General features: G+C 39.4%; 60 protein-coding genes and 4 pseudogenes (2 of these 64 running past the window's edge). 62 read left to right on the forward strand and 2 right to left on the reverse strand.

Translation table 11 applies throughout. The features are described 5' to 3' along the window. From HHK02_RS03360 to HHK02_RS03560, 41 genes and pseudogenes are all read left to right on the forward strand, one after another. Positions 1–1074: the 3' portion of an aminotransferase class I/II-fold pyridoxal phosphate-dependent enzyme gene (locus tag HHK02_RS03360; protein ID WP_003671755.1), read on the forward strand. 111 nt of this gene lie to the left of the window's left edge; only the last 1074 of its 1185 coding nucleotides appear in the window; its start codon lies beyond the left edge, outside the window; its stop codon occupies positions 1072–1074. Beyond that, positions 1075–1854, forward strand: coding sequence for a 4-hydroxy-tetrahydrodipicolinate reductase (gene dapB, locus HHK02_RS03365; RefSeq protein WP_181462768.1), 780 nt, complete (start codon positions 1075–1077; stop codon positions 1852–1854). Next, complete coding sequence (gene dapA / locus HHK02_RS03370; protein WP_085678173.1) at positions 1855–2778, forward strand: 4-hydroxy-tetrahydrodipicolinate synthase; 924 nt, start codon at positions 1855–1857, stop codon at positions 2776–2778. Beyond that, positions 2779–3924: an N-acetyldiaminopimelate deacetylase gene (locus HHK02_RS03375; RefSeq protein ID WP_035160146.1), complete on the forward strand. Its 1146-nt coding sequence runs from the start codon at positions 2779–2781 to the stop codon at positions 3922–3924. Continuing rightward, positions 3925–4635: a 2,3,4,5-tetrahydropyridine-2,6-dicarboxylate N-acetyltransferase gene (gene dapD, locus HHK02_RS03380; RefSeq protein ID WP_085678170.1), complete on the forward strand. Its 711-nt coding sequence runs from the start codon at positions 3925–3927 to the stop codon at positions 4633–4635. It begins immediately after the preceding gene. Continuing rightward, complete coding sequence (lysA, locus tag HHK02_RS03385) at positions 4636–5946, forward strand: diaminopimelate decarboxylase (protein ID WP_078009590.1); 1311 nt, start codon at positions 4636–4638, stop codon at positions 5944–5946. Further along, on the forward strand, positions 5947–7305 hold the full coding sequence (locus HHK02_RS03390; protein ID WP_003671765.1) for an aspartate kinase: 1359 nt from the start codon (positions 5947–5949) through the stop codon (positions 7303–7305). Beyond that, positions 7306–8307: a diaminopimelate epimerase gene (gene dapF, locus HHK02_RS03395; protein WP_003671767.1), complete on the forward strand. Its 1002-nt coding sequence runs from the start codon at positions 7306–7308 to the stop codon at positions 8305–8307. Then, entirely contained in the window at positions 8308–9282 is a 975-nt protein-coding gene (locus HHK02_RS03400) for a ribose-phosphate diphosphokinase (RefSeq protein ID WP_085678161.1), read from the forward strand. Further along, positions 9283–11760 carry an SF1B family DNA helicase RecD2 gene (recD2, locus tag HHK02_RS03405; RefSeq protein WP_152737873.1) on the forward strand — a complete coding sequence of 826 codons (2478 nt, stop codon included), beginning with the start codon at positions 9283–9285 and terminating at the stop codon, positions 11758–11760. It begins immediately after the preceding gene. Continuing rightward, positions 11761–12444, forward strand: coding sequence for a tetratricopeptide repeat protein (locus HHK02_RS03410; protein WP_181462769.1), 684 nt, complete (start codon positions 11761–11763; stop codon positions 12442–12444). It begins immediately after the preceding gene. After that, positions 12445–13101 carry a histidine phosphatase family protein gene (locus HHK02_RS03415; protein ID WP_003671776.1) on the forward strand — a complete coding sequence of 219 codons (657 nt, stop codon included), beginning with the start codon at positions 12445–12447 and terminating at the stop codon, positions 13099–13101. Continuing rightward, complete coding sequence (mnmA, locus tag HHK02_RS03420; RefSeq protein WP_078009595.1) at positions 13102–14235, forward strand: tRNA 2-thiouridine(34) synthase MnmA; 1134 nt, start codon at positions 13102–13104, stop codon at positions 14233–14235. Beyond that, the gene (locus tag HHK02_RS03425) at positions 14236–14574 is read left to right on the forward strand and encodes a DUF1831 domain-containing protein (RefSeq protein WP_011953428.1); all 339 of its coding nucleotides are present in this window, start codon (positions 14236–14238) and stop codon (positions 14572–14574) included. After that, a complete protein-coding gene (locus HHK02_RS03430) occupies positions 14575–15729 on the forward strand; it encodes a cysteine desulfurase family protein (RefSeq protein WP_003671781.1) in 1155 nt (384 codons plus the stop codon). It abuts the gene before it with no gap. Then, a complete protein-coding gene (locus HHK02_RS03435) occupies positions 15730–16425 on the forward strand; it encodes a 5'-methylthioadenosine/adenosylhomocysteine nucleosidase (protein WP_085678140.1) in 696 nt (231 codons plus the stop codon). Next, positions 16426–16689, forward strand: coding sequence for a hypothetical protein (locus tag HHK02_RS03440; RefSeq protein WP_003671784.1), 264 nt, complete (start codon positions 16426–16428; stop codon positions 16687–16689). Continuing rightward, the gene (locus tag HHK02_RS03445) at positions 16690–17241 is read left to right on the forward strand and encodes an NUDIX hydrolase (RefSeq protein WP_003666776.1); all 552 of its coding nucleotides are present in this window, start codon (positions 16690–16692) and stop codon (positions 17239–17241) included. Continuing rightward, on the forward strand, positions 17242–17445 hold the full coding sequence (locus HHK02_RS03450; protein WP_003666775.1) for a cold-shock protein: 204 nt from the start codon (positions 17242–17244) through the stop codon (positions 17443–17445). A gap of 57 nt (positions 17446–17502) precedes the next feature. Further along, a complete protein-coding gene (ileS, locus tag HHK02_RS03455) occupies positions 17503–20298 on the forward strand; it encodes an isoleucine--tRNA ligase (protein WP_085678360.1) in 2796 nt (931 codons plus the stop codon). Next, complete coding sequence (locus tag HHK02_RS03460) at positions 20299–21042, forward strand: DivIVA domain-containing protein (RefSeq protein WP_102817050.1); 744 nt, start codon at positions 20299–20301, stop codon at positions 21040–21042. After that, a complete protein-coding gene (locus tag HHK02_RS03465; RefSeq protein WP_085678134.1) occupies positions 21043–21828 on the forward strand; it encodes a YlmH family RNA-binding protein in 786 nt (261 codons plus the stop codon). It begins immediately after the preceding gene. Further along, positions 21829–22089: a YggT family protein gene (locus HHK02_RS03470; protein WP_085649541.1), complete on the forward strand. Its 261-nt coding sequence runs from the start codon at positions 21829–21831 to the stop codon at positions 22087–22089. Further along, positions 22090–22506 (forward strand): cell division protein SepF, encoded by a 417-nt coding sequence (locus tag HHK02_RS03475; RefSeq protein WP_085678131.1) that lies wholly within the window; start codon positions 22090–22092, stop codon positions 22504–22506. Further along, a complete protein-coding gene (ftsZ, locus tag HHK02_RS03480; protein WP_085678128.1) occupies positions 22507–23742 on the forward strand; it encodes a cell division protein FtsZ in 1236 nt (411 codons plus the stop codon). It abuts the gene before it with no gap. Further along, positions 23743–25116, forward strand: coding sequence for a cell division protein FtsA (gene ftsA, locus HHK02_RS03485; RefSeq protein WP_085678125.1), 1374 nt, complete (start codon positions 23743–23745; stop codon positions 25114–25116). Next, positions 25117–25965 (forward strand): cell division protein FtsQ/DivIB, encoded by an 849-nt coding sequence (locus HHK02_RS03490; RefSeq protein WP_078009599.1) that lies wholly within the window; start codon positions 25117–25119, stop codon positions 25963–25965. It abuts the gene before it with no gap. Then, a complete protein-coding gene (gene murG / locus HHK02_RS03495; protein ID WP_003671802.1) occupies positions 25966–27078 on the forward strand; it encodes an undecaprenyldiphospho-muramoylpentapeptide beta-N-acetylglucosaminyltransferase in 1113 nt (370 codons plus the stop codon). It begins immediately after the preceding gene. Beyond that, entirely contained in the window at positions 27079–28449 is a 1371-nt protein-coding gene (gene murD / locus HHK02_RS03500) for a UDP-N-acetylmuramoyl-L-alanine--D-glutamate ligase (RefSeq protein ID WP_003671804.1), read from the forward strand. Then, entirely contained in the window at positions 28450–29421 is a 972-nt protein-coding gene (gene mraY, locus HHK02_RS03505) for a phospho-N-acetylmuramoyl-pentapeptide-transferase (protein ID WP_003671806.1), read from the forward strand. It begins immediately after the preceding gene. After that, positions 29422–31581: a penicillin-binding protein gene (locus HHK02_RS03510; protein ID WP_181462770.1), complete on the forward strand. Its 2160-nt coding sequence runs from the start codon at positions 29422–29424 to the stop codon at positions 31579–31581. It abuts the gene before it with no gap. Then, positions 31582–31953 carry a cell division protein FtsL gene (gene ftsL, locus HHK02_RS03515; protein WP_181462771.1) on the forward strand — a complete coding sequence of 124 codons (372 nt, stop codon included), beginning with the start codon at positions 31582–31584 and terminating at the stop codon, positions 31951–31953. After that, positions 31954–32910 (forward strand): 16S rRNA (cytosine(1402)-N(4))-methyltransferase RsmH, encoded by a 957-nt coding sequence (rsmH, locus tag HHK02_RS03520; protein WP_003671812.1) that lies wholly within the window; start codon positions 31954–31956, stop codon positions 32908–32910. Further along, on the forward strand, positions 32911–33339 hold the full coding sequence (gene mraZ, locus HHK02_RS03525) for a division/cell wall cluster transcriptional repressor MraZ (protein ID WP_003666752.1): 429 nt from the start codon (positions 32911–32913) through the stop codon (positions 33337–33339). Then, the gene (locus tag HHK02_RS03530) at positions 33340–33693 is read left to right on the forward strand and encodes a hypothetical protein (RefSeq protein ID WP_003671814.1); all 354 of its coding nucleotides are present in this window, start codon (positions 33340–33342) and stop codon (positions 33691–33693) included. Further along, entirely contained in the window at positions 33694–33813 is a 120-nt protein-coding gene (locus tag HHK02_RS03535) for a DUF4044 domain-containing protein (protein ID WP_003666746.1), read from the forward strand. Further along, positions 33814–36144 (forward strand): DNA translocase FtsK, encoded by a 2331-nt coding sequence (locus tag HHK02_RS03540; protein ID WP_181462772.1) that lies wholly within the window; start codon positions 33814–33816, stop codon positions 36142–36144. Then, positions 36145–36654 (forward strand): tRNA (cytidine(34)-2'-O)-methyltransferase, encoded by a 510-nt coding sequence (locus HHK02_RS03545; protein WP_003671819.1) that lies wholly within the window; start codon positions 36145–36147, stop codon positions 36652–36654. Next, a complete protein-coding gene (locus HHK02_RS03550) occupies positions 36655–37512 on the forward strand; it encodes a methyltransferase domain-containing protein (RefSeq protein WP_181462773.1) in 858 nt (285 codons plus the stop codon). Next, on the forward strand, positions 37513–38541 hold the full coding sequence (locus HHK02_RS03555; RefSeq protein WP_181462774.1) for a lactonase family protein: 1029 nt from the start codon (positions 37513–37515) through the stop codon (positions 38539–38541). A 189-nt stretch (positions 38542–38730) separates the two neighbouring features. Beyond that, a pseudogene (locus HHK02_RS03560) lies at positions 38731–39252 on the forward strand (IS66 family transposase); the annotation flags it as partial. A 20-nt stretch (positions 39253–39272) separates the two neighbouring features. Here the strand turns inward: HHK02_RS03560 and HHK02_RS03565 are convergent. Continuing rightward, positions 39273–39665: pseudogene (locus HHK02_RS03565) on the reverse strand (IS30 family transposase); the annotation flags it as partial. Here HHK02_RS03565 and HHK02_RS03570 point away from each other — a divergent pair. Next, positions 39657–40046, forward strand: a pseudogene (locus HHK02_RS03570) (IS30 family transposase); the annotation flags it as partial. The pseudogenes HHK02_RS03565 and HHK02_RS03570 sit on opposite strands and share 9 nt — an antisense overlap. Before the next feature lies 1 nt (position 40047). Here the strand turns inward: HHK02_RS03570 and HHK02_RS03575 are convergent. Continuing rightward, positions 40048–40218, reverse strand: a pseudogene (locus tag HHK02_RS03575) (transposase); the annotation flags it as partial. Between the two features lie 124 nt (positions 40219–40342). Between HHK02_RS03575 and HHK02_RS03580 the strand changes: the two are divergent. The 20 genes in view from HHK02_RS03580 to HHK02_RS03670 are tightly spaced (at most 6 nt apart) and all read left to right on the forward strand, a layout consistent with a single transcriptional unit that may run on beyond the window. Beyond that, positions 40343–41167 (forward strand): lipoate--protein ligase family protein, encoded by an 825-nt coding sequence (locus HHK02_RS03580; protein ID WP_003671291.1) that lies wholly within the window; start codon positions 40343–40345, stop codon positions 41165–41167. Then, on the forward strand, positions 41168–42535 hold the full coding sequence (locus HHK02_RS03585) for an HD domain-containing protein (RefSeq protein ID WP_003671292.1): 1368 nt from the start codon (positions 41168–41170) through the stop codon (positions 42533–42535). Beyond that, on the forward strand, positions 42536–43357 hold the full coding sequence (yidA, locus tag HHK02_RS03590) for a sugar-phosphatase (protein ID WP_078009248.1): 822 nt from the start codon (positions 42536–42538) through the stop codon (positions 43355–43357). Beyond that, complete coding sequence (locus HHK02_RS03595; protein WP_003671296.1) at positions 43358–44101, forward strand: hypothetical protein; 744 nt, start codon at positions 43358–43360, stop codon at positions 44099–44101. Further along, positions 44102–45091, forward strand: a complete 990-nt coding sequence (locus HHK02_RS03600) for a ribose-phosphate diphosphokinase (RefSeq protein WP_003671298.1) — start codon at positions 44102–44104, stop codon at positions 45089–45091. It begins immediately after the preceding gene. Further along, the gene (glmU, locus tag HHK02_RS03605) at positions 45092–46459 is read left to right on the forward strand and encodes a bifunctional UDP-N-acetylglucosamine diphosphorylase/glucosamine-1-phosphate N-acetyltransferase GlmU (protein WP_003671300.1); all 1368 of its coding nucleotides are present in this window, start codon (positions 45092–45094) and stop codon (positions 46457–46459) included. Between the two features lie 6 nt (positions 46460–46465). Beyond that, complete coding sequence (gene purR / locus HHK02_RS03610) at positions 46466–47278, forward strand: pur operon repressor (protein ID WP_181462899.1); 813 nt, start codon at positions 46466–46468, stop codon at positions 47276–47278. Next, positions 47279–48076, forward strand: a complete 798-nt coding sequence (locus tag HHK02_RS03615) for a metal ABC transporter permease (protein WP_003671302.1) — start codon at positions 47279–47281, stop codon at positions 48074–48076. Beyond that, positions 48077–48748 (forward strand): metal ABC transporter ATP-binding protein, encoded by a 672-nt coding sequence (locus HHK02_RS03620; RefSeq protein ID WP_003671304.1) that lies wholly within the window; start codon positions 48077–48079, stop codon positions 48746–48748. Beyond that, positions 48749–49660 carry a metal ABC transporter solute-binding protein, Zn/Mn family gene (locus tag HHK02_RS03625; RefSeq protein ID WP_003671305.1) on the forward strand — a complete coding sequence of 304 codons (912 nt, stop codon included), beginning with the start codon at positions 48749–48751 and terminating at the stop codon, positions 49658–49660. It abuts the gene before it with no gap. Further along, positions 49661–50512 (forward strand): 4-(cytidine 5'-diphospho)-2-C-methyl-D-erythritol kinase, encoded by an 852-nt coding sequence (gene ispE / locus HHK02_RS03630; RefSeq protein WP_003667188.1) that lies wholly within the window; start codon positions 49661–49663, stop codon positions 50510–50512. Beyond that, positions 50513–50755 carry a Veg family protein gene (locus HHK02_RS03635; protein ID WP_003665581.1) on the forward strand — a complete coding sequence of 81 codons (243 nt, stop codon included), beginning with the start codon at positions 50513–50515 and terminating at the stop codon, positions 50753–50755. Beyond that, positions 50756–51649, forward strand: a complete 894-nt coding sequence (rsmA, locus tag HHK02_RS03640; RefSeq protein WP_003671308.1) for a 16S rRNA (adenine(1518)-N(6)/adenine(1519)-N(6))-dimethyltransferase RsmA — start codon at positions 50756–50758, stop codon at positions 51647–51649. Continuing rightward, on the forward strand, positions 51650–52216 hold the full coding sequence (gene rnmV, locus HHK02_RS03645) for a ribonuclease M5 (RefSeq protein ID WP_003671309.1): 567 nt from the start codon (positions 51650–51652) through the stop codon (positions 52214–52216). Continuing rightward, a complete protein-coding gene (locus HHK02_RS03650) occupies positions 52217–53035 on the forward strand; it encodes a TatD family hydrolase (protein WP_003671311.1) in 819 nt (272 codons plus the stop codon). Continuing rightward, entirely contained in the window at positions 53036–55063 is a 2028-nt protein-coding gene (gene metG / locus HHK02_RS03655) for a methionine--tRNA ligase (protein ID WP_085680101.1), read from the forward strand. It begins immediately after the preceding gene. Then, positions 55064–55912, forward strand: coding sequence for a DUF72 domain-containing protein (locus tag HHK02_RS03660; protein ID WP_181462775.1), 849 nt, complete (start codon positions 55064–55066; stop codon positions 55910–55912). It abuts the gene before it with no gap. Next, complete coding sequence (locus HHK02_RS12860) at positions 55913–56038, forward strand: hypothetical protein (protein WP_003671317.1); 126 nt, start codon at positions 55913–55915, stop codon at positions 56036–56038. Further along, positions 56039–56737 carry an NAD-dependent protein deacylase gene (locus tag HHK02_RS03665; RefSeq protein WP_152697165.1) on the forward strand — a complete coding sequence of 233 codons (699 nt, stop codon included), beginning with the start codon at positions 56039–56041 and terminating at the stop codon, positions 56735–56737. It abuts the gene before it with no gap. Next, positions 56738–57671: the 5' portion of an IpaB/EvcA family protein gene (locus HHK02_RS03670; RefSeq protein ID WP_098035312.1), read on the forward strand. It continues 26 nt past the right edge of the window; only the first 934 of its 960 coding nucleotides appear in the window; it begins with the start codon at positions 56738–56740; its stop codon lies off the right edge, out of view.

The following is a 57671-nucleotide window of genomic DNA, read 5'->3' on the forward strand; positions in this document are numbered from 1 at the left end:
GTAAAATTAACGCTTGGGGAACCGGACTTTGCTGTGCCAGATCATGTTAAGAAGGCAGCAATTGAAAGTATTCAAAATGATGATTCTCACTATTCGTCGAGCAAGGGTAAGATTGAATTACGCAAAGCGATTAGTAAATATCTTGAGCAGAGTCGTCACGTTTACTATGACCCTGAAACCGAAATTGTAGTAACGATTGGGGCAACAGAAGCGGTAACCGCGACAACTTTTGCAATGTTAAATCCGGGAGATAAAGTAATTATTCCCACTCCAGCATTTTCGCTATATTTCCCGAGTGTTTCTCTAACTGGTGCTGAACCGATCAAAGTTAACACTGCTGAAGATGGCTTTTTGTTATCCGCTGAAAGACTAGAAGAGGTATTAGCAAAAGAGGGTCCGGCAGTAAAGGCTGTTCTCTTAAATTATCCTAATAATCCAACTGGCCGTTCGTACACTGAAGAAGAGTTAAAAGCATTGGCTAAAGTAATTGAAGATCATCATATCTATGCGATTGTTGATGAGATTTATAGTTCATTGATGTACGATCAACCCTTCCATTCACTTGCGACACTTTTGCCCGAGCAGACAATTCTGATTAGTGGTTTATCAAAATCACATGCAATGACGGGTTATCGTTTAGGATATGTGGCTGGCCCAGGAGAATTTATTTCAACGATGTCAAAGATGCATTCATTTATGGTAACGTGCCCAAATGATACTGCTCAAGCGGCCGCGATTGAAGCGTTAGAAAACGGGAATGATGATCCGCAAGAATTTAAGCGGGCCTATCGTCAACGGAGAGATAAACTTGCGAGTGCAATGAGAAAGATGGGCTTTGAAATTGCGTTGCCAGATGGCGCATTTTATATTTTTGCTAAAATCCCTGCGCAATTTGGGAAGGATGATCTCGCTTTTGCTCGTAAACTAGCCCACGAAGCTAAAGTTGGCGTAATTCCTGGAAATGCATTTGGTCCTGGTGGAGAAGGATACATTCGCTTATCATATGCAGCGGCAGATTCTGTTATTGATACGGCGATTGAACGGTTACAAAATTTTATGAATAATTTAGGATAGATGAAAAAAGTTTTAATTGCTGGTGCGACTGGAGCAATGGGACAAAAGGCTGTTGATCTAGTGAACTCACTCGCTGGGTTTGAAATTACTGCTGCGCTTGCACCAACCTTAACAAAAGAGAATATGGCTGATTTTCACCTTGCATCATCTGTTCATCCTTATCAAACTTTGGATGAAATTGAAGATGGCGTTGCTGATATTTGGATTGATTTCACCTTGCCAAGTGCTGTTTATCAGAATGTTAAGTTTGCGCTTGAACACGGAATGAGGCCGATTGTTGGAACGACCGGCTTAATCGATGAACAACAAGCAGACCTGGTGCGCCTCAGTGAAGAAAAACAAGTGGGTGGATTGATCGCTGCTAATTTTGGGATGTCGGCAGTTCTTCTTATGAAATTTGCTCAGGAAGCAGCTAAATATTTCCCGGACGTTGAAATTATTGAAATGCATCATGGTGATAAAAAAGATGCCCCATCGGGAACGGCTTTGAGTACCGCAAAGTTGATCGATCAAGTCCGTCCTGCACATGAGACGAATCCTGATGAGACAGAGAGCTTAACCGGTGCGCGGGGTGGCGACTACCATGGAATTAAGATTCATGCTGTTCGACTTCCGGGGTACATTGCTCACGAACAAGTTCTCTTTGGTGGGGATGGCGAGGCCCTAACTATCCGCCAAGACTCATTTGACCGTCAATCCTTTATGAATGGGGTTAAGGTTGCTCTGGAGAAAGTTGATGGATTATCAAAATTGGTAATTGGCTTAGAAAATATTTTATAAATGACATTATTACAAAATGCAGACTTAATGACGGCAATTGTAACCCCTTTTGATGATGAGGGAAATATTGACTATGGTCGTTTAGAATATTTGACAAATTACTTAATTGAACATGGGAGTAATGGTTTTGTTATCGGGGGGACCACTGGGGAAACTCCAGAACTCACTCATGATGAAAAAATTGAGCTATACCAACATTTCGGTGAAATTGTAAACGGACGGGTTCCGGTTATTGCTGGAACTGGTAGCAATAATACTAAGGAAACGATTGCCTTTACTAATGAGGTTGCGCAAATTAACGGTATCGATTATGCCCTTGTTGTTGTTCCTCCTTATAACAAACCTAACCAACGGGGAATGGTTGCTCATTTCACAGCAGTTGCGGATAATGTTGACCTCCCAATCATCATTTACAACATTCCTGGTCGTACAGGGGTAAAGATGGCTCAGGAAACCGTAGTAGAATTGTCGCACCATCAAAATATCGCCGCTGTAAAACAATGTACATCTTTGGAAGAACTTGAATACATTGTTGAACACCGCGACCCTGATTTTGCAGTTTTCACGGGTGAAGATGCACAGGCGCTAACTGCCCGGGTTTTAGGAGCAAATGGGGTTATCTCGGTTGCTTCCCATACCTATGTCGATCAAATGCGCCAAATGTATGACTCACTATACCGAGGCGATTATCAAACTGCTGGTAAGTTGCAACGGTGGTTAACTCCCCGGATGGCCGCTTTGTTTATGTTCCCATCACCATCACCAGTTAAAGCTGTTTTGAATGCGCAAGGTTTTAACGTTGGTAGTTGTCGCTTACCAATTCTTCCATTAAATGAAGAAGAAAAACGCGAATTAGAGACTGCCTTATCATTACCTACTAATTCGTTGACTGCCAAGAACTTACCTTTAAATTTGGGGGAATAAATGTTAACAGAAGAAGAATTAATTCAAATTCGTCGTCATCTCCACCAAATTCCGGAACTAGCTCTCCATGAATTTGACACCCACCAATACTTAGTGGAGACGGTTGCTAGTTTTAACCAAGCATTTTTAGAAGTTCGTACTTTTAAGGAATTGCCAACTGCTCTCATGGTGTTAGTTCATGGTCAGAATCCACAACGAACAATTGGATATCGAACAGACATTGATGCTTTACCAGTTGAGGAACAAACAGGCTTGCCATATTCATCAACTCATCCGGGAATAATGCACGCCTGTGGTCATGATATTCATATGACGGTTGCATTAGGGGTATTGAATTATTTTAGTGAACACCAGCCGCAAGATAATATCCTGTTTTTCTTCCAACCGGCCGAAGAAAGCGAAAATGGTGGAAAGCGGGCATATGAACTGGGCTTGTTTAGCGGAAAGTGGAAACCAGATGAGTTTTACGGTTTGCATGATAATCCTGATTTGCCAGCAGGAGCAATTGGTTGTCGGATGGGGACCTTGTTTGCGGGAACCACGGAAGTTAATATTGACCTCAATGGTAAGGGCGGTCACGCGGCGTATCCTCAAAATGCTAATGATACGGTCGTTGCGGCAGCCTCATTAATTCTTCAAGTGCAGACTGTGATTTCGCGGAGTATCGATCCTATTCAAAGTGGTGTAATTACTTTAGGAAAGATTGACGGCGGGACGATTCGAAATGTTATCGCTGGACATACACGGATTGAAGGAACGATTCGGGGACTAACGCAGACGATGATTGAAACTATTGATGACCGCTTGAAGGACGTATGTGAAGGAATCGGGCGTAGTTTTAACATGGATGTTTCCCTTGAATTAAATCAGGGTGGCTATTGGCCAGTAGAAAATAATCCAGAATTAACAAAACGGTTTATCCATTATATGGAAGAAACACCAACTGTAAACTTTATCGAAACAGAACCAGCAATGACTGGGGAAGACTTTGGCTACTTACTGGCTAAATTTCCGGGAACCATGTTTTGGCTTGGGGTTGAAGATGATTCACAATTACATTCGGCCACCCTTACCCCCAATGAAAAAGCAATTAAACGTGGAGTAGATGCGATTACTGGTTTTCTTGAATATCGGATGCAAAATTAAATGGCTGAATTAGATGCACAAACAATCATTAACTACATTAGTAACGCACCCAAGAAGACACCGGTAAAGGTCTATCTTAAAGGAAATTTGGGTGATTTAGAATTTCCCACAGAAGTAGAAACATTTCTTGAACAGCGTACGGGTGTTATTTTCGGTGATTGGACAGTTATTGAACCGTTATTAAAGGAATACAGTTCAGCAATTGAATCTTACCATGTGGAAAACGATGCGCGTAATTCAGCAGTCCCTTTGCTTGATTTGAAGGATATTAATGCCCGCATTGAGCCAGGAGCAATTATTCGCGATAAAGTGCTTATTGGTGACAATGCTGTCATTATGATGGGCGCAACAATTAATATTGGTGCTGAAATTGGTGCCGATTCGATGATTGATATGGGGGCAGTTCTTGGTGGCCGTGCAATTGTTGGTCGCCACTGTCATATTGGTGCTGGTACTGTATTAGCTGGAGTGGTTGAACCGGCTTCAGCTGAACCAGTCCGCATTGATGACAATGTAATGATTGGCGCCAATGCGGTGGTAATTGAAGGGGTTCATGTAGGAGAAGGAGCGGTCATTGCTGCTGGCGCCGTGGTTACTCATGATGTTGCTCCTCATACGATGGTTGCGGGAGTTCCTGCTAAGTTTATTAAGAATGTTGATGACCAAACTGCTGGTAAGACTGAATTAGAGGACGATTTACGGAAGCTTTAGATGAACGAACAGATTACTGATCAACAATTAAATGCCGCTGGTCATCTAACGATTGGGGGATGTGATGCGGTTGACTTAGCTCATCAGTTTGGTACCCCGTTAGTTGTTTATGATGTTCAACAGATTCGCCAACAGATTCGAGCATTTAAGCGGGTTTTTGAAGAAAATAATGTTGATTATGCGGTTAGCTATGCTAGTAAAGCTTTTTCAGCAATCGCAATGTATCAAGTAGTTGCTGCAGAAGGTGCGCATGTTGATGTTGTTTCTGGTGGTGAATTATATACGGCAATCAAAGCCGGCTTTCCAATGGCTGATGTTAGTTTTCACGGAAACAATAAATCACGGGAAGAATTGGAAATGGCAATTGACCATCACGTGGGAACAATCATGATTGATAACTTCCATGAGATTGAATTGCTAGCAGACGTTTTGGAGAAGCTTGATGCACATGTTGATGTAATGTTGCGAATTACTCCTGGAATTTCTGCTCATACAAATAAGTACATTCAAACTGGTCAGGTTGACAGTAAGTTTGGGTTTGACCTTCAATCAGGACAGGCAGATGAGGCGTTAGCAAAAGTCCTCGAGAATCCCCGGATGCAAATGAAAGGGTTGCATGCCCATATTGGTTCACAGATTTTTGAGCTTGCGGGATTTGAAGGGGTAGCTAAGAAGTTGGTTGAAGTTGCTGCCCACTGGCAAGAAAAATTTAACTATCAAGCTGCTGTGATCAATGTTGGGGGCGGTTTTGGAATTCGTTATGTAAAAGATGATACACCACTTGCTCCAGAAGAATTTGTGGCAGCAATTATTAAGGTAATTAAAGCTGAAATTAAAGAAACAAATCTTGCTATGCCAGCGATCTGGATAGAACCCGGACGTTCAATCGCGGGGCCCGCTGGTTATAATCTTTATACTGTTGGATCACGTAAAGATGTACCAGGGTTGAAGCCATATGTAACAGTTGATGGGGGGATGGGTGATAACATTCGTCCAGCACTTTATGAAGCACAATATGAAACGGTCTTAGCAAATAATCCTCGTGCAGAGTTGGTTGAACATGTTCGGGTAGCAGGAAAGTATTGCGAGTCTGGTGATATCCTCAGTCAGAATCAGGTATTACCGGCTACAAAACCAGGAGATGTCTTAGCGATGCTTGATACTGGTGCTTATGGTTATTCAATGGCTTCAAATTATAATCGGAATCCTCGTCCAGCAGTTGTCTTTGCAGAAAAAGGCACAGCTCAGGTTGTAATTAAACGAGAAACCTATGATGATTTAATTCATTTGGATGAACCATACCAACAATAAATGAAAGTTGTAAAATTTGGTGGAAGTTCTCTGGCTAATGGAGAAGCCTTTCAAAATGCAATTAATATTATTACCTCTGACCCCCAACGCCGGGTAATTGTCACTTCTGCGCCGGGTAAACGTTTTGCCGATGATATTAAAGTTACTGACTTACTGATTAAATATGCCCAAGCAGTAATTGCAGGCCAAAATCCCCAAGAAATCGTTGAACAAATTTTAAATCGATATCAAGAGATTGCCGCTTATTTTGGCTTACCAGCAGATAAATTAATTCCGCTAGTTGAACGACTGGAAGGTCTTCCTAACCATACGTATCCAAATGATAACTATCTCTTGGCCGCTTTCAAAGCTCATGGTGAACGCTTAAACGCTCAACTAATGGCTATCCTTTTGCAGCATTTAGGCTATGAAGCACGTTTTGTGACACCAAGTGAAGCTGGTATTATCGTTACTGGAACACCCAATAATGCTAACGTTATTCCAGAAACATATGCAAACTTGAGTCATTTTACGTTTAATGAGAACGAATTATTAGTATTCCCTGGTTTCTATGGCCTAACTCTTGCTGGACACATTGCTACTTTTTCCCGTGGTGGTTCTGATATCACCGGTGCAATTCTCGCGCGCGGTCTTCACGCTTCAACTTATGAAAATTTCACCGATGTCGATGCTATTTACTCAGCCAATCCACAAATTGTCGACCATCCGCAACCAATTACAACCATGACTTACCGGGAAATGCGAGAACTATCTTATGCTGGTTTCTCCGTCTTTCACGATGAAGCATTGATTCCTGCTATTCAAGGAAATATTCCAATTAATGTTCGTAATACTAATGATCCTGAAAAGCCGGGAACAATGATTGTCCCTGATAAAGATTTTCAACCAAGCGATATTATAACGGGGGTCGTGAGTGGAAAACACTTTGCAGCCCTCTACCTGCACAAATATCTTCTTAACAAGCAAGCAGGTTTTACTCTTCGGATCCTTGAAATTCTCGCAAAGCACAACGTCTCATACGAACATATGCCTTCCGGAATCGATGATATAACAATTATCCTTGATCGGAATGCAATTAATGACCAATTAATCGATACCATCTGCAATGAAATTCAAGAGGAGATTAATCCTGACCGTTTAGAATGGATTGATAATTATGCAATTACCATGGTTGTTGGTGAAGGTATGCGTAATCGCACGGGGGTAATTGATGATATATTAATGCCTCTAGCCGAAAAACACATTGCGGTTCCCATGATTAATCAAGGAGCTTCACGAATTGCAATTATGATCGGAACATACAACGAAGACGCGGATGATGCCGTTCGAGCTATTTACCATCGCTTTTTCGCAAATTAGATGGTGCAATTATTAAAAGTACACGGATCACAAAATGCCTTTTTTATTCTTGACCAAACACAATTGACTACTCCCCTTACCGATAAAGAACTAGTTTCATTTACCCGAAAAGTAACTGATACACAAAATGGCGTTCTCGGTGGTGCTGATGGCGTTTTAGTTGTTAACCATCCAACTAGACCAGGATCGGTAGCACAAATGCGGGTAATTAACGCAGATGGCAGCGAAGCCTCAATGTGCGGTAATGGTTTGAGAACGGTTGCTCGTTATGTAGCAGAACGTGATAATTTAACCGATTTTAAAGTTGATACAATGAATGCTAGTCTTCGTGTTCGTCAGCATGAAGACCTTGCACCTGGAGTTCCTGCTTTTGCGGTTGAAATTTCACCAGTAAAGTTTGACCGCACTGCTTTGCCATTTGATAATCTTGGCCATGAGCGCCTGTTAGACACCCTCGTCCCTGAGTTATATCCTAATCTCCGTTTTTCAGCCCTTGCTGTTCCTAACCCCCACTTAATTAGTTTTGTTAGTATGGAAGAGCTAAATGGCCCAGCACTTGAAGAATTAGGTACACGGTTAAATAGTGATAATCTTTACTTCAGTGACGGGGTAAATGTTAATTTTGGCCATATTCTCGGTCATAACAAACTCTTTGTAAAAACGTTTGAACGAGGAGTCGGCTTTACAAATGCTTGTGGGACAGGTATGTCTGCCACTAGTCTCGCTTTAGCCCTCACTCATCCAGACGCAGCATCATTTAATGAACCAATTAGTGTTTATAATCCTGGTGGCATGGTTAAGACAATTCTTCACCGTGATGACTACAACTACTGGGTCGAACTAATCGGTAATGCTACGTTTACTCATATTATTACTGTAGAGGAGTCAACAATTCACCAAGAAAATCTTGATGAGCTTCAAAGCAGTAGCGTTGAAACGGATGAAAACAAAGCATATTTGGCTTTTGTTAATTCACTACCTTCCTTAAAATTTGAAAACTAAATGACCCAGATAAAAAATGCCGATAATGTGCGTTTATTTTCACTAAATTCAAATCCAAAACTAGCTGAACAAATTGCTCAACGCGTGGGGATTCCGTTGAGTAAAGCTTCCATTAGTCATTTTGCTGATGGGGAAATTAAAATTACAATTGACGAAAGTATTCGTGGCTGTGAGGTCTACGTCATCCAGTCAGTTTCTGATCCAGTTAACACTAACTTGATGGAACTATTAATTATGGTTGATGCTCTACGGCGGGCAAGTGCGGCCAAGATTAACGTAGTAATGCCATACTATGGCTATGCACGTCAAGATCGAAAAGCACGAAGCCGTGAACCAATTACAGCTAAATTGATCGCCAACCTTCTTGAAATGGATCAAATTAGTCGACTAGTAACGATTGACCTTCATGCTCCTCAAGTTCAAGGTTTCTTTGATATTCCTGTTGATCATCTTCAAGCAACCAGTCTTTTTACTAAATATATTGAGGAACAAAACTTGGGTGATGATATTGTAGTAGTTGCCCCTGATCATGCTGGCGTTAATTTAGCGCGGAAATATGCTGAACGAATTAAAGCTTCCATTGCGATTATTGATAACCGTAACAATGAAGTTCGGGAACGGACTGAACAAGAAGTACCGGAATATGTAATCGGGGATGTAAAAGGAAAGACTGCGATTATTGTTGATGATATTGTAGATACAGGAGTACGGATGAACTTATCTGCACAAGCATTAAAGAACTTTGGTGCCGCTAAAGTTTACGGAATTGCTACGCATGCAGTATTATCAGCTGATGCGGTAAATACGTTACAAAATTCTCCTCTTGAAAAAATGATTGTAACAGATACAATCCACCTACCAAAAGAGAAAGAATTCCCTAAGTTGGTTCAATTATCAGTGGACGATTTATTAAAAGAAGCAATTGTTCGTATCCACAATAACCAATCAATTGATACATTGTTTAATCGTAAATAAATGGCTGAAGAAATCGACCTATTTAAGACGCCAACGGAGCCGTCTTTTTTTATTGGTCAGGTACAATCTGAGATTTTTACTAGTCCAGATTCGTTTTTTAAAGTTTTAATTGTCTCGGTTGAAGAAGCAAATTTTGATTGGCACGAGCCGGAAATTACTGTAACCGGAAGTTTTGGTGATCTTAGTGATGATCAGACTTACCGCTTTGAGGGAAAAATTGTTGAGCATCCACGATATGGACAACAATTTCAAGCTACTTCTTATCATGTCAACCGTCCTACAAGCAAGGATGGGTTAGTTGATTTCTTGTCTGGAAAACAATTTACCGGAATTGGAAAAAAGACGGCTGAAAAAATTGTCGACAAGTTAGGAACAGATGCGATTAATAAAATTATTGCTGACCCGCATGTTTTAGATAAATTAAAACTCCGCAAAGCAGTTAAGGATTCATTGGTTGATAATTTACGGGCAAACCAGGGGATGGACGAGATTATTATCGGCCTAAATGATCTCGGCTTTGGCGCTAACCTTAGTAGTGCAATTTTTGACAAGTACGGGGAAGAAACTCTACATATTATTAATGAAAACCCCTATCAACTCGCCGCTGAAATAGATGGAATTAGTTTTAATCGTGCTGATCAGGTGGCACAAAAATTAGGAATTGCCACGGATGATTCACGCCGGATTGATGCAGCAATTATCCAGACACTTGATGACTTGACAATGGAAACTGGTGATACATTTACTACAACAAAACCTCTTCTGCAGCAAACTATCCAATTGCTTGCCCAAGGAAGTGGTGGCCGTGTTTCTACAGATTTAATTGCCAACCAAATTGTTGAGTTAGAGAAAAATCAAGAAATTAGTTACGCGGATGAAAAAATTTATCCAACTGCCCTTTATAACGCGGAATGGCAAATTGCTGATCACTTACATCGTCTTCTTACCGTTGACCAGGAAAAATTACCAGCAACGACTATTGAAAAAACAGTTACGGAAGTTGCTGATCAATCGGGGATAACCTATGACCAAGTTCAAAAAGAGGCTATTAAAACAGCCTTAAACAGCAAAGTCATGCTTCTTACGGGAGGCCCAGGAACGGGAAAAACAACAATTATTAAGGGAATTGTAGCTAGCTATGCGAAAATTCATAATCTCTCATTGGATGTAAATGAATATAAGGAAAAGTCTTTTCCTGTTTTGCTAGCTGCTCCTACAGGCCGAGCTGCTAAACGAATGAGTGAAGCTACAGATTTGCCAGCAAGTACAATCCATCGCTTGCTAGGACTTAACGGTCGGGAAATGCCAACTGATATGAATGCCCGCGATTTAGAAGGCTCGTTATTGATTATTGATGAAATGTCGATGGTCGATACCCTCTTGTTTAAGACTCTTATTCAAGCCGTCCCTACTTCTATGCATGTGGTTTTGGTAGGTGATAAAGACCAATTACCATCTGTTGGTCCCGGGCAAATTTTCCATGATCTTCTTGACTTTGCAGAACTGCCCAAAGTTGAACTAACCAATATTCACCGCCAGGCTGCTGATTCAACAATTATCCCATTAGCTCATGCTATCAAAGAGGGTAAGTTACCATCAGATCTAACGAATAAAATGCCAGATCGATCATTTATCTCATGCCATGCTAACCAAGTGCCAAGTGTGGTTCAACAAATTATTGACCTTTCTAAAAAACGAGATTATTCCGCAAATGATATTCAAATCTTGGCACCAATGTACCGCGGACAGGCGGGAATCGACCGTTTGAATGAACTTGCACAACAGGCATATAATCCTCCAGCTAATGGAAAGCAAGAAGTCGATTTTAGGGGACTAACTTTTCGTGTTGGAGATAAGGTTCTGCAACTCGTTAATGTTCCAGAAAAGAACATTTTTAATGGTGATATTGGAAAAATCACAGCAATTGAAAGCGGTAGGACAGTCGGTAAGAAAAATGAATCAATTACTGTCGATTTTGATGGTAATGAAGTGAGCTATAGCCGCATGGAATGGAATCAATTACGGTTAGCTTATTGTATTTCGATCCATAAAGCACAGGGAAGTCAGTTTAAGATGGTTCTTTTGCCGATTGTTCAGCAGTTTAGCCGGATGCTTCAACGAAATCTTTTATATACGGCGATTACCCGTGCCGCAGAAAAGTTAGTCTTGATCGGTGAGCCGTATGCGGTTGTGACTAGTGTAAAAAATGAAGCAGTTAACCGGAAAACTTCTTTGGTCGATCGTCTTGATAAGGTTTGGAGTAAGCATGGTGAACTAAAATCAAAATTGGATCATCAAACGGATTCGTTAACCAAAGAACTTTCTAGTCCGCAACCTGTTCAAAAAGAAAATGAACAGTTAATAAATAATGATGCTCAGCAATATATCCTAACAGCTGATCTCATTAATTCAGAGACAATTGATCCATTAATCGGAATGGAAAATATTAGCTTACAAAGTTTGCATCAAGCCAAATAAATGACAGAGAAAAAAGGTTTTCGTGATCCTAAGAAAAAGGAAACAGAAAAATTAGTTCATAAACTAGTTGAAGCAATTGATGAGCACCCAGATAAAGTAAACAATTATTATGATTTAGGTTCTTTGCTAACCCGGTTAAATGACTATCAACAAGCAGAAGAACTCTTTATGAAGGCTTTGGGGATCTTTGAGGCAAAGGGTGACAAGGATGCTATGAACCTCTTAAACTATGGTCTTGGTAACCTTTACTATGAGATTGGCAAAGTTAATGAAGCAATTAAGCTTTACAATAAGATTGATGATCCCAAACTCAAAGCTGATTCTTATCTTATGTTAGCCCAAAGCTATATGAAAAAGGGACAATACAAGCAAGCCGTTGCTTATGGATTAACTGCCCTTGAATTACGTCCAGACGATCCTGAAATTAATCAGGTAATTGGTGATTCATTATTAGCATTAGGTGAATTTAAACAGGCTAAGGCTTATTATGATGCAATTCTAAAGTATCATCCGGGCCGTGCTGATACGCAATTTAACCGCGGAATTGTAGCGATGGTTCTTGGTGAGCAATACAAAGACTACCTTGCGCAAGCTAAGCAGTTAGATCCTAACTACTACCATAAAAGTGAGCAACGACTTAATGATATTGAAAAAGCGCTTCAGGCAACGCAAAAGAAAAATTAGATGACAAAAGTTTATTTAATCCGGCACGGAAAAACGCAATGGAATTTAGAATCCCGTTATCAAGGTGCCAATGGCGATTCACCGTTATTAAAGGATAGTTATCGTGAAATTGAATTATTAGCAAGTTCTTTACAAAGAATTCCGTTTGAACACGCTTATACTAGTCCTTTAAAGCGTGCGCGCGTAACAGCTCAGGCATTATTGAACCATTTGAATCCAGAAATCCCATTAACAATTGATAGCCGGTTAAAAGAATTTAATTTAGGCAAAATGGAGGGAATGCATTTTGAAGATGTTGCGGCAAAATGGCCTGAAGTCTTAAAAAACTTTCGTCATCATCCTGATAAATATGATGAATCATTAGTAGAAGGAGAAAGTTTTCTAGAAGTAATCGCTCGTTTCCGTGCAGCAATTGAAGAGTATTGTCGCCAGTATCCTAATGGTAATATTCTCGTGATTTCACATGGAGCTGCCTTGAATGCTGCCATTAATGCATTGATTGGAACACCGCTTGCTCACTTGAAAGATCGTGGTGGACTAAGCAATACATCAACGACGATTCTTATTACTAATGATGGTCGTCATTTTGAACTTGAAAAGTGGAATGATACATCTTACCTTCACAAGAGCAAGGTTGATCCGACTGATACGATTTAAATGGCTGATAATAGTCATACACGTGTGGTGGTAGGAATGAGTGGAGGAGTCGACTCTTCAGTGACGGCTCTTCTCTTGAAACGTCAAGGATACGATGTTGTTGGTGTCTTCATGAAAAACTGGGATGACACTGATGAAAATGGTGTTTGTACTGCCACTGAAGACTACAAAGATGTAGCAAAAGTTGCTTCTAAGATTGGGATTCCATACTATTCTGTTAACTTTGAGAAGGAATACTGGGATCGGGTTTTCAAGTATTTCATTGCTGAGTACAAGAAAGGTCGTACACCAAATCCTGATGTTATTTGTAATAAAGAGATCAAGTTCAAGGCTTTTATTGAATATGCTAACCAATTAGGTGCTGATTACGTTGCTACTGGACACTATGCTGATGTAAAGCGTGATGAGAACGGCCGGATGCACTTGATGCGTGCTAAAGACCAACACAAGGATCAAACTTACTTCTTAAGTCAACTTGATTATAAGCAGTTGGATAAGGTAATGTTTCCATTAGCTGGCTACACTAAGCCAGAAATCAGAAAGATTGCTGAAGAAGCAGGGCTTGCTACTGCTGATAAGAAGGATTCTGTTGGAATTTGCTTTATCGGTGAGGATGGTCATTTTCGTGAATTCTTGAGTCAATATATTCCAGCACAACCAGGGAATATGGAGACCCTTGATGGTAAGGTCGTTGGTCAGCATATGGGCTTAATGTATTACACCATTGGTCAGCGTCGTGGGCTTGGCCTTGGTGGTAATAAGGAAAGTAATGAGCCATGGTTTGTAATCGGTAAGGATATGAAGAAGAACGTTCTTTATGTTGGTCAAGGATACGAAAACAGCTATCTTTATGCTACTCATCTTGAAGCGAGTGATATCCACTGGGTTGATGATGTTGTAAGTCGTTATGGGCGTGATTTTCATTGTACGGCCAAGTTCCGTTACCGTCAGACAGATGTTGGCGTTACTGTTCATTTGTCAGAGGATGATCAAATGGTAACAGTTGAATTTGATGATCCTGCACGGGCCATCACTCCAGGTCAAGCGGTTGTCTTTTACGATGGAGAGGAATGCCTTGGGAGCGCGATTATTGATCGTGCTTACAGTCATGACCGGCAGCTTCAATACGTTTGAATGGAATTTACAAAAACAGTACAAATTTCTGGTGATAAGGATAAATACACAATTAGCCCAGAGATAAAAAAATATGCTTTACTTGATTTGGGATTTGAACAGACTAACCGGGGAAACTTTGAATATTTAGGAAGTCTCGATACTGATAACCCATTTAAACCGGTTGCCCGTCTTCGGATTTTAATTAACAGTGATTTAGACGGTTTTAAAATGGAGACTCTTTCAGGAAATGGTTTAAGAAAAATTAATATTTTTAATCACCAACGCGCAGCTGAATTTATTCAACAATATCACTATATTTTAGATGAAATGGTTGCCCGGCAAATATTCACTAAATAAGTGAGTGAGATTTATTTGGATAATGCAGCAACAACCCCAATGACCCCAGAAGTGATTGCGGAAGTGACTAAACAAATGCAAGAATCATGGGGAAATGCCTCAACTGGTTACTCTTATGGGCGTCATGCCAAACTTGTAATGGAAGATAGTCGTCACGTTCTTGCCCAAAGCATTAATGCTGATGATAATGAGATTATCTTTACCAGTGGGGGGACTGAAAGTGATAATACTGCTATTATCCAAACTGCTTTTAAACGGCAGAATCTTGGTAAGCATATTATTACAACTGCCATTGAGCATGAGGCAGTCTTAAAACCTCTCCATTTTTTAGAAGAACATGGCTTTGAGGTAACCTATTTGCCAGTTGATGAAAATGGTAATATCTCAATTGATGATTTTAAGGCCGCTCTTCGTGATGATACGATTTTAGTAACCATTATGATGGAAAACAATGAAGTGGGTAGTCAAATGCCTATCCATGAGATTGGTGAAATTTTGAAAGACCATCAAGCATGGTTCCATACAGATGCAGTTCAAGCATATGGACTGTTGCCAATTGATGTTAAAGCTGATCATATTGATATGCTTTCAACATCAGCCCATAAGATTAATGGGCCAAAGATGATGGGATTTTTATATCGTCGTGATGGCATTAGTTTTCCAAGCTTTATTAAGGGTGGGGACCAAGAAACTAAACGCCGTGCGGGGACTGAAAATGTACCTGGAATTGCCGGTTTTGCTAAAGCGGTAGAATTAAACACGCCGGAGGTAAAAGAAGAACGCCGTGATCGTTATTATGCCTTTAAGCAAAAGATCGTTAATGCGCTTAAGGAAAATAATGTTGATTTTGAAATTAATGGACAAATCAACAAAACCCACGTGCTTAACTTATGGTTTAAGGGAATTTCAACTTATGTTATCCAGACAGACCTAGACCTTGCAGGCATCGCAGTCTCTGGTGGTTCTGCATGTACAGCGGGTAGTATTGAACCTTCTCACGTTTTAACAGCGATGTTTGGCGCTGATAGCCCCCGAATTAGTGAATCAATTCGAATTAGTTTTGGTGGGTTAAATACGGAAGAAGATATTGATCAGTTAATTGCTACGATTGTTAGAACCGTTGAAAACCTAAAGAAGATTAATGGGGACAATTAAATGCGATTTGGAATTATTTGTGCAATGCCTGAAGAAATTAAAGAATTAACTGCGAAGTTATCTGATAAACAAGAAAAGGAAATCGGGGGTAAATCCTACCTTTTCGGTAAGATCAGTAATCAAGACGTTGTATTAGTAGAATCTGGAATTGGTAAAGTGGAAGCTGGGATTACTACTGAACATTTAATTACCGATTGTGAGGCAGATGTTGTGATTAATTCTGGATCAGCTGGCGGGATTGGTGAAGGCTTACATGTTGGGGACATTGTAATTTCAACTGAAACGGCCTACCATGATGTCGATGCAACTGCATTTAATTACCGTTATGGTCAACTCCCAGGGAAAGAACCGCGCTTTAAGGCTTCTGATCAATGGGGACAAGCCTTAGAAAAAGCCGGCGAAAAGACTGGTTTAAATGTAAAACGAGGATTAATTGTTTCTGGTGACCAATTTATTGCAAGCTCAGAAGCAATTAAAAAGATTTTGAATAATTTCCCTGATGCACTTTCTAGTGAAATGGAAGGGGCAGCGGTTGGACAAGTTGCCACTGACCACCAAATTCCATATGTGGTAGTTCGGGCAATGTCTGATACAGGTGATGAAGATGCCGGCGTTAGTTTTGACGACTTTATTATTGATGCCGGAAAACGCTCTGCAAACATGCTTCTTCAGCTCTTTGCAGATTTAGATAAGTAAGTGGATAATAAACAACAAGATGAGCAACAATCACGTATGTCACGTAGTCAATATCGTCAACAGCAACGTCAGACTGAACAACCTAATGAAGCGGCAGAAAATACAACTGATCGACCTTATAGTCGCGAAGCAGTTGCTAGTCAGCGTCATGACGAAACAGTGGCAGAAAAAACAGCGCGCTTGAAGCGTCGTTTAAATATTGCAATCATTGCTTTGATTGTGGCAATTATTATTGTTTACTTAATACTATTTTATGTTGGATAAATGGAATTTGAAGAGCGACCAATAAGTAGTAAAACAGTTTTTCACGGCCATTTAATCGATGTTGAAGTACAGCAAGTTATCACCCCACATGGTAATAAAACACAACGAGAAATCGTCCACCATGCACCAGCAATTGCGATTTTGGCTTTGACGGCTGATAATAAAATGATTCTTGAAAAACAGTGGCGCGCACCAATTGCGAAAACAACCCTTGAAATTCCTGCGGGGAAGCTCGACCAACGGGATGCTGATAATGCTCTTCATGCGGCTAAACGTGAATTAAATGAAGAAACAAGGTATGAAGCAACAAGTTTAAAAAAGATTTCTTCATTTTATACTTCTGTTGGTTGTATGGATGAATACATGACTCTTTATTTGGCCACGGGATTAAAACGGGTTAGCAACGAGCTGCCGCAAGATCAAGATGAACAATTGATGTTAAAAGAAGTAACTTTACCACAAGCGCTTGAAATGATTGATCAAGGCGAAATTGAAGATGCTAAGACAATCATGGCAATCTATTACTGGCAAGGAATGAACAACCGTGGATAAATGCTCAAAGGAAAAGTAAAAAGTTTTGACGAACAAAAAGGATGGGGCTTTATTACAGTTCCTCACGAAGGAGAAATTTTTGTTCATTATAGTGGAATTGAAGGAACGCGTCGTCGTATCCTTCACCCTGATGAAGAGGTCTCATTAGTAATTGTTCAAGGACAAAAGGGACCACAAGCAGCACATGTTCGTGTTTTAAGATAAATGGGAGGAAGCTTTTTTATTATTAAAATACAAGAATTAATGAAAGGGGTAGTTACAATGCGTGTTAAAGATACGTTAAACCTTGGCCGTACTAAATTTCCAATGCGCGGAAAGTTACCTGTAACTGAGGCACAACGGGAACAGCTATGGGAAGAAAATAAAGTTTATGAACTACGACAAAAACTAAATGAAGGAAAGCCTACTTTTGTTTTACATGATGGGCCTCCATATGCTAATGGTAATATTCACATTGGCCACGCTATGAACAAGATTTCTAAAGATTTTATTGTGCGCTATAAGTCAATGTCTGGCTACCGGGCACCTTATGTTCCTGGTTGGGATACTCACGGATTGCCAATTGAACACCAATTGACTAAGTCCGGTTACGACCGTAAGAAGATGAGCTTAACTGAATTCCGTGATCTTTGTCGGGAATATGCCCTTAAGCAAGTTGATAAGCAACGGACTGACTTTAAGCGGTTAGGTGTAAGTGGTGAATGGGATCATCCATACCTTACCCTTGATAAAGAATTTGAAGCTGCTCAAATTCGGGTATTCGGTGAATTTGCTAAGAAAGGTCTATTATACCAAGCTAAGAAGCCAGTTTACTGGTCATGGTCTTCAGAATCAGCCTTAGCAGAAGCCGAAGTTGAATATCATGATGTTGTTGCTAAAACAGCCTTCTTCGTAGAGCAAATTAAAGATGGCAAAGGCCGTTTAGATAATGATACATATTTAGTTGTATGGACGACAACACCATGGACTGTTCCTGCTTCTGAGGCAGTTGCGGTTAATCCAAAGTTTGATTACTCTGTTGTAAAGCCAGCAAATGATGACCGGAAATTTGTTGTTGCAACAGACCTGCTTGAGAAATTAGCAGAAAAACTTGGGTGGGAAGATTATGAAGTTGTTGATCATTTAATGGGTCAAGAACTTGAAGGGATGACTACTCAACATCCATACCTTGATCGTGATCTTCTTGTTGGTTTAGCAGATTATGTTACTGCTGATGCTGGTACTGGCCTTGTTCACACTGCTCCTGGATATGGGGATGATGATTACAACTTTGGTAAAAAGTATGACTTGCCAATTTTTGCCCCAATCAATGATCAAGGTGTTTTAACTAAGGAAAACGGTGAAGGCTTTGAAGGGGTATTCTACCAAGATGCTGATGATGTATCTCTTCAAAAGCTAGAAGAAAACAATGCTTTACTTCTTCAAGAGCCATTACAACACAGTTACCCATTTGATTGGCGGACAAAGCAACCAATCATCTTCCGGGCAACTGATCAATGGTTTGTATCAATTGAAAAGATGCGTCAAAGTATTTTGGACGCCTTAGAAGACGTTAAGTACCACCCAGAATGGGGAAAGGTTCGTCTTCGCAATATGATCAAAGACCGTGGTGATTGGGTAATTTCTCGTCAACGTGTTTGGGGTGTACCTCTACCAATCTTCTATGCTGAAGATGGCACACCAATCATGGAAGAAGAAACAATCAACCATGTAGCAGAATTATTTGCTAAGTATGGTTCTAATGTTTGGTTTGAACGTGAAGCAAAAGATCTTTTGCCAGAAGGATACACTAATGAACATTCTCCTAATGGTAAGTTCACTAAGGAAACTGACATTATGGACGTATGGTTTGATTCTGGTTCATCACACCAAGGGGTATTAGCTGAACGTGATTATTTAACATACCCAGCGGACCTTTACCTTGAAGGGTCTGACCAATACCGTGGTTGGTTTAACTCTAGTTTGATTACCAGTGTTGTATGTTCAGGACATGCGCCATATAAGGAAATCGTTTCTCAAGGGTTCACACTTGATAAGCGCGGTAACAAGATGAGTAAATCTCAAGGTAACGTTATCGATCCAAATAAGGTTGTTCAACAAATGGGTGCGGAAATTATCCGGTTATGGGTAATGAGTGCTGATACTTCAGCTGATGTTCGTGTATCGATGGGAACATTCCAACAGATTTCTGAAGCATATCGTAAGTTGAGAAATACGTTCCGCTTCTTACTTGCTAATACTAGTGACTTCAATCCTGAAGAAAATACCGTTTCTTATGAGAAGTTACAATCGGTAGACAAGTACATGTTGGTTAAACTTAACCACTTCTTAAAGACAATGCGGGAAGATTTTGATAATTATGATTTCCTTGATGCTTATAAGGCATTGATCAACTTTGTAAACAATGACCTTTCAGCTTTCTACATGAACACTGCCAAAGATGTGCTCTATATTGAGGCTGAAAATTCAGAAGTTCGGCGGTCAATGCAAACCGTCTTCTACGATATCCTTTTGACACTTGTTAAACTTCTTACGCCAATTCTCCCTCATACTACAGAAGAAGTATGGAGCTACATGAATGAACCAGAAGATTTTGTTCAATTAACTGAAATTCCAGATCCACGGACATTCGCTGGCGAAGAAGAGCTATTGAGCAAGTGGGATGACTTTATGGAAGTACGTTCACATGTTCTGAAGAGTCTTGAAGAGGCACGGAATGCTAAGCTAATCGGTAAATCACTTGAAGCTCAAGTTGATCTTTACTTAACCGATGATCAAAAGCAATTACTTGATAGTCTTAATGAAAACATTCAATTATTGCTAGGGGTTTCTGCTCTTCATGTCCATCCAGCTGATGAAGCGCCTGCTGATGCTGACCAATACAACGATGGGGTAGCAGTTAAGGTTACAACTGCTAATGGTGAAACTTGTGCTCGTTGTCGCATGGTTAAGGAAGATGTTGGCAGTGATCCAGCATATCCTGAATTATGTGCTCGCTGTGCTGCGATTGTTCGGGAAAATTTCCCTGAAACAGCAGAAGATGGTTTAGAAGAATAAATGAGTTTGACGGTTGATCAAATTAACAATAAGCAATTTAATACTAAGATGCGGGGTTATAATCCTAAAGAAGTTCAAGAATTTATTCAGGAAGTTTCACAAACGGTCCAACAATTAATAACTGAAAATAATAATTTACAAGAGCAAGTACGGGCTAACGATAGCAAGATTAAGTACTTTGCTGACTTGAAAGATTCTTTAAATAAGTCAATTTTAGTTGCTCAAGAGGCCGCTGATAAGGTTAAAAATAATGCTAAGCGTGAAGCAGATATTATGATTCGTGAAGCGCAAAAGCAAGCAACCGATATTGTTTCGGAAGCTAATGATAAGTCAAATCAAGTAATTGAAGACGCTGCTAATTCTACTAAGAAGTTAACAAGTGAAACTAATGATCTTCGTAAACAGACTCGGATCTTCCGTCAACGGCTTCAAGTCATGCTTGAATCTCAATTAGAAGTCATTAAGAGTAATGAATGGGACAAGCTTTTGGAAAATGATGACTTGAGTAAATATGACGAAATTGAAAAAATTTTAGGTAGTCGTCTTGACAGCAGTTCACCAACCAGTGTAGAATCAACTGCAACAACTGCTAGTGAAGAACAACCTGTTGAATCAGAACAGCCAGTTGCTTCTGCTGAACAAACAGAAGAAGAGAGTACACCTGTACAACCAACAGCTGTTAACGATGACAAAGGATCAGATGCACCTGAAACTGTTGTTGTCTTCCCTGATAATAACAAGTAATTGAGCGAAGATAATATTAAACAACATTTTCGTCCGGATGAAGCCACCCTTATTGACCAAGCAAATGACTGGGTAGCCACTGCAGAAGGTCAATATCGTCCTGTCCTCACTCCTTTTTTAAATCCACGTGAACGTTTTATTATCCAAACGATTGTTAATCGAAATAACAATGTTAAAATAACAATGTATGGTGGTTGGCAAGGCGCAGAAATGCAACGAGTTTTAATTTATCCGCCTTATTATGAACCCTCTATCGAAGACTTTGCTTTACAGGCTTTAGAGATAAACTATCCTGTTAAGTTTTCAGAACTTCACCATCGGCAAATTATGGGAACATTAATCGGTGAAGGGATGGAGCGGAATGCATTTGGTGATATTTTAACTGATGGAGCGCATTGGCAAGTGATCGTAACGAAACCAATGGCAGAGTATTTACGGAAAAACGTTGAGCACGTTGGCCAAATTAAGGTTAAATGGATTCCGATCGCAACAGAAGCAGTGGTAACACCTAAAGAGGAATGGGTACCGATAGTTACAACAGTTTCATCACTACGGTTAGATGTTGTGATAGCTGCAGGCTTTAATTATTCACGAAACCGGGCAAAGCAATTAATAGAGCATGGTCAAGTTCGATTAAACTGGGAAGAGATTGATCGTCCAGATTATCAAATTGTGGTTCATGATTTGATATCTGTGCGTCATGGTGGTCGCCTCAGAATCGATATGACCAATGGGAAAACAAAAAAAGACAAAGAAAGAATTACCATTTCAGTTGTAAATGCGTAAATGATCGCATTTTTATTATGGGCTCTTAATCAATTAGTTGATGCTTATATCTTAGTGATAGTTGTGTGGTGCATTATGTCATGGTTTCCAAATGCACGTAATTCACGACTCGGTGATGTTATCAATCGGTTGGTAGAACCTTATATGCATTGGTTTGATTTTATTCCTCCAATCGGGGGGATAAGTTTTGCGCCGATGATCGCTATCCTTGTACTATATTTTGTTCAGGCAGGATTAGCACAAATAGCAGCAATCATTTAAATGGCAGCAAATTTTTTAAAAAGCCTATTTGGTGAAGAAGACATTGATGAACAAGATGGTCTCTATGAAACGAGTGAACAAGTTTCAACGCCAGCAAACACAAGCAACAAAGTAGTTTCAATTAATAGCGGGCGTCTTAACAAAATGAGTCAGATTTCCTTATACGAACCCCGTCTTTATGCAGATGTAAAGCAGATCGCATCCCAATTATTAGAAGGACATGCGGTGATCGTTAATTTCACTCAAATGGATACAAATGTTGCAGCACGGTTAGTAGACTTCTTAAATGGCACCGTTTTTGCAATTGATGGTGAAATGAAACGGATCGGAAAGGAAATTTTCCTCTGCACCCCTAAAAACTATGAAATCTCAGGTAGTTTAACGAGTAATCTAAAAAATGATGGTGATAAATTTTAAATGGATAACGAAACGTTCGCTAACGACAACCAATTTGCGGAAGCGCAAATCAAAGTAATTGGTGTTGGTGGAGCTGGCGGTAATGCCGTCAACCGAATGATCACTGAAAAAGTACAAGGTGTTGACTTTATTGTTGCTAACACCGACCTACAAGCATTAAATAATTCTCAAGCAACAACTAAGATCCGCTTAGGACCTAAATTGACAAAGGGATTAGGTGCTGGTTCAAATCCAGAAGTAGGTGAAAAAGCTGCCCAAGAAAGTGAAGAACAAATTAAAAAGGCTCTTGAAGGCGCAGATATGGTCTTCATTACAGCCGGAATGGGTGGTGGAACTGGTACTGGAGCAGCCCCAGTTGTAGCTAAGCTTGCTAAGGATAGTGGAGCATTAACTGTTGGTGTTGTGACTCGTCCGTTCTCATTTGAAGGACCTCGTCGAGCACGCTATGCTGCAGAAGGACTTGAAAAGTTAAAGTCAAATGTTGATACTTTAATTATCGTTGCTAATAACCGTTTATTAGAGATGATTGATAAGAAGACGCCAATGATGGAAGCATTTAAAGAAGCCGATAATGTTCTTCGTCAAGGTGTACAAGGTATTTCAGACTTAATTGTTACCCCAGGTTACATCAACCTTGACTTTGCTGATATTAAGACATTGATGTCTAATCAAGGTTCTGCCTTAATGGGGGTTGGTGCTTCTACTGGTGAAAACCGTGCTACTGAAGCAACTAAGAAGGCTATTTCTTCTCCATTACTTGAAGTGTCAATTGATGGGGCTCAACATGTCTTGATGGATATTACTGGTGGTAAAGACTTATCAATGTTTGAAGCTCAAGAAGCATCAGATGTGATTAAACAAGCTGCTGGAACTAATGTTGATATTTCATTTGGTATGTCCTTAAATGAATCAATGGGCGATGAAGTTCGCGTTACTGTAATTGCCACTGGAATTGATAAGAAAAAGAAAATTCAACAACAAAAGCCAGCGGAAAAAGAAGCACCACGAGTAACTCGGTCTATTCCACAAGAAGAACAACCAAAGCAACGAGATCCTTTTGATGGTTGGAATGATCCAACAGCCGATACAAGTAACCAATCAAGAAATTCTGATAACGAATTTTCTCACGTTACTAAGCCAGAATTTAACGTATTTAACGATGATGCGGCTAATACGGATGACAATGATGATACTAACTTATCGACTCCACCGTTCTTCAAGAATCGTCGTAAGTAAATGAATAATTCAGAAGTATACGTTGGATTAGATATTGGAACCACCTCGATCAAGGCACTGGTGTGTGAAAGTGTTAAGGGTCAGTTGAAAGTTATTGGTGTTGGTGTAGAACGATCGGCAGGATTAAACCGAGGAGTTATTGTCGACATTGATAAAACCGCCCAGGCAATTTCGGCGGCGGTAGCACAGGCCGAGGAAAAGTCCAACGTAGAGATTCAAAGTGTTGTAGTTGGCTTACCGGCAAATTACTTACAAATGCAACGAGTACACGGTATGATTACGATTGCAACAAGAGGACAATCAAGAGAGATTGTTAACCAAGACGTAATTGACGTTGCTCGTGAAGCGTTGACGCAAAGTATTCCCCCCGAGCGGGAAATAATTGATTTAATTCCAACAGAATTTACTGTTGATGGCTTTTCTGGTATTAAGGACCCCCGTGGAATGGTTGGTGTCCGTTTAGAAATGAAGGCCACCTTGTATACAGGACCTAAGACCATTATTCATAATACAAAAAAGGCAGTTCAACAGGCAGGATATGACATTAAAGATTTTGTTATTACGCCGATCGCAACAGACTTTAACCTCCTTAATGACGGAGAGCAAGATTTTGGTACTGTTGTTATTGATTTAGGTGGTGGTCAAACAACGACCAGTATTATTCATGATCATCAATTAAAGTATACTTATGTTGATCCTGAGGGTGGGAAATACATTACTAAAGATATTTCTACGGTCATGAATACATCATTAAAAAACGCTGAACAACTTAAGCTAAATCATGGATATGCTATGGCATCCTTAGCCGATGAAGATGTTCAAGTTGACGTTGATGTTGTTGGTCAAAATGATCCTGTCCAATATTCAGAGCAGTATTTATCAGAAATAATTGAAGCACGAGTAAGGCAAATTTTTGATCGTATTCAGGATAAACTTAAGGCTATTCATGCCCCTGAATTACCGGGAGGAGTAGTCTTGATTGGTGGAGTGGCTGCTCTGCCAGGAGTTAAGGAACTTGCTGAACAGTACTTTACTGGTAATATTAAGGTGAATGTTCCAGAACAAATGGGCATTCGTCACCCTCGCTATGCGGTTAGTTTAGCTTTGGGGATGTATGAAAATCAGTTATCAGATATTGATCGATTAATTAAGCAAACTGTTCAACGAATTGATACGATTAAGAGTCCTCATGAAGAAAAAAGACAAGTTGTTAATCAGCCACATCAACAATGGACTGAAAAATCTGATAAATTACAACGTTCACAGCGAGAGGCACAGCAGCAACCAGTTACTGAAGAGCCAGCGCCAAAGAAGAAAAAGCAAAATGGCCTAAGTAATCGGTTTAAAAACATTTTTAATAATTTATTTGACTAAATGTTGGATGATAGATCTGCGATTGAGCATCATAAATATTCACAGCGGTTAACTGAATTAGAAAGGCGAAGTGCTGCTGCCCAACAGCGACAACAGAAAAAGAAGCCTCCAAAAATGCATGTTGGTAATAAGATTCGCGGGATTAAGATTAAGCGTTATGTTTCTAACGGCGAGCGAGTCTTAAAATTAGTTGTATTGTTCAGTGCTATTCTCCTCTTTATGCTTTATATTATTTCTCCCTTAAGCAAAATTACCACGCTTCATGTAACGGGTAATCATGACTTAACAAAAGAGCAAGTAGAAAAAAATGCAAATATTTATCCAGGACGGTTTATTTGGGGCGTTTATCTTGCTCGTCATCAACTCACTAAACAAGCTATTCGCAAAAATCCTCAAATAAAAGATTTAAGGATCAAGGTAACCGGTCCTCAGTCTCTGCAAATATCTGTAAAAGAAAATGCGCTTTTAGGAACAGCGGTGATGAATAATGATACATACGCTGTTTTAGCTGACGGCCAATTACAGCGAACAAAAAATGCTGATAATGGTATTGCTTATAAACGTTTTGATGGTCATAAAAAAGTTCTTGCTACAACGGCCGCTCAGTTAGGAAAGCTGAAACTGGCAATAAGAAATGGTATTTCAAGTGTGAGTTATCAACCCACTAAAGAGTATCCAGATCGCGTTATTATTTATATGCGTGATGGTAATACAGTTTATGGCGACTTAAATACTATCGGGGATAAAATGGGATATTACCCTGCAATTGCAGCAAGTATGAAAAATAAGGGAATTATAGATCTTCAAGTCGGAGCTTATTCTTATGACTATGGATCTAAGGATAAATGAATGCGGTTATTGGTATCAGGTGGTGGAACTGGTGGTCATATTTACCCAGCATTAGCATTAATCGAACGCTTAAAGCAGGTTGATCCAGATACTGAAGTGTTATATGTTGGAACAACCCGTGGCCTTGAAAATAAAATTGTACCGGATGCCGGAATTGAGCTTGAAACAATGCATATGCAGGGCTTTAAGCGTTCTCTTTCTCTTGAAAATTTTAAGACAATCTATCTTTTCTTAAGTTCTGTTCATCATGCTAAAAAAATTATTAATGAGTTTAAGCCTGACGTTGTTTTAGGTACAGGTGGATATGTAAGTGGAGCCGTCCTATATGCTGCCGCAAAGAAACATATCCCAACCGTAATTCATGAACAAAATAGTGTTGTTGGTGTAACAAACAAGTTTTTAAGTCGGTATGTTGATCAAATTGCAATTGCATTTGAAGCTGCACGCAGTCAGTTCCCTGCTGATAAAGTTACAATGGCAGGTAATCCTCGTGCTCAACAGGTAGCTGCTAAAAAAGATAGTGACTTTTCATGGACAAGTTATGACTTGAAAGATGATATTCCAACCTTAATGATTTTTGGGGGAAGTCAAGGAGCACCAAAAATTAATAAAACAGTTGTCGACGCTATTCCAGAATTCAATAAGCGTCCTTATCAGGTTATCTTTGCAACCGGTCAAAAACGGTATGATGATGTAAAAAAGCAACTTGCAGAAAATAATATTAGACCAGCTGATAATGTTAAAGTCGTTCCTTACATTAAAGACATGCCGGCTAAGATGCCTCGAGTGGCAGCTTTAGTATCGCGCGCAGGAGCAACCACTATTGCTGAGGTAACGGCACTCGGAGTTCCTACAATCTTAATTCCTAGTCCGTATGTTACCGCTAACCATCAAGTAAAGAATGCTCAAGCTTTAGTTAAGAATAACGCTGGCTTGATGATTACTGAAGATAAGTTAGATGCCCGGGCATTATTGACTCAAGCAGATAAGATTATGGAAGATGAAGAAGTGCGTAAAGAGATGGCGCATGCTGCTGAAAAGATGGGTCGGCCAGATGCCGCTGATAGACTAATTAAGATCTTACATAAGGCAATTGATGAACACGAAAAATAAATGAAAAAAATTGATGAATATCAAGGTAAAAAAGTTCTTGTAATGGGTTTCGGAATTAGTGGCATTAATGCGGCTCACTTATTGGTAAAACTTGGTGCCAATGTTACCGCTAATGATAAAGCAACTCCTAAAAATAATGATATTGTTGATGATTTAAAAGCTGATGGAATCAAGGTAATTACTGGTGATAATCCCATTTCATTAGCTAATGAAGGTTTCGATGTTGTAGTAAAAAATCCTGGAATTCCTTATGATAATCCATTAGTGGCTGCATTCGTTAAGCAGGGGACACCTATTATTACGGAAGCAGAACTAGGATGGCAAATTTTTGATGGTCACCTTGTAAGTGTAACTGGAAGTAATGGGAAGACTACCACAACGACTTTAACTCAACTAATGATTGCTGAAAATGCAAAATATCAAGTGAAATATGCAGGTAATATTGGAATTTCCTTTAGTAAAATTGCTGAGGATTTAGGGCCAGACGATACATTGGTCACGGAATTATCTAGTTTCCAATTATTAGGAGCACCAACAATTCATCCGCATATTGCAATTATTACTAACATTTTTTCTAATCATTTAGACTATCATAAGACACGAGAAAACTATATTAATGCAAAGCTTAATATTACCCGGAACCAAACCAAGGATGATTTCTTAGTTATTAACTGGGATCGTGATGAATGGCAAAAGATTGCTCAGCGTAGTCAAGCTACCATTGTGCCATTTTCTCGTCTCAATAAGAGTCATGAAGGATCTTATGTAGAAGATGGAATGATTTACTGGCGTGGACAAGAGGTTATGCCAACCAAAGATATTCGATTGATCGGTCCCCAAAATGTAGAAAATGCATTGGCAGCAATTGCAGCGGCAAAATTAAGCGGTGTTACAAATGATGCAATAAAGAAAGTTTTAACAACATTTAGTGGAGTCCGTCACCGCTTACAATATGTGATGGAATACCAAGAACGGCTTTTCTACAATGATTCAAAATCAACTGATATTGAAGCTACTGAAGTTGCCTTGCAAGGCTTTGATCGTCCAGTAGTTCTTTTGGCGGGTGGCCTTGATCGTGGTTATACCTTTGAACGGTTGGTTCCTTACTTTAAGAAGCATGTCAAGGCAATGATTGTTTTTGGTGAATGTAAAGATAAAATGAAGGATGCGGGGAATCAAGCAGGGGTTCCAGTAATTGAAAGTGAAAATGCAATTACTGCGGTACCAGAAGCATGGAAGCTGAGTGAACCAGGAGATGTCATTCTCCTCTCGCCTGCTAATGCTAGTTGGGACCAATTCCCGAGCTTTGAAGTTCGTGGTGATAAATTTATTGAAGCAGTTGAAAAATTAACAGGAAAGAAGGAACAATAAATGAATTTCTTAAGTGCAGTTTTGACTATTCTTAGTTCATTCTTAATTACGTTTTTATTGATGCCCTCGTTAATTAAATATTTTCGGGCTAAAAAAGAAGGTCAGCAAATTCGTAAGGAAGGCCCTACCTGGCATGCTAAAAAGGCTGGGACGCCAACAATGGGAGGATTATTGTTCATCTTCTCTGCAGTAGTAACAATTTTATGGGTTGCTGCTTGGCAAGGGTTAATTACGAATACGCTGTGGGCACTCCTCTTTGTCCTGGTTGTTTATGGCCTGATTGGGATGTGGGATGATAGTATTAAAATCTTCCACCATCAAAATGAAGGATTTAAACCATGGCAAAAGGCGCTATGTCAGGTATTAGCAGCAATGGTCTTTACAGTTATTTACCAACATGAAGGTTTTCAAATGGGCTTTGGAACAACTCAAATTGGTTGGCTTTACGGTTTGTTTATTATTTTTTGGATCGTCGGCTTTTCAAATGCTGTTAATTTAACCGATGGACTTGATGGCTTGGTAAGTGGTCTTTCCATTATTTCTTTTGCGGCTTATCTAATCATTGCTTTAGTAAATCTCAATCAACCAGGTTATCCTGAAATTGCTCTTTTCTGTTTAGCAATGATCGGAACTTTACTAGGTTTCTTCCCTTATAATCATAAGCCCGCTAAGATTTTCATGGGTGATATGGGATCTTTAGCAATTGGGGCATCCTTAGCCGCTGTTTCATTGTTATTACATCATGAATGGTCCTTATTAGTAATTGGAATTGTTTATGTTTGTGAAACTGCTAGTGTCATTCTTCAAGTGGCTTCATTCAAAACAACCGGTAAACGAATTTTTAAGATGACCCCAATCCACCACCATTTTGAAATGAGCGGATGGAGTGAATGGAAAATTGATATTGTGTTTTGGCTTGTAGGGTTAGTTGCTGCAATTATTGCCGCTACAACAATCTTATTAGTAGGTTAGATGAATAAGAAGCCACAACGAACGAAAAATAGGGGACATAGAGAAAACCGAGGGACCTTTGGCAAATGGCTCTTTCTAATCACGGTTGGATTGTTTACCTTATTTATCGTTCGTTTTGCGTATATCGCAATAAATAAGGATGTTCAACATGTTAACTTACGGTCACAAGCGGAACAAATTTATACCCAGCAGCGAATTATTCAAGCGCGACGGGGTGATATTTATGATTCAGAAGGGAATCCCTTGGCAACTGATACAAGTAAATATACCCTCTATGCGGTTTTGGATCGAACCCAAAAGTCTTCTGATGGTAAACCGTTATATGTAAAAGATCGAAAAAAAACTGCCAAGGTATTATCACAGTATATTGACCTGACACCAAAGCAAATTGAAAAGATTCTTAAACCAAAAGGGCAAGCCTACCAAGTTGAATTTGGAAATGCTGGAAGCAACCTTTCTGTTTCAACAATGCAGAAGATCAAGAACCGGCACTTGCCAGGAATTAATTTTATTGCGACTCCAGCACGTCAATATCCAGAAGGCGAATTTGCTTCTCAAATAATTGGGATGGCAACTCCTAAAGTTAAAAATGATAATGGAACTGAAGAGACCAACTTAGTGGGACAATTGGGCTTAGAAGGCTACTTTAATAAACAACTGACAGGAATAAACGGGTTGAGAAAAGATAAACAGGACGTCTATGGATACCAAATTGCTAATTCTAAGCAGGTAACTAAAAAAGCCGTCAATGGAGATAATATCTACACTACCCTTGATTCACAAACCCAACATTTTCTCGAAAATAAAGTTAATAAAGTTTATAAAAGTTCTAACGCCAATGCAATGACTGCAGTTGTAATGGAAGCTAAAACAGGTAAAATTATTGCCGCTACGCAACGGCCAACTCTTCATGCAGAAAATAATCCTGTTTGGCGGAATATGTTAGTTCAAGATGCTTATGAACCAGGTTCGGTAATGAAAATTTTGTCATTAGCTGCTGCTATTGATACCGGACATTTTAATCCTAATGCGACCTTTAATTCGGGAACATGGGCTATGGGTGGCGGAAAAATCACTGATTGGTCAAGTTCTGGTTGGGGAACAATTTCCTATAAAGATGCTTTTGATATGTCTAGTAATGTTGGGTTTGCTCATGTAGAGCAGGACATGGGAGCAGAGACATGGATGAAGTACATTAAACGATTTGGCCTGTTAAAAAAAGTTAATGTTATCGGAATGAGTAACGAGGTTAATGGTTATACTTCATTCAAAGGGATTCTTGCTCAGGCAAATACCGCTTTTGGACAGGGAATTACTGTAAATGTCATGCAGATGATGCAAGCGTTCAGTGCTATTGGCAATAATGGTAAAATGATGAAGCCTTACATTGTTAGCAAAGTTGTAGATGGTAATAGCGGAAAGACGATTCAAAAGGTTAAGCCTAAAGTTGTTGGACACCCAATAAAAGCATCGACAGCGAAAAAGGTCCTTGGTTACATGCAAGGCGTTGTTTATGATCAAAAGGGCCTTGGCCATGATTACCAAATTAAGGGTTACCGAATTGCTGGAAAGACCACAACTGCACAAATTGGTGGTGCTCATGGTTATTCAACTGGTGATACAAACTACCTTTACTCCTTTGCAGGGATGGCACCAGCTAAAAATCCAAAGTATATTATGTATGTCACCCTTCGCCAACCGCAAAACCTTAAAAAAACAGCAACCAAACAAATTGCCAGCGTCTTTAATCCGACAATGAAAATGTTGTTGAGCCAACAAAAAGTTGCAGAAAAGGTCAAGAAAAAGGTTATTACAATGCCTAATGTTGTTGGTCAAGCAAGCGATGAAGCTAATAAAGAATTATCAGGTAAAGGAATGCAGGTAATTGTTGTAGGTTCTGGCAAGAAAGTTAAACAACAATCAGCAGTTCCAGACGAACAAGTGTTAACAGATCAACATGTTATTCTTGATACTGGTGGCGAGTATAAAATGCCAGATATTTCTGGATGGAGTTCTGCGGATGTTCAACAATTAGCTAAGGTCCTTAAGCTAAAAGTAAAAGAAAATGGAAACGGCTATGTTACTCAGCAAAGTATTTTACCTGATACAACTATTAAGCGTGGAACAACTTTAACCGTTCAATATGAAGCTAAAAACTAGATGGTTTCAAATGCGGCAAGGCAACTGGCGGGAGAGCAACAACCGCAGCAAGCGCCAAGAAAAAAGACTTATCAACAACTAAAAATTTCTCCAAGTCCGGTTAGATGGTCAAAATTTGAAAGATCTTTAGTAGCAGTAGGTAGCTTAATTACGCTATTCTTAATGATTAGCTTACTTTCTACAAAAATTAGTATTAATAATCAGCAACGGCGCTTACAGGATACCCAAACTCAAATTACTAAGGCAAAAAGTAGTAATACAAGTTTGCAGCAAGAAATCGCTGAATTGACGACTCAATCGCATTTGAAATCAGCAGCACATAAATATGGATTATCAGATAAAAATTCAAATGTAAGGAACGTTAATAAATAAATGGCAGAATTTAAACATGTAACGGTACTTTTAAAGGAGGCCGTAGCAGGATTAAATGTGCAACCAACAGGTACCTACGTTGATGCAACATTAGGTGGTGGTGGTCATACGCAAGCTATTTTACAACAGCTCGTCGATGGCCACCTATATTCATTTGATCAAGATCAGACGGCAATTAATTACAATAAAGAACAGTTAAAAACAGCAATAGAGCAACAAAAATTAACATTAATTGAAGATAATTTCCGCAACTTAAAAGCGGAATTGGATAGCTATAATGTAAAACATGTTAATGGAATTTTATATGATTTAGGTGTTTCATCTCCACAGTTCGATGATGCTAAAAGAGGTTTTAGCTATCAGCATGACGCCCCCTTAGACATGCGGATGAATCAGGAACAAAAATTGTCGGCAATGGAAGTTGTTAACGAATGGTCATATGAACGGCTCGTTAAGATTCTTTACCGATATGGAGAAGAAAAATTTGCCAAGTCAATTGCTAGAAAGATTGAACAACGCCGAAAGATAGCACCAATAAAGACGACATTTGAATTAGTTGATGTGATTAAAGAGGGAATTCCAGCAGCAGCTCGCCGTCATGGTGGTCATCCAGCGAAAAAGAGTTTTCAAGCTATTCGGATAGCAGTTAACGACGAATTAGGTGCTTTAGAGGAATCGTTAGAGCAAGCATTAGACTTGTTGGATGTTGGAGGACGAATAAGTGTTATTACCTTCCAATCCCTAGAAGATCGGTTAGTAAAGACAATGTTTCGTGAAAAGACTTCATTAAGTGGGGATGTACCGCAGGGATTACCAGTAATACCAGCGGGAATGGAACCAAACTTCAAATTAATTAATAAAAAGCCGATTGTAGCTAGTGAGGAAGAATTAGCGGCAAATCATCGTGCGCATAGTGCCAAGTTGAGGATAATCGAGAAAATTAGAGAAGGAAAGTGAGTGTTAATGGGAGAATTTACACACACTATTGATTCCAAAGGCCGATTAATTATTCCTGCCAAATTTCGAGAACAATTGGGGGCACACTTCATTGTTACTCGGGGGTTAGATGGATGTTTGTTTGGATATCCATTAAATGAATGGGCGATTTTAGAGCAAAAGCTAAAGGCGCTCCCATTAACAAAGCGTGATGCACGTGCATTTGTACGTTTTTTATATTCCGCTGCGACAGATTGCGAAATTGATAAACAAGGACGGATTAATATTCCGATAACATTACGAACTCATGCCTCACTTGAAAAGAAATGTGTAATCGTTGGTGTGTCTAATCGCTTAGAAATCTGGAGCGCTGAACGGTGGAATAAATTTACAAGCGAAACAGCTGATAATTTTGATGAGATTGCTGAAGATCTTAATATTGATTTTTAAATGGTTAGTATTCAAGTTATAATTTTAGAGATTATTTTATTATTAGTGATTGGGATAGTAGAACGATTATTAGTACGAATATTTCATCATCCTAAAAAAATAAAGCATTTATGGTGGGGATGGACAATTATTTTATGGATTCTGATAATCTTTAATATTGGATTCTATTGGCCAGCTTATCCTATTGCCTTATGGATGATTCTAGCTCTGCTATTAATTGCTTTACAAATTATTCACAATCATGAATTCATTTATCGCCGTTACTGGCCAGTATTTTGGCGGTATTCGGCATATTATGCTTTAATTATATATATTGGTAGCTTAATTATTTCACCATGGTTACCGTTGATATAAATGCAGCGAAAAAAGAAAACTCGTTTCCAAAAAATTACCATGGTTGCTATTTGGCTCATGTTAATTGCAATGCTTGGTTCTTTAATCTTTGGAGCAGTTGCATCCTTAAACTTAATTTAGATGGCGAGAAGAAAAAAGGCATCATCCCGCCGGACAAGAGGGAAAAAACAACAGTATCGATTAATGGATAATCTATTAGGAATAATTGTTTGCCTCTTAATGTTAGTTGGCTTATTTAATTTAGGAGCATTAGGAACCTTTCTCGATAACTGTTTTAAGATTTTTGTAGGGTCATCCTTTCCAATTGCAATGATTATTGTTTTTCTTTATGGATTATGTTTTGCATTGTATGGGCATCGTCCGCATTTCAAAAAACGTTGGATTGCAGGAACTATTATTGCCTATATTGGTTTATTAATGTGGCTTCAGACAGTAATGTTTCAGCGCCTGAATCTTCATGCAAAGGTAATCAAAACTACTTGGAATAGTCTTAGTAAGGTCATTTTTAACGGTGATTCAACTGTTCCGGTTGGTGGAGGGATGATTGGTGCTTACCTATATAATGGAAGTAATATTTTAATTTCAGAAGTTGGAACAGCGGTATTGTCATGGTTGTTAATGATTATCGGAATTATTGTCTTTTTTGCATTACCATGGCGCGAATTTCTAGTAAAATGTGGGATTGGCATTAAAAAATCTGGAGCAGCCATGGCTAATGCTCACGATCAATTAATGAAAAAGAGAACGGAGAGAGCAACCAAGACAACTACGGTACCATCGATTAGCGTGCCCCTTGCTAAAGCATCAAGGCAGGTTAAAGATTTTTTTGCTGACCAAGAATCAGCAGAGCCAACGTCAACGCCGCCAGTTTCTCCAGCGATGCCTGCTCAAGATCCTGTTGAACCAACTATTAGGGTCGCAGGTGAAAGTCAGGTGGAAGAAACTCAGAGTGGACGTAAGGATGATCAGGACTCGAACCAACGTGATGATGCGGAAATTAAACTTGCAGGAATTGACGCTAAAGAAGACAATGATTATCAATTGCCGCCAGTCAGCCTGCTAAGTCAAGTAAAAGCAACAGATCAGCAGGAAGATTTGAATAATATCAAAAAGAACACCAAAACGCTCCAACAAACTCTAAAATCTTTTGGTGTGGATGCAACAGTTGAAAATGTTAATTTAGGTCCTTCCGTTACCAAATATGAGTTACGCCCAGCAGTAGGAGTAAAGGTTAGTCGAATAACCCATTTGGCTGATGATTTGGCACTTGCACTTGCGGCTAAAGATATCCGGATTGAAGCGCCGATCCCAGGGAAATCATTAATTGGGATTGAAGTTCCGAACCAGCAAATTGCAACAGTTGGTTTTCGCGATATGGTCGAAAATGCTCCTAGTAATGATAATCCCATGGAAGTTCCGCTTGGTCGCAGTGTCACTGGGGATATCAAAATGGCTGATCTAACTAAGATGCCACACCTTCTTATCGCTGGGGCAACTGGTAGTGGTAAGTCTGTTGCAATCAATGTTATCATTACAAGCATTTTATTAAAGGCTAAACCGCATCAGGTAAAGATGTTAATGATTGACCCTAAAAAAGTCGAATTGAGTGTTTATAATGGTATTCCCCATCTACTCAGTCCGGTAGTTTCTGAACCCAAAAAAGCAGCTCGGGCATTAGGAAAAGTTGTTGCAGAAATGGAGCGTCGTTATGAATTGTTTGCAAAATTCGGTGTTCGTAACTTGGATGGATATAATAAGTTGGTCAAACAACAAAATGATGACCATCCTGATGAAGTTCAAGCTAACCTACCATTAATTTTAGTTATTGTTGATGAATTAGCCGACTTAATGATGACTGTTTCTCATGATGTTGAAGATGCAATTGTCCGGATTGCACAAATGGGGCGGGCTGCTGGTATTCATATGATTTTGGCAACTCAGCGTCCTTCTGTCGATGTTATTACAGGGCTTATTAAGGCTAACGTTCCTTCTCGAATTGCCTTTGCGGTTTCTAGCGGGGTTGATTCGCGAACTATTATCGATACTAATGGGGCAGAAAAGCTCCTTGGTCGAGGTGATATGTTATTTGAACCAATTGATCAAAATAAGCCAATCCGGATTCAAGGTGCATTTATTTCTGATCATGATGTTGAATCAGTAGTAGACTTTATAAAAAACGAGCGAGCAGCTGAGTATGACGATAATATGGTTGTAACTGACAGTGAAATTGAGCAAGAAGAGCAAACTGAAGAGGAAGATGAATTATTCCCCGAAGCATTAGATTTTGTGGTTGATCAACAAAAAGCATCAACTTCGCTAATTCAGCGGCGATTTAGAATTGGTTATAATCGTGCAGCAAGAATTATTGATGATATGGAACAGCGCGGTTTTATCGGACCAGCTAATGGCTCAAAACCACGGGAAGTTTATAAGCAAAAAAGTGAGGAATAAATGACAAACCATATTGTCTTGTTTGAACCATTGTTTCCAGCAAATACAGGAAATATTGCACGAACTTGTGCGGGAACAAATACTGAATTACATTTAATTAAGCCATTAGGATTTTCAACTGATGATAAGCATATGAAACGGGCTGGATTAGACTACTGGGATAAAGTAAAGATCACGTATCATGAGGATTTACCTTCATTTATGAAGACTATTCCTGATATTAACCGTTTATATATTGTTTCTAAGTTTGCCACTCATGATTATAGTGATGTTGATTATACGGGTGAAGGAGATCATTATTTCCTATTTGGAAAAGAAACAACTGGCTTGCCCGAACGTTTTATGCAAAAATATCCAGAAAATGCTATCCGGATTCCACAAAATGATAATAATATTCGGGCCCTGAATTTATCGAATAGTGCAGCGATTGTTATTTATGAGGTATTGCGGCAACAGAGTTTTCCTAATTTAGCCCGAGTTCATAAATATGAATTCGATAAATTAAAGTAATTGAAAAAAGTTGAACGTCAACGAGAAATGGTAAAAAATAATCTTGCCCTTTTTCAATGCCCTGTTTGTGAACAGCCAATGGAGAGAGTTGAAGGAAATAGTATTATTTGCGGAAATAACCACCGATTTGACTTTAATCGGCATGGTTATCTTCACTTTCTTAATGGAGCGGCTAATACTGAATATGATTGCTCAATGTTTGAATCTCGTCGTCAGCTATTAAATGCAGGACTATTTAAGCCAATTATTGAAAATATCAGTAAATTCTTACCTTCAAAATCTTTAAGGATCTTAGATGTAGGAACTGGGGAAGGAACACCATTATTACAATTAGAAACAATCCGTGCTAACTGTAATGATACGATGATTGGCTTTGATATTTCGAAACCAGGGATAACGCTTGCTACTCAGTTATCGTTAAAGGCATTTTTTTGTGTAGCTGATTTACGTAAATTACCTTTTAATGATGAGAGTTTTGATTGTATATTAGAGTTGTTTTCTCCATCTGATTATCAAGAGTTTAAACGGGTTCTAACAAAAGATGGGACCCTTATTAAGGTAATTCCTAACGCTAACTACTTAGTCGAATTACGTCACCTCTTATATAAAACAGGAGAACGCAATTACCACTATGATAATTCACGAGTAATCGAGTTATTTAAACGACATTATCCGCATAGTAAAGTTGAAACGGTAACCTACCAATTTAGAATCCCAGACGGCTTACAACAATCAATGTTAGAAATGACACCTTTACACTGGGGAGCAAACGCTAAAAGATTATCTAAAGAAGAATTAACTCAATTGAAAACAATTACGGTGGATGTAAGCTTATTAATTGCGAAAAAAGCTAATTAATTGATTGAACAATTTCTAATTGGAACTTATACTAAAAAAACAAGTAAAGGGATCTACAAAGTTACCCTCGATACTGACCAAGAAAAAATAACGAACGTTGAATTAGCAATTCCATCTCAAAAACCAGCTTACTTACAAGTTGGTCAAGATGGTCGTATTTACGCAATCAAACAAGTAGATGACAAGGGGGGCGTTGCTTCTTACTCATTAAATGACGATAACGCTAAGATGCTAAGCGATATCTTAGCTGCCGGTGCTCCTCCTGCATATGTAGGCATTGATAACAAACGGCATTTATTATTCAGTGCTAATTATCATACAGCAAAAATAGATGTTTTTAAGATCAACGAAGATGGAACGTTGACACAAACTGATTCTGTCCTTCATGAAGGAGCAACTGGTCCTGAACCTGAGCAAGAGGCTCCACATGTTCATTATGCCGATCTAACTCCTGATAATCGTCTAGTTGTATGTGACTTAGGAATGGATCTTGTTGTGGTTTACGATGTCTCTGATGATGGTAAATTAACTGCTGTTTCTCGCTATAAGTGTGAAGATGGCTTTGGTACCCGTCATATAGTTTTCCATCCAAATGGCAATTATGCTTATCTTTTGGGTGAACTAAGCAGTAAACTAGAAGTACTCAAGTATAATAGTAAGGATGCATCATTTAAGCACCTTCAAACGCTCAAAACAATTCCTGAAGACTGGACAGCTCACAATGGAGCAGCTGCTATCCGGATTTCAAATGATGGGAAATTTGTCTATACATCAAATCGTGGTGAAAACACTATTGCCGTCTTTGAAGTTCAACCAGATTTTACCGTTAAACATATTCAATCAATTTCAACTGAAGGAGATTTCCCACGTGATTTCAATCTAAATCAAGATGAAAATTATCTTTTAGCTTCAAATCAGAACTCTGATAACCTTACTCTTTATAAACGAAACCCATCAACTGGTAAGTTAACTCTCCTTCAAAAAGATGTTAGTTGTCCAGAACCAGTGTGTGTAATGAAGTGGAAATAAATGGCATGTACCGGAGCATGTTTACTTATTGCAGAACAAAATGAAATTATCACTCCTGTTTTCAAAAATAAACTAAGTACTTTTAATAAGCATTCTTCAACTATTGCTGATATCTTTGACCGATGTAATGACAATTCTTTAGTCATGGATACAATTAAACAGACCCTGGTAAAAAATATTACTCTGTAGTTGAAAAAAGAACAATTGAAGAATTCCAAAGCATACCAAGTTTTACAACTAATGCGACCAGTTTTTCACGAAGAGAAACAATTAGCATATCACACTCATAAGGAAAAGCTAGTGCAACGTCGGTTGCACGTAAAACCCTTGATGGATAAGTTCTATGCCTATTTAGAAAACATTAACTTTCCTCAAGGACGTTTAAGAGCCGCCATTAACAATGCTTTAAAGTTAAAAACACGAGTGTATCGAATTTTTGAAGATGGCCGAGTACCATTAACAAATAATCCTGTTGAACGAGCGATTCGTCCATCAACTCTTATTCGAAAGAATAGCTTATTTGCGAAAAGTACTGCCGGAGCTCAGGCAAATGCCATTTTCTATACTTTGGTGGCAACTGCAAACCAGAACCATTTAAATATCTACAAATACTTTAAGTATCTTTTTGATCACTTACCAAACCGCAAGGACGAAGGACTTGAGGCTTATTTACCATGGTCAAAAGAAGTCCAAACAGAATGCCATAAATAATCCCGAAATGTCAATTTAAGTTAGAAAAAAAGTAGTTGCTCATCAGTGACATACTTCATGAATACCTCGTAAGGTGTTTGATAGCCCAATGATTTGCGAGGAATGTTGTTCCGGTAACTCATTATTTGAGCAACTTCTTCATCAGCTAGGTGGCGGAGATCGCGACCTTTGTGGAGCCCATCGCGCCGCAGAAGGCCGTTGTTGTTCTCGTTTAACCCCCGTTGGTTAGGTGCCCCCACCTCGGCAAAGTAGGTCTGGAGGTCAAATTGGTTGGCAATTGCTCGCCAGTCAGCGAACTCCTTCCCATTGTCGAAGGTAATCGACTTGAAGAAGTGGGGTGGAAACTTTGCCAACCATTCCTGTAAGTGCTGGATCACACTGGTGGCCGTCTTACTATGGACGTTAAGCTTAACGTCCATAGTAAGACGGCCACCAGTGTGATCCAGCACTTACAGGAATGGTTGGCAAAGTTTCCACCCCACTTCTTCAAGTCGATTACCTTCGACAATGGGAAGGAGTTCGCTGACTGGCGAGCAATTGCCAACCAATTTGACCTCCAGACCTACTTTGCCGAGGTGGGGGCACCTAACCAACGGGGGTTAAACGAGAACAACAACGGCCTTCTGCGGCGCGATGGGCTCCACAAAGGTCGCGATCTCCGCCACCTAGCTGATGAAGAAGTTGCTCAAATAATGAGTTACCGGAACAACATTCCTCGCAAATCATTGGGCTATCAAACACCTTACGAGGTATTCATGAAGTATGTCACTGATGAGCAACTACTTTTTTTCTAATCCATTCTTGCAAATTAATGCCGTATGCTTGTCCCACAACTACAAAACGATGTTTAAGATATTCAGATATTTCATCGTTAATTACTTTTCGACGATACTTAACCACCATTACCAAATGGTAATTAAGCAAGTATACTGAATGCTGATTTCTATCCAATTCTATTGTTATCAACACATTTTATAGATATATACTAAATATATCATAGAACAAAAGAAAAAGCACTAACGTGCTTTAAGAGAGCGATTCATCCCCTACTTATAGAAGTGGGGGTATTCTCGCAAATTTATGGATAAATATGGCTAATTTTAAGAATCAGTGTTTTCAGCGGTTTATTCAACCTTTAACTCCAGCGGATAATCTTTCGTCTTTCATCTATACCAACGCTTTGTTACGTTCAGCTAACAAACTCAAATATCCTCTTCTTCATTTTTGGACCTTAGAAGATACGGTTATTTTAGGGTTAAAAGATCAACGATTACCGCATTTATCAACTGCCCTTACTTCGCTTACGCACCGTGGTTTTCATTATTTCATGCGTAATTCAGGGGGATTAGCAGTTGTAAGTGACGACGGTATTTTAAACCTGTCAATTTTCTATCCATGGCACCTCGAAGACCATGAATTAACTATTGATGAAGCATATCAACGAATGGTCGACCTAATTCAGGCTGCTTTTCCTAGCCTAAAAATCGCTACTGGTGAAATCACTCATTCATACTGTCCGGGGAGTTTTGATATCAGCGTTAACGGCCAAAAAATCGGTGGCATTTCCCAACGCCGAAACAAAATGGGAGTTACAGTAATGCTTTACTTAAGTGTCGGTGGCAATCAGCAGGATCGGGGCAAACTAATTCGTGACTTCTATGATACAGGATTGCAGCAAAGCCAAAATAAGTGGCATTTTCCAGATGTTTGGCCGGGAGCGATGACAACTATCTCTAAAGCCCTCAACACGCAATTAAGCGTTCAGGATGCGATCCAGCGAATCCAATCAGTCGTTCAAATCATTGTTCCTGACAGCCTTAATAACTTAATGTGGTCGCCTAATTTTATATCAACCCTCAATAAAGAACTAATCAGCATGGAACGTTTACAAGAACGTTTAGAGAAAGAAGATTAAATGAATCACTTTTATGACGAAAAACTTCGCCGTGAAAAGGTTTTTCGCGATCCAATTCACGGACAAATTATTGTCGATAATCAAATTATTATGGACCTAATTAATACTCCTGAGTTTCAACGATTACGACGAATCAAGCAGCTAGGAACTTCATCATTTACCTTTCATGGAGCCGAGCATTCCCGCTTTGGCCATTGCTTAGGCGTCTATGAAATTACCCGCCAAATGTGCAACTATTTCCAGCGAAACTATCCTAGTCAGCATCCTGGCGACGGCCTATGGGATGATCACGAACGACCAGTTGCCTTATGTGCAGCCCTCCTCCATGATTTAGGGCATGGTCCTTATTCCCATACATTTGAGCATATTTTCCATACAAACCATGAGCAAATTACCCGCCAGTTGATCACCGACAGCAGCACTAATATTAATAAAATATTACAACGGGTATCTCCTGATTTTCCTCATCAAGTTGCTAGTGTGATCGACCATACTTATGAAAATCCACAAGTGGTGCAAATGATCTCAAGCCAAGTTGATGCGGACCGGATGGATTACTTGCAACGAGACGCGTATTACACAGGAACAAACTACGGAAAGTTTGATCTTGATCGTGTTCTTCATGTTATGCGACCAGTTAAGAGAGGAATTGCCTTTGAAATTTCAGGAATGCATGCGGTAGAAGATTACATTATCAGTCGCCTTCAGATGTATCTGCAAGTCTACTTTCACCCAGTTTCCCGTTCAATGGAAGTTATCTTAGACCACCTCTTAATGCGGGCAAAATATATTTACCAACATCCTAATGACTTTGAGCCCGACTTCACCCCTCATATGCTGATGCCGTTTTTTAATGGTAAGTTTACCTTGGATGACTATTTGGCGCTTGACGATGGTGTCTTAACCACCTATTTTATTCATTGGACCCATTCTCGTGATGATATTTTAAGCGACCTTGCTAGTCGTTTTCTTAACCGCCGACCATTTAAATCAGTCATTTATGATCAAAATACACAAAAACTTTTACCAACTTTACGAAAGCTCATCCAAACTGCTGGGTTTAATAGCCAGTATTACACCGCAGTCAACGATAGTTTTAAACTTCCATATGATACTTATCATCCACAAGATTCTAATACTCAAACGCAAATCGAGCTTCTCCAACCTAATGGCGATTTTGTGGAACTATCCCAAGTTAGTACCTTAGTCGCTAGCGTATCGGGACGAGAAGCCGGAGATCAACGGTTCTTTTTCCCAAAAGAGATGCTTGAAACGCGAAACAATATTGAAATTTTCGAACCAATCTATGAAGAATTTCAAAGCTATATCAAGAATAATCATATTATTAACCCAAAGGAGCAAAAATAAATGGCAATTAAATTAGTCGCAATCGATATCGATGGAACATTAATCAATGACCAACGTGAAATCACACCACAAACTGTTGCTGCAATAAAAAAAGCCAGCGCGCAGGGAGTAAAGATTGTCTTATGCACTGGACGTCCAATGACAGGCGTAAAAGCATACCTTGACCAATTGGGCTTAAATGATTCAGATAACGAATTTGTTATTAGCTTCAACGGTGCACTAGCCCAATCAACTAGTGGGAACGTCCTGGTAAATTACACGATGCCTTTCAATGACTATGCAGACTGGCAAACTTATTGTATTAAAGAAGGCGTCAAGTCCCAAATCGAAACGCGAGATTACATCTACACAATTAACCGGGATTTGAGTCCTTATACAGTCTACGAGTCAGACCTTGTAAGTATGCCAATTCGTTATCGTACCTTTGAAGAACTTTCTAAAATGCAAGATCAATACGTAATCGCCAAAGCAATGATGGTTGATACTAAAGAACAAATTGACAAAGCATGGGCAGAGCTTTCGGCAGAAATGCGTGACCGCTTTTCCATTGTTCGCAGCGAAGACTTTTATCTAGAATTCATGAATAAACAAGCAAGTAAAGGAAATGCCCTTCAATTACTTAGCGAAGAACTCGGAATTAAAAAAGAAGAAGTAATGGCCCTTGGCAACGCACAAAACGATGATTCAATGATCGAATTTGCTGGGTTAGGGGTAGCGATGGGAAACTCAATTCCTGGTACCTTAAAGATCGCTGACGTAACAACCGCTGATAATAATCATGATGGTGTTGGAAAAGCGATTGAAAAATATGTTCTTAAGTAAATGACAACAATTAAGTTTTTCAAAAAAGCAATGGTTGGAACAGCTGCAGTCGCTACTATCTTTGCCTTAGCTGGTTGTGGTAAACAATCTGCGTCAAGTAGTGATACAAGTTCTTCCAGCACATCGTCGTCTGTCCGTTCTTCCGAAAGTAAAGCTTCAAAGGCTTATCGTACAGCTAATAAGCTTATCCAAAATCATGATTATGAAGGGGCTTATGAACAGTTAAACCAATTAAATGATCATAATGCTCAAACGGAAGCACTTGCTGATGATTTACAAAGCTACATGGATGCCCAAAAAGCATATGAAAATGGCGATTATGATGGTGCTAAGAACAAATTGAAATCACAAAAGTCAACTAGTCCGGCAATGCGGAATGCATACGCTGATTTACAAAGCAAGGTAAGTTCTGCACAGGGTTCTACTAGTTCTCAAACTTCATCATCTACTAATAATAGCAAGCAAACAAATAAGCAATCCGGTTCTACAAGTGCAGCAACTCAACAATCATCCTCTGCTGCTAACCAAGCTGCATCTGATGCAACTAGCGATAATGTAGTACAACAATTTGCTAACAAGATGGGCTTTAGTGGCTCCCAAGGTTACCAAATTATGCCAACTGGTAAGACTGGTAATGTTTACAAGTTTGAAGTACGTCAAAACAATAGTGATAACACTGTTGCTAACTTAATCGGTATTTACCAATACAATAGTCAAACTGGAGCGGTAACAAAAATCGCTTAAATGACACAGCAATATTTTGATCAAAATTTAAAAATCTTTGCGTTAAATTCAAACCGTCCCTTAGCAGAAAAGATTGCTAAGCATGTCGGGGTTGATTTAGGAAAATTATCTGTTAATCGTTTTAGTGATGGTGAGATCCAAATTAATATTGAGGAAAGTGTGCGAGGAGACAATGTTTATGTCATCCAATCGACCTCTGCCCCAGTTAATGACAACTTAATGGAGTTGTTAATTATGGTAGATGCGCTTCGTCGTGCTAGTGCCAAGACGATTAACGTGGTGATGCCATACTATGGTTATGCCCGTCAAGACCGAAAAGCACGGAGCCGTGAACCAATCACTGCTAAGTTGGTTGCTAATATGTTGCAAAATTCCGGTGTTGATCGGATTATTGCACTTGATCTTCATGCCGCACAAATTCAAGGGTTCTTTGATATCCCTGTCGATCATTTGATGGGTGCTCCTCTTTTAGCAGAGTATTTTATCAACCAGGGTGTTGCTGAAAATGCAGTTGTTATTTCTCCTGATCATGGTGGAGTAACACGGGCACGAGCACTTGCCGAGTTTTTAAAATCTCCAATTGCGATTATTGACAAGCGGCGTCCACGGGCGAACGTTGCTCAAATCATGAATATTATTGGAGACGTTAAGGGTAAGAAGTGTATTATGATTGATGACATGATTGATACTGCGGGAACTATTAGTTTAGGTTCGCAAGCATTAATAGATGCCGGCGCAGAAGAAGTCTACGCATCATGTACCCATGCGGTATTATCTGGCCCAGCAATTGAACGTTTACAGAATGCACCACTTAAAGAAGTCGTTGTGACGGACTCGATTCAATTGCCAAAAGAAAAACAAATCGATAAAATCAAGCAGGTATCGGTTGCTCCACTAATTGGGGATGCAATCAAACGGATTAACGAAAATCGTCCGGTTAGTCCACTATTTAAGCAAGTATTCCAAAGTGCACAGTTGGAAAAGAAGTAAATGACAAAACGTAATGCAATTATTTTAGCTGCTGGTAAAGGTACACGGATGCGCTCAAAGCTATACAAAGTTTTACACCAAGTTTGTGGTAAGACAATGGTTGAGCATGTTTTAACTCAATTGGAAAAAGCCAAAATCGATAATATTATTACAATTGTTGGTTTTGGGGCGGAAACAGTTGAACAACGATTAGGACACCGTACTAAATATGCGCTGCAGGAACAACAACTCGGAACTGGTCATGCCGTAATGCAAACAAAAAACCTTCTTGCAAATGAAGATGGTGAAACTATTATTGTCAGTGGTGATACTCCTTTATTTACGGCTGAGACTTTTGAAAAGCTTTTTGAATATCATGAACAACGGCATGCGGCGGCTACTATTTTGACTTCTATTGCTCCTGATCCAACTGGTTATGGTCGAATTGTTCGAAATGATGTTGGAATCGTTGAACGAATTGTGGAACAAAAAGATGCTACTATTCAAGAGCAGGCAATTAAGGAAATTAATACTGGAGTTTACTGCTTTGATAACAAAAAACTATTTGCTGCCCTTAGTAAGATCACGAATGATAATGCTCAGGGTGAGTATTATTTAACTGATGTTATTGGTATTTTAAAGCAAGAAAATGAGATCGTAACAGCCTACAAGATGGATAACTTTGACGAATCGATGGGGGTAAATGACCGAGTTGCCCTTGCACGTGCCAACAAGGTAATGCGTAACCGGATTAATACTCATTGGATGCGTGAAGGGGTTTCGATGATTGATCCTGATACAACTTATATTGATGCTGATGTTAAGATTGGTCGTGATACAGTTATTGAAGGTGGCGTTGTGATCAAGGGGCATACAGAAATTGGTAACGATTGTTATATCGGTGCTGGTTCACGGATCATTGATTCCAAGATTCACGATGGGGTTAAAATTATTTCTTCTACCCTTCAAGAAGCAGAAATGCACAATGGCAGTGATATCGGTCCTAATAGTCACCTGCGTCCAGAAGCAGAAATTGGCGAAAACGTTCATATTGGTAACTTCTGTGAGGTTAAGAAGGCTTACATTGGTGAAGGAACAAAGGTCGGTCATTTGACTTATATCGGTAATGCTACTTTAGGTAAGAATATTAATGTTGGCTGTGGAGTTGTCTTTGTTAACTACGATGGGACAAATAAGCACCATACCAATGTTGGGGACCATGCCTTTATCGGTAGTAACAGTAACCTAGTGGCTCCGGTTAATATTGCCAAGGATTCATTTGTCGCTGCTGGTTCGACCATTACAGACAGTACAGAACAATATGATATGGCAATTGCGCGGGCACGGCAGGTTAATAAAGAAAATTATGCTAAGAAACTACCATGGTAAGTGGATATGACACGTTACTTGCTTGAACATCCGCGATCATTAGTATCGTTGAAGTTTTTTGGTGAGCGATATGACTCAGCTAAGTCATCAATCAGTGAAGATTTAGGAATTGTTAAACATACCTTCCAAACGTGGGGACAGGGACGATTAGAAACAATTCCTGGTGCAAGCGGTGGCGCGGTATTAACGCCATTTTATTCTAAGGAAAATGCTCAGGCGGCCATTGATAACTTGGTTGACCGGGTTAATGATGACTCGCGTTTGCTACCGGGAGGTTATGTTTACTTATCAGATTTAATCGGCCAACCGGAAATCTTGCGGCAGATTGGTAAGTTAATCGCTACTCAATACGTTGATACTGATGTTGATGTTATTATGACAGTTGAGACTAAAGGAATTCCGATTGCTCAAAGCGTTGCGATGTATATGAATAAACCATTTGTTATTGTTCGTAATAGTTCACACATTACTGAAGGACCTACTGTAAGTGTTAATTATGTTTCTGGGTCCGTCCAACGGATAAAGAAGATGGAATTGTCCCGTCGTACATTATCAGCTGGGGCGAATGTCTTGGTTGTTGACGACTTTATGAAGGGCGGCGGCACGATTAACGGAATGAAATCTTTGATTAAAGAATTTGATGCTAACTTGGTTGGGATTACTGTTTTTGCAGAAGGTCGTCCGGTAAATGGGCAACGGTTAGTCGATAACTGTACTTCATTAATCAAAGTGGAAACTAAAGATGGTACGGAGAAGAAGATTGCAGCACAAGCAGGAAGCTTCATGGAAAACGTGTTTGATAAGAAAGTAGAGAATTAGATGTTAACTTTAAGTTTTATGCGTCATGCATTTGTCGCTAGTACATTTATTGCGATTATTTGTGGAATTATTGGAGTTTTTGTCGTTGCACGAAATTTATCATTTTTAACGCATACCTTGTCTGAAATTGGGTTTGCTGGTGGTGCTTTTGCCGTTTTTGCTGGATGGCCAGCACTAAATGGGATGATTCTGTTTACAATGTTAAGTTCAGTTATTGTTGGACAAATGAGTATAAAAGAATCACGACGAGAAGCGGTTATTAGTGCCGTTTCAGCGCTGTTCATTGGCTTAGGAATTCTTTTCTTATCTTTGAGCAGTCAGTCAGCTAGCTCAGCAACAAGTATTTTGTTTGGTAGCGTGGTTGGAATTAGTTTGAATGAGGTCTGGCAGCTTGTCTACCTTTCCATTCTTGTTTTAATTATTTTGCTATTGATGTATCGTCGCCTTAAGTTTGATTCCTTTGATTCAATTGGGGCGCAGGTCAGTGGAATAAATCAAACAGTGATTTCTGTTATTTTTCTTTTACTACTTGCTTTAAGCGTTAGTGTCGCTGCTCAGATTGTCGGTTCTTTGCTAATTTTTATTCTCCTAACGTTACCAGCTGCTAGTGCTAAATACTTTACGCATGGTGTCGCACGGATGATTATTTTAGCGATTTTATTTTCACTGTTAGGAACATGGCTTGGTCTTTTTCTCGGTTATTTGACAGATTGGCCGGTTAGTTTCTTTATCGCAGTGATTGAAGTTATCATCTATACCACAGCCTTGATTTATAGTAAATTTATCGAATCGAATTAGATGGCAGTTGTATCAGTTGATGATTTAACGATCGCTTATGGAAATCATACTGTAATCGATCATTTAAGCTTCTCCATTAATGAAGGGGATTTTCTTGTCGTGGTTGGTGAAAATGGGGTCGGAAAAACGACTCTTGTTCGCTCAATGCTTGGTTTTTTAAAACCGAAAAGCGGGACAATAACTATTCCGCAAAGTACACGACTTGGCTACGTTCCTCAGTTTCGTAATATTGACGAGGAATACCCGCTATCTATTCGCGATTTTGTTGCTTTAAATACTAAACCACGCCTTTTGCCATGGCTGACTAAAAGCGAGCGAAACCGTGTTGAACGGATGATTCGTGAAAATAACCTAACAAAGATTGCTGAGCGGCCCCTTGGTTTAGCATCAGGGGGTGAGAAGCAACGAGCATATCTTGCTCAAGCTTTATTACCCAATCCAAATCTCCTTATTCTGGACGAATCGACGGCAAGTCTGGACAATGAAATGAAGTATGAATTGCTAGACCTGGTAACTCGTTTTCAACAAAATGGTTTGAGTGTAATGTTTATTACTCATGATTGGGATCTAGCAAAACAATATGGAACTCGTTTCTTGTATTTATCTCCCGGTTCTTATTCCACTGGGCCAATTAATGAGTTACCCAGTCCGGTAAAGGGGGATAAAAAATAAATGAAAAAATATATTATCAGTATTAGTAGTATTGTTGCTTTGTTGGTTATAATTCTTGGGTTATCCTTTGTTCCGTGGAAATCGATGGGGAAAAATCAAAAGCCAATTAGAGTGGTAACTGGGATGAATTTCTATGGTGAAGTAGCGCAGAAAGTAGCTGGCGATCATGGCCAAGTGATTTCGTTTATTGATAATGCTTCGGTTGATCCTCATGATTATCAACCCAATACTAAGCAAGCCCAGCAAGTTGCTAAAGCCAATGTAGTAATTGAAAATGGTCTTGGTTACGATAGCTGGGTAAACAAACTCGTTAAATCAAGCAGTAACCATAACAAGATTAAAGTAATTAATGTAGCATCTTTAACCGGCAAGAAAGATGGCGACAATGAGCATATTTGGTATGCACCTGAGACGGTCGAAAAGTTAGCAAATGATCTTGCAACTCAATATGGTAAAATTGATCCGCAACATGCTAAGGATTACCAAAGAAATGCACGCAAATATTTAGCTTCTCTTCAACCGCTTAATGAAGAAATTGCGAAAGTAAAGCGCCAGGTAAATCCTAATAATAATCGAGTTGCAGTCAGTGAACCAGTTTTTGATTATGCCTTAGAGAATGTTGGTTATCAAATTATGGACAAGCATTTTGAAAAAGCAGTTGAAGATGGGAATGATCCATCACCAAAAGATATTGAAGAAATTCAACAAGCAATCATTAATCACCAAATTGCCTTCTTTGTTGATAATTCGCAGACAAGTGATAAAGTTGTTGATAATTTAGTTAAACTTGCCCATGAACATAATGTTCCAGTATTAAAGGTAACGGAAACAAAGCCGAATGGGTATGACTATATGCAGTGGATGCTCAAGCAATACCAAGCATTGTCTCGCATTCAACAAAAGGAGAATTAAATGATAGTTACAGAAAAAGCACCAGCAAAATTGAATTTGAGTTTAGATACGCCGATGCGATATTTTGATGGTTCTCCTCAATGGGATATGGTAATGGTCTCGGCAGACCTGGCTGATTATGTAACTGTTGAGACACACCGGCGCCCTGCAACAATTAAAGTCTATACAAATAGTGGCTTTTTACCCAATGACCAACGTAATTTAGCATACCAAGCAGCTCATATTTTACGTAGTCGTTTTCATTGTAAAGATGGCGTTACAATTCGGATTAAGAAGCAAATTCCAGTCGCGGCCGGATTGGGCGGTGGCTCTTCAGATGCAGCGGCAGTTTTACGCGCATTAAATAGTATTTGGCGGTTGGGCTTGAGTTTATCAGAACTAGCAAAGATCGCATTAACAATTGATTCTGACGTCCCGTATTGTATATATAACAAATTAGCCCACGTTACTGGCCATGGTGAAAAAATCGAATTGTTACCACCGCAACCTCATTATTGGGCTGTAATTGCAAAACAGAAGATCAGTGTTTCTACGCCGCAAATCTTACGACAAATTAATTATGAGAAGCTTCAACATCTTAATAATGAAGCATTACTGACAAATTTAAAGAAAGAGGATTGGCAAGAAGCAACAAAATATATGGGAAATGTTTTAGAGCCCTTAACGATGAAATTTTATCCAGAGATTGGTCGTCTAAAGAATAAGATGAAAGAATTGGGGGCCGATGTTGCCCAGATGAGTGGGACGGGACCAACCGTCTTCGCAATCTGCCATACAGAATCGCGAGCAAAACGGATTCAAAATAGTATCCGGGGATTTTGTCGCGACGTTCATGTTGTAACTTTGCTTTGAGTGCCTAATAGCATTGTAGAAATTAAGAAGAAGCTAGATGAACGGATTGGCGAGCATGTTTTAGTAAAAGCGCAAGCTGGACGTAAACGTATTACCACCCATCACGGTATTTTAAGTAAGACTTATCCTGCAGTATTTGTTATTCATTTAAATGATGAACAAGGAACATTGGATCGAGTTTCCTATAGTTATACTGATTTGTTAACACGAAATATTTCAATTGCCTTCGATGAAGCAGAATAAATGAGTAATTCACCAGAAATTGGTAGTCGAACACGTACCCGCGCGATAATGGAAAAGTACGGGATCCGAACAAAAAAGAGTTTCGGCCAGAATTTCCTTACTGATTTGAACGTCTTAAAAAATATCGTTGAGGCAGCAGATATTACAGCTAATGACAATGTAATTGAAATTGGTCCCGGAATTGGTGCTTTAACGGAGCAATTAGCACAAGCGGCGGGAGAAGTTTTAGCCTTAGAAATTGATCAAGATTTAATTCCGGTATTAAAAGAAGTATTATCACCATATGATAATGTAAAAGTGATTAATCAAGATGTCCTTCAAGCTAATTTACCAGAGTTAATCAAAAAGGAATTTAAGGATCCCAGTCGACCAATTAAGGTGGTTGCTAATCTCCCTTATTACATTACGAGTCCCATTCTAATGAATTTGCTGGCTAGTCCTGTTGAGTGGGCGACGATTTGTGTGATGATGCAAAAGGAAGTTGCTCAACGACTCACTGCTAAACCAGGAACTAAACAATATGGTGAGTTGACATTAGCGATTGAATACCAAATGCAAGCTAAAATTGCTTTTGATGTTTCACGGAAAGTATTCGTGCCGTCGCCTAATGTTGATTCAGCAATTGTGGTATTAACGCCACGGACAAATCCGCTTCCGGTTCAGCCTTTTGATAAGCAAAAATTATTTGGCTTTATCCGGGGATGCTTTGCTCATCGTCGCAAGAGTCTTTGGAATAACTTGCAAAGTGTAATTGGTAAGGATCCAGCGGTAAAAGAGAAAATGACTGCTGTCTTAGCTCAGCTGGATATTTCGCCACAAATCCGGCCAGAAAAATTAACCCTCGAACAATTTATTGAACTTGCGAATGCTCTTCACCGGCAAAATCTCTTGTAAATGATTAGAATAAAAGAAGTTATAGTTGTTGAAGGTAAAGATGATACTAAGCAAATTTTAAAAGCGGTTGATGCCGATACTTACGAAACAAATGGATCTGCAATTTCAACGGCTGACTTGGCAAAGTTGAAAAAGTTACAAGCAAGCCGAGGCCTAATTGTTTTTACTGATCCGGACTTTAACGGGGAGCGGATTAGAAAAATAATCAGTGAAGCCATTCCTGGCGTTAAGCATGCTTTTATTAAACGAAAAGATGGTGTGCCAACTGAGGCTCACGGTAGCTTAGGGGTTGAGCATGCAACGCCAGCAATTATAAAATCAGCTTTGGAGCACCTTTATACTCAAACAACGACACCTCAGCAAGCTTTTAAGCGAGAAGATTTGCAAAAATGGGGATTAACAGGTCAAGCAGATTCACGAAAACGGCGTGAAAAGTTAGGGCAATTACTCGGAATCGGTTATGGAAATGGGAAACAATTGATTCACCGTTTAAACATGTTTCAAGTTGACCGGGCAACATTTGAAAAAGCGATTAAGCAAATAAATCAGGAGGCAGATCATGAGTAATTGAATAAAGTGAGTAATCATCAACACCAGCAATTGGTTTATGATTCCCATACCCACCTAAATGACGATGTGTTTTATGATGATGTGCCTGCCTTTATTAACCGTGCTGCTCATTATGGCGTGACGGAGATGAACATTGTTGGCTCGAACCAGCTATTGAATACTCGTGCTTTAAAGTTGGGACATCAGTACGATAACCTGCATCCAATTATCGGTTGGCATCCAGAAGATATTGCTAATTGGAATAGTGAAACCAAGAAAGAGTTACGCCAACAATTAGCAGATCCCTTAGTTGTAGGAATTGGAGAGATTGGCTTAGATTATTATAATGACGAGCATTCTCCTCACCAGCAACAACAAGAAATTTTTGCTGAACAGCTTGAGTGGGCGCGAGAACTTAAATTACCGGTCTCAATTCACTGCCGGGATGCACTGGCTGACACGTATGAAATTTTGCGGAATGCCCACGTCGATGAATTTGGCGGGGTTATGCATAGTTTTAATGGGACTTCAGAATGGGCAGAGAAATTTGTGGATCTCGGGATGATGATTTCATTTAGTGGTGTCGTAAGCTTTAAAAATGCGACAGAAGTCCATGAAGCAGCATTAGTTGTTCCCCTGGAAAAGATGATGGTTGAAACGGATGCTCCTTACCTAACTCCGCTCCCATACCGAGGAAAGCAAAACGAACCCGGTTTTACTAAATTTACGGTGGATGCAATTGCAGATTTAAAGCAGGTTGATGCTGGCAAAGTGGCATATAAAACATTTACGAACGCCCGTCGCTTATTTTTGGAAAATGAAGAAAGAGGCCTATGAATGGCTGAACAAAAACCAACTTATTACATTACAACACCAATTTACTATCCATCTGGTAAACTCCATATTGGTAATTCATACACAACAATTGCATGTGATGCGGAAGCACGTTTTAAGCGTTTGATGGGTTATGACGTATTCTACTTAACAGGAACCGATGAACATGGCCTTAAGATTGAACAAAAGGCTGAAAAGCTCGGCATGAAGCCACAAGAATACGTTGATCAAATGGCTGCCCAAATTAAAGAGCTATGGAAAAAACTTGAAATTACAAATGACAAGTTTATTCGGACAACTGACGACTACCATGAAAAAGCTGTCCAAAAGATTTTCCAACAATTGCTTGACCAAGGGGATATTTACAAGGGTAAGTATACTGGTTGGTACTCAGTTGATGATGAAGAATACTTCACAGAAAGTCAGTTAGCAGAAGTTTACCGTGATGAAGACGGTAATGTGATCGGTGGAAAAGCGCCATCAGGTCATGAAGTTCAATTAGTTGAGGAAGAATCATACTTCTTTAAGATGAGCAAGTATGCTGACTGGTTAATGAACTACTATAAGGAACATCCTGATTTTATCGAACCGCAATCACGGATGAATGAAATGATTAATAACTTCTTAAAGCCAGGGCTAGAAGATCTTGCAGTTACGCGGACATCATTTGCCTGGGGGGTTAAGGTTCCTAATGACCCTAAACACGTGGTATACGTATGGATTGATGCATTATCAAACTATATTACTGCGCTAGGATATGGCAGTGATGATGATAGCCTCTTCAAGAAGTACTGGCCTGCTGATGTTCACATGGTAGGAAAGGAAATTGTTCGTTTCCACACGATTTACTGGCCAATTATGCTTCATGCGCTTGGCTTACCATTGCCAAAACACGTTATTGGTCATGGATGGTTAACAATGCGTGATGGGAAGATGTCGAAGTCAAAGGGAAACGTTATCTATCCTGAAACCCTTGTTGATCGTTACGGCCTTGATGCTACACGTTACTACCTATTACGGGCAATGCCATTTGGTAATGATGGCGTCTTTAGTCCAGAAGACTTTGTTGATAAGGTAAACTATGACCTCGCTAACGATCTAGGAAACTTGCTCAATCGGACTGTTGCGATGATTAATAAGTATCAAAACGGCAAATTGCTTGGTACTAATGATGCAACTACTGATTTTGATGCTGATTTAGAACAAACTGCTAGTGATGTAATCGCTGAGTATAAAGAACTGATGGACAAAACACGATTTGCTGAAGCATTAGCAGCTGTTTGGAAGTTGGTTAGTCGTGCTAACAAGTACATTGATGAAACTGAACCATGGGTATTAGCAAAAGATGCTAGTAAGAAGGATGTATTATCAGATGTGATGACCCATCTAGCAAAGAGTTTGCGGATTATTGCAGCCCTAATTCAACCAATTATGCCGCATGCACCAAAACAAATTGTTGAACAACTTGGAATTGAAGGGACTGACTTATCATTAACCGATCTTCAATTTAATGATTTCCCAGCAGAAGCTCAGGTTGTCGCCAAAGGAACTCCGATCTTCCCACGATTGGATGTGAAGGCCGAGGTTGAATTTATTAAGAGCAAGATGACAGTAAACGAAAAGAAGAAGGGAAGAAAGGCAATGGCTGAAGCAAAAGAAAAAGCCCAGGAAGCAGCACAAGAAGAAAAAGCAGATGGCAAAAAGCCAATTCGGATTGATGTCTTTGACAAAGTTGAATTGAAAGTAGCTCAAATCACTGCTGCCGACCATGTAGAAGGTGCTGATAAGCTTCTGAAATTCCACATGGATGATGGAACAGAAGAAGGTCGGCAAATCCTTTCTGGAATTGCTAAATGGTATCCAGATCCTTCTGTTTTAGTAGGTAAGAAAGTTTTGATTGTTGCTAACTTGAAACCACGGAAAATGCGGGGCGAATTAAGCCAAGGAATGCTTTTGTCTGCTGAAAAAGACGGTAATGTTCAAGTAGTAACTGTTCCTGACAATTTAGTACCTGGAATGGGCGTTGAATAAATGAAAATAACGATGGGGATGACAACTTGGACAGAGCATCCAGTACTCATTCATGATGAACAACGCCCAGTAAGGCTTGATGAGTATGCTCAACATTTTCCAGTCGTTGAGGTGGATACTTTTTTCTATGCTTTACCTCAGATATCAACGATTCAAAACTGGCTTGCTACTGTTCCTCCAACTTTTCAGTTTATCGTTAAAGCTAACCAGAAAATGACACTGCATCAGCGAAACCAGGAACGTGGTGAATTAGAACAGGTCTTTCAACAATATCGCCGGACAATCTCCCCCTTGGTAGCTGCTGGTCAATTAAAGACGATATTATTTCAGCTTCCTCCATATTTTGATGCAACTGTGCGTGACTTTTCTTACTTACGATTAATTCGGGAATGGTTAGGAAACTTGCCAATTGCAGTCGAATTTCGTAATCAAACTTGGTATAAGAAAGAAATTTTACCGTCAGTCTTAGATTTCTGTCGTGAGCTCAACTTTACATTAGTAGCTGCTGATGAACCCCATAATACGCCGACGTCAGTACCATTTGTGCTTGCAACAACTAATCCCGACTTAGCCATGCTGCGCCTTCATGGCCGTAATCGCAAAGGATGGGAAAATCAAGGAAAAGAATGGCGGAAAACGCGGACTTTATATCGATATTCGACGGAAGAACTCCAATTCTTTAAAAAACAAATTGAGTCCTTGCAGCCGCAACCTAAAGAACTCTGTGTTATCTTCAACAATAACTCAGCTAAAGATGCAGCACCCAATGCATTGAGTCTTCAAAAAATGATGAATATTGAATTCGAGGGATTGGCACCCAAATCACCAGAACAGCTTGATCTGTTTTAGATGCTACTAAAGAACAAAGGTATTCGTCACATTTTTTATCAAGAAAAGGCTACTACTAAAAAGAAGGGTTCTCATTTAGTAGCACTCCCATTCAAAGTTGATGGGAAGGTCGTTTTCTTTGAATAAATGGATGCGACGATTCAAAAAACATTTGACGACGCAAAAAATATTGTCTTTCTAACGGGAGCTGGTATCTCAACTGCTTCTGGTATTCCTGATTTTAGGTCAGCAAACGGTTTATATACGCAAAATCGGAATGCCGAATATTATTTAAGTCACCGTTATTTTGCTAGTGATCCAGAAGGCTTTTACAAATTTTGCAAGCAGAATTTATATTTTCCAGATGCAAAACCTAACGTAATTCATCAAAAACAGGCAGCGTTGACGCAACAGGATCGCGCGACAGTTATAACGCAAAATATTGATAACTTATATGAAGAAGCTGGAACAAAACACTTAATTGATTTTCATGGGAACCTTTTCCACGTTTATTGTGAAAAGTGTCATGAAACAGTTCCGGTGAGTGAATATTTGAATAGTCGCTTGCATCAAAAGGATAATGGTCCCTTGCGTCCGGATATTGTGTTATATGATGAAGGAATTAAGCAAGAGGATATTGTCAATTCTGTCAAGGCAATGCAACAAGCTGATTTAGTTGTGATTGTGGGTACTTCGATGAAAGTATACCCATTTGCGGGCTTGCTAGATTACCGCAATCCAAATGCAAAGGTGATTGCTGTTAATCAGCAGTTATTGCAATTTCCTTTTGACTTTCAAATGGTTCAAGACGACGCAACAAAATTCTTTGACGAATTAAAAGTATAAATGACTGAAGAGAGAATTACACTAAATAAAGAAAATCAGGCACTTCTTGATCAGGTTAATAGTCTATATCCTGAAGGTAGTGTCTTTGTTCAGTTTCATGGTGACAAGTCAGGATACGTTCGCCATGACCAAGCAACTCAACAAACTATTCCTGGTGCCTTGGTTATTATTGTGACTGACTTGACTGCCCCAAATTACACTGCTTCACATGAGTTATTGCACCTTTTGATGTTGCTAAAAGGGTTTCCACAAATCTTTTTCCAACTATCTCTTGGTGATAAGGAACTCGATGAACAGATGATGATTATGTCAACGGATTTGTATAACATTGCCATGCATCGAGTAGTGGTTGCAGAACAACGTAAGCATGGTTTTATTACCGATGAGACTGAAGAGCAGTATCTAAAGGGGATTGAACACACATTAACTCCGGAAAAAGAGGAAGATGATGAACGGACGTTACGGTTATTAACCGTTTTGGATGCCTTAGTCTTTTATGGTGATCACATTTCAAAGTATGAAAAAACTTTGGCAGAAAAGTACCCTCTCGCACTAGCTGCAGCAAAAAAGATGTATGCTGAGATTACAAAGAAGCCAATTAAGTCACCATTCGATATGCGCCGGTCAATTGTTAAGATTTATTCTTTGTTTGATCAACAAATGCAGGAATGGGGCTTACCAGCCTTACATAATAATGAATATACAACTCTCTCACCGGTATTAAGTGCCCGACAATTACGTTTAGAGATGCGTCAAGTTTTTGAAATCTATCACTCTGATATGAAAGAACGGGGGACAGATAAGCGCGCCTATGTTGGTCTTCGGCGGAGTGATGGTCAAAATTCGTTTACTCTTCCGGCACCGGCTCAAAATGCGCCAGAAGAATTTAAGAAGATATATGATCAACCAGTGAAGGAATTTCTTGAACAGAATA

Source organism: Limosilactobacillus reuteri (genome assembly GCF_013694365.1).
In the GTDB taxonomy this organism is placed as follows: Bacteria; Bacillota; Bacilli; order Lactobacillales; family Lactobacillaceae; genus Limosilactobacillus; species Limosilactobacillus reuteri_E.

Coding starts and splice junctions, on each gene's coding strand:
- dapD (WP_085678170.1), top strand. CDS start 3,925: ATGGCTGAATTAGATGCACAAACAATCATTAACTACATTAGTAACGCA.
- HHK02_RS03425 (WP_011953428.1), top strand. CDS start 14,236: ATGGAATTTACAAAAACAGTACAAATTTCTGGTGATAAGGATAAATAC.
- HHK02_RS03600 (WP_003671298.1), top strand. CDS start 44,102: ATGACACAGCAATATTTTGATCAAAATTTAAAAATCTTTGCGTTAAAT.
- lysA (WP_078009590.1), top strand. CDS start 4,636: ATGAACGAACAGATTACTGATCAACAATTAAATGCCGCTGGTCATCTA.
- murD (WP_003671804.1), top strand. CDS start 27,079: ATGAAAAAAATTGATGAATATCAAGGTAAAAAAGTTCTTGTAATGGGT.
- HHK02_RS03390 (WP_003671765.1), top strand. CDS start 5,947: ATGAAAGTTGTAAAATTTGGTGGAAGTTCTCTGGCTAATGGAGAAGCC.
- HHK02_RS03400 (WP_085678161.1), top strand. CDS start 8,308: ATGACCCAGATAAAAAATGCCGATAATGTGCGTTTATTTTCACTAAAT.
- recD2 (WP_152737873.1), top strand. CDS start 9,283: ATGGCTGAAGAAATCGACCTATTTAAGACGCCAACGGAGCCGTCTTTT.
- HHK02_RS03410 (WP_181462769.1), top strand. CDS start 11,761: ATGACAGAGAAAAAAGGTTTTCGTGATCCTAAGAAAAAGGAAACAGAA.
- HHK02_RS03490 (WP_078009599.1), top strand. CDS start 25,117: ATGTTGGATGATAGATCTGCGATTGAGCATCATAAATATTCACAGCGG.
- HHK02_RS03450 (WP_003666775.1), top strand. CDS start 17,242: ATGCTCAAAGGAAAAGTAAAAAGTTTTGACGAACAAAAAGGATGGGGC.
- ftsZ (WP_085678128.1), top strand. CDS start 22,507: ATGGATAACGAAACGTTCGCTAACGACAACCAATTTGCGGAAGCGCAA.
- dapF (WP_003671767.1), top strand. CDS start 7,306: ATGGTGCAATTATTAAAAGTACACGGATCACAAAATGCCTTTTTTATT.
- HHK02_RS03535 (WP_003666746.1), top strand. CDS start 33,694: ATGCAGCGAAAAAAGAAAACTCGTTTCCAAAAAATTACCATGGTTGCT.
- mraY (WP_003671806.1), top strand. CDS start 28,450: ATGAATTTCTTAAGTGCAGTTTTGACTATTCTTAGTTCATTCTTAATT.
- HHK02_RS03585 (WP_003671292.1), top strand. CDS start 41,168: ATGAATCACTTTTATGACGAAAAACTTCGCCGTGAAAAGGTTTTTCGC.
- dapA (WP_085678173.1), top strand. CDS start 1,855: ATGACATTATTACAAAATGCAGACTTAATGACGGCAATTGTAACCCCT.
- ispE (WP_003667188.1), top strand. CDS start 49,661: ATGATAGTTACAGAAAAAGCACCAGCAAAATTGAATTTGAGTTTAGAT.
- yidA (WP_078009248.1), top strand. CDS start 42,536: ATGGCAATTAAATTAGTCGCAATCGATATCGATGGAACATTAATCAAT.
- metG (WP_085680101.1), top strand. CDS start 53,036: ATGGCTGAACAAAAACCAACTTATTACATTACAACACCAATTTACTAT.
- rnmV (WP_003671309.1), top strand. CDS start 51,650: ATGATTAGAATAAAAGAAGTTATAGTTGTTGAAGGTAAAGATGATACT.
- HHK02_RS03595 (WP_003671296.1), top strand. CDS start 43,358: ATGACAACAATTAAGTTTTTCAAAAAAGCAATGGTTGGAACAGCTGCA.
- ftsA (WP_085678125.1), top strand. CDS start 23,743: ATGAATAATTCAGAAGTATACGTTGGATTAGATATTGGAACCACCTCG.
- rsmH (WP_003671812.1), top strand. CDS start 31,954: ATGGCAGAATTTAAACATGTAACGGTACTTTTAAAGGAGGCCGTAGCA.
- ftsL (WP_181462771.1), top strand. CDS start 31,582: ATGGTTTCAAATGCGGCAAGGCAACTGGCGGGAGAGCAACAACCGCAG.
- HHK02_RS03475 (WP_085678131.1), top strand. CDS start 22,090: ATGGCAGCAAATTTTTTAAAAAGCCTATTTGGTGAAGAAGACATTGAT.
- HHK02_RS03545 (WP_003671819.1), top strand. CDS start 36,145: ATGACAAACCATATTGTCTTGTTTGAACCATTGTTTCCAGCAAATACA.
- HHK02_RS03445 (WP_003666776.1), top strand. CDS start 16,690: ATGGAATTTGAAGAGCGACCAATAAGTAGTAAAACAGTTTTTCACGGC.
- murG (WP_003671802.1), top strand. CDS start 25,966: ATGCGGTTATTGGTATCAGGTGGTGGAACTGGTGGTCATATTTACCCA.
- HHK02_RS03415 (WP_003671776.1), top strand. CDS start 12,445: ATGACAAAAGTTTATTTAATCCGGCACGGAAAAACGCAATGGAATTTA.
- mnmA (WP_078009595.1), top strand. CDS start 13,102: ATGGCTGATAATAGTCATACACGTGTGGTGGTAGGAATGAGTGGAGGA.
- rsmA (WP_003671308.1), top strand. CDS start 50,756: ATGAGTAATTCACCAGAAATTGGTAGTCGAACACGTACCCGCGCGATA.
- purR (WP_181462899.1), top strand. CDS start 46,466: ATGACACGTTACTTGCTTGAACATCCGCGATCATTAGTATCGTTGAAG.
- dapB (WP_181462768.1), top strand. CDS start 1,075: ATGAAAAAAGTTTTAATTGCTGGTGCGACTGGAGCAATGGGACAAAAG.
- HHK02_RS03510 (WP_181462770.1), top strand. CDS start 29,422: ATGAATAAGAAGCCACAACGAACGAAAAATAGGGGACATAGAGAAAAC.
- HHK02_RS03580 (WP_003671291.1), top strand. CDS start 40,343: ATGGCTAATTTTAAGAATCAGTGTTTTCAGCGGTTTATTCAACCTTTA.
- HHK02_RS03665 (WP_152697165.1), top strand. CDS start 56,039: ATGGATGCGACGATTCAAAAAACATTTGACGACGCAAAAAATATTGTC.
- HHK02_RS03435 (WP_085678140.1), top strand. CDS start 15,730: ATGCGATTTGGAATTATTTGTGCAATGCCTGAAGAAATTAAAGAATTA.
- ileS (WP_085678360.1), top strand. CDS start 17,503: ATGCGTGTTAAAGATACGTTAAACCTTGGCCGTACTAAATTTCCAATG.
- HHK02_RS03530 (WP_003671814.1), top strand. CDS start 33,340: ATGGTTAGTATTCAAGTTATAATTTTAGAGATTATTTTATTATTAGTG.
- HHK02_RS03615 (WP_003671302.1), top strand. CDS start 47,279: ATGTTAACTTTAAGTTTTATGCGTCATGCATTTGTCGCTAGTACATTT.
- HHK02_RS03620 (WP_003671304.1), top strand. CDS start 48,077: ATGGCAGTTGTATCAGTTGATGATTTAACGATCGCTTATGGAAATCAT.
- HHK02_RS03460 (WP_102817050.1), top strand. CDS start 20,299: ATGAGTTTGACGGTTGATCAAATTAACAATAAGCAATTTAATACTAAG.
- glmU (WP_003671300.1), top strand. CDS start 45,092: ATGACAAAACGTAATGCAATTATTTTAGCTGCTGGTAAAGGTACACGG.
- HHK02_RS03540 (WP_181462772.1), top strand. CDS start 33,814: ATGGCGAGAAGAAAAAAGGCATCATCCCGCCGGACAAGAGGGAAAAAA.
- HHK02_RS03625 (WP_003671305.1), top strand. CDS start 48,749: ATGAAAAAATATATTATCAGTATTAGTAGTATTGTTGCTTTGTTGGTT.
- HHK02_RS03660 (WP_181462775.1), top strand. CDS start 55,064: ATGAAAATAACGATGGGGATGACAACTTGGACAGAGCATCCAGTACTC.
- HHK02_RS03470 (WP_085649541.1), top strand. CDS start 21,829: ATGATCGCATTTTTATTATGGGCTCTTAATCAATTAGTTGATGCTTAT.
- HHK02_RS12860 (WP_003671317.1), top strand. CDS start 55,913: ATGCTACTAAAGAACAAAGGTATTCGTCACATTTTTTATCAAGAAAAG.
- HHK02_RS03375 (WP_035160146.1), top strand. CDS start 2,779: ATGTTAACAGAAGAAGAATTAATTCAAATTCGTCGTCATCTCCACCAA.